Origin of the sequence: Streptomyces sp. NPDC086080 (genome assembly GCF_044540255.1) — a bacterium.
Taxonomy (GTDB): domain Bacteria; phylum Actinomycetota; class Actinomycetes; order Streptomycetales; family Streptomycetaceae; genus Streptomyces.
Genome location: NZ_JBITRU010000023.1, coordinates 57,672 through 115,342 on the forward strand (window position 1 = coordinate 57,672; position 57,671 = coordinate 115,342).

General features: G+C 68.7%; 47 protein-coding genes (2 of these 47 cut by a window edge). 22 read left to right on the plus strand and 25 right to left on the minus strand.

Annotation, left to right across the window (positions count from 1 at the left end; all coding sequences use genetic code 11):
- From ACIF9R_RS24995 to ACIF9R_RS25085, 19 genes are all read right to left on the minus strand, one after another.
- On the minus strand, positions 1 to 2,348 hold the 5' portion of the coding sequence (locus tag ACIF9R_RS24995; protein WP_399984116.1) for a type IV secretory system conjugative DNA transfer family protein. It extends 1,702 nt beyond the left edge of the window; the window shows 2,348 of its 4,050 coding nt (coding positions 1-2,348); the start codon lies at positions 2,346 to 2,348; its stop codon lies beyond the left edge, outside the window.
- A gap of 133 nt (positions 2,349 to 2,481) precedes the next feature.
- Positions 2,482 to 4,554 (minus strand): hypothetical protein, encoded by a 2,073-nt coding sequence (locus ACIF9R_RS25000; protein WP_399984119.1) that lies wholly within the window; start codon positions 4,552 to 4,554, stop codon positions 2,482 to 2,484.
- Positions 4,555 to 4,697: 143 nt separating this feature from the next.
- Positions 4,698 to 7,607, minus strand: coding sequence for an AAA family ATPase (locus ACIF9R_RS25005; protein WP_399984122.1), 2,910 nt, complete (start codon positions 7,605 to 7,607; stop codon positions 4,698 to 4,700).
- 152 nt (positions 7,608 to 7,759) lie between these two features.
- Positions 7,760 to 9,031, minus strand: coding sequence for an ATP-grasp domain-containing protein (locus ACIF9R_RS25010; protein WP_399984124.1), 1,272 nt, complete (start codon positions 9,029 to 9,031; stop codon positions 7,760 to 7,762).
- Positions 9,032 to 9,528: 497 nt separating this feature from the next.
- A complete protein-coding gene (locus ACIF9R_RS25015) occupies positions 9,529 to 10,593 on the minus strand; it encodes a hypothetical protein (protein WP_399984127.1) in 1,065 nt (354 codons plus the stop codon).
- Between the two features lie 121 nt (positions 10,594 to 10,714).
- Positions 10,715 to 11,941: an acetyl-CoA carboxylase biotin carboxylase subunit family protein gene (locus ACIF9R_RS25020; RefSeq protein WP_399984130.1), complete on the minus strand. Its 1,227-nt coding sequence runs from the start codon at positions 11,939 to 11,941 to the stop codon at positions 10,715 to 10,717.
- 51 nt (positions 11,942 to 11,992) lie between these two features.
- Positions 11,993 to 13,222 carry an MFS transporter gene (locus ACIF9R_RS25025; protein ID WP_399984133.1) on the minus strand — a complete coding sequence of 410 codons (1,230 nt, stop codon included), beginning with the start codon at positions 13,220 to 13,222 and terminating at the stop codon, positions 11,993 to 11,995.
- 14 nt (positions 13,223 to 13,236) lie between these two features.
- The gene (locus tag ACIF9R_RS25030; RefSeq protein WP_399984136.1) at positions 13,237 to 13,521 is read right to left on the minus strand and encodes a hypothetical protein; all 285 of its coding nucleotides are present in this window, start codon (positions 13,519 to 13,521) and stop codon (positions 13,237 to 13,239) included.
- A 441-nt stretch (positions 13,522 to 13,962) separates the two neighbouring features.
- Positions 13,963 to 14,511: a hypothetical protein gene (locus tag ACIF9R_RS25035; protein WP_399984139.1), complete on the minus strand. Its 549-nt coding sequence runs from the start codon at positions 14,509 to 14,511 to the stop codon at positions 13,963 to 13,965.
- A 138-nt stretch (positions 14,512 to 14,649) separates the two neighbouring features.
- Positions 14,650 to 16,938: a relaxase MobL gene (gene mobL / locus ACIF9R_RS25040; protein ID WP_399984142.1), complete on the minus strand. Its 2,289-nt coding sequence runs from the start codon at positions 16,936 to 16,938 to the stop codon at positions 14,650 to 14,652.
- A gap of 94 nt (positions 16,939 to 17,032) precedes the next feature.
- Positions 17,033 to 18,082: a hypothetical protein gene (locus ACIF9R_RS25045; protein WP_399984145.1), complete on the minus strand. Its 1,050-nt coding sequence runs from the start codon at positions 18,080 to 18,082 to the stop codon at positions 17,033 to 17,035.
- A complete protein-coding gene (locus ACIF9R_RS25050; protein ID WP_399984148.1) occupies positions 18,082 to 18,606 on the minus strand; it encodes a hypothetical protein in 525 nt (174 codons plus the stop codon). Before ACIF9R_RS25050 ends, ACIF9R_RS25045 begins: the two co-directional genes overlap by 1 nt.
- 63 nt (positions 18,607 to 18,669) lie before the next feature.
- Complete coding sequence (locus ACIF9R_RS25055) at positions 18,670 to 19,380, minus strand: hypothetical protein (protein ID WP_399984150.1); 711 nt, start codon at positions 19,378 to 19,380, stop codon at positions 18,670 to 18,672.
- Positions 19,377 to 20,126, minus strand: a complete 750-nt coding sequence (locus tag ACIF9R_RS25060) for a hypothetical protein (RefSeq protein WP_399984152.1) — start codon at positions 20,124 to 20,126, stop codon at positions 19,377 to 19,379. The genes ACIF9R_RS25055 and ACIF9R_RS25060 overlap by 4 nt, the downstream gene beginning before the upstream one ends.
- 113 nt (positions 20,127 to 20,239) lie before the next feature.
- The gene (locus ACIF9R_RS25065) at positions 20,240 to 20,941 is read right to left on the minus strand and encodes a hypothetical protein (RefSeq protein ID WP_399984154.1); all 702 of its coding nucleotides are present in this window, start codon (positions 20,939 to 20,941) and stop codon (positions 20,240 to 20,242) included.
- Entirely contained in the window at positions 20,938 to 21,921 is a 984-nt protein-coding gene (locus ACIF9R_RS25070; protein ID WP_399984156.1) for a hypothetical protein, read from the minus strand. The genes ACIF9R_RS25065 and ACIF9R_RS25070 overlap by 4 nt, the downstream gene beginning before the upstream one ends.
- Positions 21,922 to 22,118: 197 nt before the next feature.
- Complete coding sequence (locus ACIF9R_RS25075) at positions 22,119 to 24,080, minus strand: phage tail tip lysozyme (protein ID WP_399984158.1); 1,962 nt, start codon at positions 24,078 to 24,080, stop codon at positions 22,119 to 22,121.
- Between the two features lie 307 nt (positions 24,081 to 24,387).
- The gene (locus tag ACIF9R_RS25080; RefSeq protein WP_399984161.1) at positions 24,388 to 25,692 is read right to left on the minus strand and encodes a hypothetical protein; all 1,305 of its coding nucleotides are present in this window, start codon (positions 25,690 to 25,692) and stop codon (positions 24,388 to 24,390) included.
- A 138-nt stretch (positions 25,693 to 25,830) separates the two neighbouring features.
- The gene (locus tag ACIF9R_RS25085; RefSeq protein ID WP_399984163.1) at positions 25,831 to 26,223 is read right to left on the minus strand and encodes a hypothetical protein; all 393 of its coding nucleotides are present in this window, start codon (positions 26,221 to 26,223) and stop codon (positions 25,831 to 25,833) included.
- A 425-nt stretch (positions 26,224 to 26,648) separates the two neighbouring features.
- Here ACIF9R_RS25085 and ACIF9R_RS25090 point away from each other — a divergent pair, with 425 nt between their 5' ends.
- The 5 genes from ACIF9R_RS25090 to ACIF9R_RS25110 all read left to right on the plus strand — a co-directional run bounded on the left by ACIF9R_RS25090 (position 26,649) and on the right by ACIF9R_RS25110 (position 30,694).
- Positions 26,649 to 27,158, plus strand: coding sequence for a helix-turn-helix domain-containing protein (locus tag ACIF9R_RS25090; protein ID WP_399984165.1), 510 nt, complete (start codon positions 26,649 to 26,651; stop codon positions 27,156 to 27,158).
- Positions 27,159 to 27,831: 673 nt separating this feature from the next.
- Complete coding sequence (locus tag ACIF9R_RS25095) at positions 27,832 to 27,984, plus strand: hypothetical protein (protein WP_399984168.1); 153 nt, start codon at positions 27,832 to 27,834, stop codon at positions 27,982 to 27,984.
- A gap of 10 nt (positions 27,985 to 27,994) precedes the next feature.
- A complete protein-coding gene (locus ACIF9R_RS25100; protein WP_393807611.1) occupies positions 27,995 to 28,135 on the plus strand; it encodes a hypothetical protein in 141 nt (46 codons plus the stop codon).
- A gap of 508 nt (positions 28,136 to 28,643) precedes the next feature.
- On the plus strand, positions 28,644 to 29,090 hold the full coding sequence (locus ACIF9R_RS25105) for an ImmA/IrrE family metallo-endopeptidase (protein ID WP_399984171.1): 447 nt from the start codon (positions 28,644 to 28,646) through the stop codon (positions 29,088 to 29,090).
- Positions 29,054 to 30,694 (plus strand): tyrosine-type recombinase/integrase, encoded by a 1,641-nt coding sequence (locus tag ACIF9R_RS25110; protein WP_399984173.1) that lies wholly within the window; start codon positions 29,054 to 29,056, stop codon positions 30,692 to 30,694. The genes ACIF9R_RS25105 and ACIF9R_RS25110 overlap by 37 nt, the downstream gene beginning before the upstream one ends.
- A gap of 163 nt (positions 30,695 to 30,857) precedes the next feature.
- Here ACIF9R_RS25110 and ACIF9R_RS25115 read toward each other — a convergent pair whose 3' ends face one another.
- On the minus strand, positions 30,858 to 32,303 hold the full coding sequence (locus ACIF9R_RS25115; protein WP_399984176.1) for a glyceraldehyde-3-phosphate dehydrogenase: 1,446 nt from the start codon (positions 32,301 to 32,303) through the stop codon (positions 30,858 to 30,860).
- A 199-nt stretch (positions 32,304 to 32,502) separates the two neighbouring features.
- Here ACIF9R_RS25115 and ACIF9R_RS25120 point away from each other — a divergent pair, with 199 nt between their 5' ends.
- Positions 32,503 to 32,907: an SseB family protein gene (locus tag ACIF9R_RS25120; protein WP_399984178.1), complete on the plus strand. Its 405-nt coding sequence runs from the start codon at positions 32,503 to 32,505 to the stop codon at positions 32,905 to 32,907.
- A 446-nt stretch (positions 32,908 to 33,353) separates the two neighbouring features.
- Here ACIF9R_RS25120 and ACIF9R_RS25125 read toward each other — a convergent pair whose 3' ends face one another.
- From ACIF9R_RS25125 to ACIF9R_RS25140, 4 genes are read right to left on the minus strand one after another with little or no spacing between them, the layout of a single operon-like run.
- A complete protein-coding gene (locus ACIF9R_RS25125; RefSeq protein ID WP_399984180.1) occupies positions 33,354 to 34,385 on the minus strand; it encodes a LacI family DNA-binding transcriptional regulator in 1,032 nt (343 codons plus the stop codon).
- Complete coding sequence (locus ACIF9R_RS25130; protein WP_399984182.1) at positions 34,382 to 35,290, minus strand: carbohydrate ABC transporter permease; 909 nt, start codon at positions 35,288 to 35,290, stop codon at positions 34,382 to 34,384. Before ACIF9R_RS25130 ends, ACIF9R_RS25125 begins: the two co-directional genes overlap by 4 nt.
- Complete coding sequence (locus ACIF9R_RS25135) at positions 35,287 to 36,225, minus strand: carbohydrate ABC transporter permease (protein WP_399984184.1); 939 nt, start codon at positions 36,223 to 36,225, stop codon at positions 35,287 to 35,289. Before ACIF9R_RS25135 ends, ACIF9R_RS25130 begins: the two co-directional genes overlap by 4 nt.
- A complete protein-coding gene (locus tag ACIF9R_RS25140; protein WP_399984187.1) occupies positions 36,222 to 37,544 on the minus strand; it encodes an ABC transporter substrate-binding protein in 1,323 nt (440 codons plus the stop codon). Before ACIF9R_RS25140 ends, ACIF9R_RS25135 begins: the two co-directional genes overlap by 4 nt.
- Before the next feature lie 185 nt (positions 37,545 to 37,729).
- On the opposite strand from ACIF9R_RS25140, the gene ACIF9R_RS25145 reads away from it, so the two are divergent.
- From ACIF9R_RS25145 to ACIF9R_RS25190, 10 genes are all read left to right on the plus strand, one after another.
- On the plus strand, positions 37,730 to 39,751 hold the full coding sequence (locus ACIF9R_RS25145; protein WP_399984190.1) for a beta-galactosidase: 2,022 nt from the start codon (positions 37,730 to 37,732) through the stop codon (positions 39,749 to 39,751).
- Positions 39,752 to 39,862: 111 nt separating this feature from the next.
- Positions 39,863 to 41,422, plus strand: coding sequence for an arabinogalactan endo-beta-1,4-galactanase (locus ACIF9R_RS25150; protein WP_399984193.1), 1,560 nt, complete (start codon positions 39,863 to 39,865; stop codon positions 41,420 to 41,422).
- 396 nt (positions 41,423 to 41,818) lie between these two features.
- On the plus strand, positions 41,819 to 42,070 hold the full coding sequence (locus tag ACIF9R_RS25155) for a helix-turn-helix domain-containing protein (protein WP_399984196.1): 252 nt from the start codon (positions 41,819 to 41,821) through the stop codon (positions 42,068 to 42,070).
- A gap of 74 nt (positions 42,071 to 42,144) precedes the next feature.
- Positions 42,145 to 42,588 (plus strand): CrcB family protein, encoded by a 444-nt coding sequence (locus ACIF9R_RS25160; protein WP_399984199.1) that lies wholly within the window; start codon positions 42,145 to 42,147, stop codon positions 42,586 to 42,588.
- Positions 42,585 to 42,932, plus strand: coding sequence for a DUF190 domain-containing protein (locus ACIF9R_RS25165; protein ID WP_399984202.1), 348 nt, complete (start codon positions 42,585 to 42,587; stop codon positions 42,930 to 42,932). Before ACIF9R_RS25160 ends, ACIF9R_RS25165 begins: the two co-directional genes overlap by 4 nt.
- Positions 42,929 to 43,315 (plus strand): fluoride efflux transporter CrcB, encoded by a 387-nt coding sequence (gene crcB, locus ACIF9R_RS25170; RefSeq protein ID WP_399984205.1) that lies wholly within the window; start codon positions 42,929 to 42,931, stop codon positions 43,313 to 43,315. Before ACIF9R_RS25165 ends, crcB begins: the two co-directional genes overlap by 4 nt.
- 290 nt (positions 43,316 to 43,605) lie before the next feature.
- A complete protein-coding gene (locus ACIF9R_RS25175; protein WP_399984208.1) occupies positions 43,606 to 44,406 on the plus strand; it encodes a BTAD domain-containing putative transcriptional regulator in 801 nt (266 codons plus the stop codon).
- A gap of 111 nt (positions 44,407 to 44,517) precedes the next feature.
- Positions 44,518 to 45,291 carry a thioesterase II family protein gene (locus tag ACIF9R_RS25180; protein ID WP_399984210.1) on the plus strand — a complete coding sequence of 258 codons (774 nt, stop codon included), beginning with the start codon at positions 44,518 to 44,520 and terminating at the stop codon, positions 45,289 to 45,291.
- Positions 45,292 to 45,443: 152 nt separating this feature from the next.
- Entirely contained in the window at positions 45,444 to 45,857 is a 414-nt protein-coding gene (locus tag ACIF9R_RS25185; RefSeq protein WP_399984213.1) for a DUF4260 family protein, read from the plus strand.
- Between the two features lie 200 nt (positions 45,858 to 46,057).
- Positions 46,058 to 47,311, plus strand: a complete 1,254-nt coding sequence (locus ACIF9R_RS25190) for a cytochrome P450 (RefSeq protein WP_399984216.1) — start codon at positions 46,058 to 46,060, stop codon at positions 47,309 to 47,311.
- A gap of 209 nt (positions 47,312 to 47,520) precedes the next feature.
- On the opposite strand, the gene ACIF9R_RS25195 is transcribed toward ACIF9R_RS25190, so the two are convergent.
- On the minus strand, positions 47,521 to 48,804 hold the full coding sequence (locus tag ACIF9R_RS25195) for an FAD-dependent oxidoreductase (protein ID WP_399984218.1): 1,284 nt from the start codon (positions 48,802 to 48,804) through the stop codon (positions 47,521 to 47,523).
- Positions 48,805 to 48,980: 176 nt separating this feature from the next.
- Between ACIF9R_RS25195 and ACIF9R_RS25200 the strand changes: the two genes are divergently transcribed.
- The 6 genes from ACIF9R_RS25200 to ACIF9R_RS25225 all read left to right on the plus strand — a co-directional run.
- Positions 48,981 to 50,915 (plus strand): HAD-IIIC family phosphatase, encoded by a 1,935-nt coding sequence (locus tag ACIF9R_RS25200; protein ID WP_399984221.1) that lies wholly within the window; start codon positions 48,981 to 48,983, stop codon positions 50,913 to 50,915.
- Between the two features lie 244 nt (positions 50,916 to 51,159).
- The gene (locus ACIF9R_RS25205) at positions 51,160 to 52,968 is read left to right on the plus strand and encodes a fatty acyl-AMP ligase (protein ID WP_399984224.1); all 1,809 of its coding nucleotides are present in this window, start codon (positions 51,160 to 51,162) and stop codon (positions 52,966 to 52,968) included.
- Position 52,969: 1 nt separating this feature from the next.
- A complete protein-coding gene (locus tag ACIF9R_RS25210; protein ID WP_399984227.1) occupies positions 52,970 to 54,769 on the plus strand; it encodes an acyl-CoA dehydrogenase family protein in 1,800 nt (599 codons plus the stop codon).
- Positions 54,766 to 56,553, plus strand: coding sequence for an acyl-CoA dehydrogenase (locus ACIF9R_RS25215; RefSeq protein ID WP_399984230.1), 1,788 nt, complete (start codon positions 54,766 to 54,768; stop codon positions 56,551 to 56,553). Before ACIF9R_RS25210 ends, ACIF9R_RS25215 begins: the two co-directional genes overlap by 4 nt.
- A 100-nt stretch (positions 56,554 to 56,653) precedes the next feature.
- A complete protein-coding gene (locus tag ACIF9R_RS25220; protein ID WP_399984232.1) occupies positions 56,654 to 56,953 on the plus strand; it encodes an acyl carrier protein in 300 nt (99 codons plus the stop codon).
- On the plus strand, positions 56,953 to 57,671 hold the 5' portion of the coding sequence (locus tag ACIF9R_RS25225; RefSeq protein WP_399984234.1) for a type I polyketide synthase. The gene runs 2,353 nt beyond the window's last position; 719 of the gene's 3,072 nt are visible here — the first part of the coding sequence; its start codon is at positions 56,953 to 56,955; the stop codon falls past the right edge of the window. The genes ACIF9R_RS25220 and ACIF9R_RS25225 overlap by 1 nt, the downstream gene beginning before the upstream one ends.

Here is a 57,671-nt window from a genome sequence, read left to right on the forward strand (position 1 = left end):
CCGTTGAGCGAGACCTGGTAGTTCTTCGTGAAGCTGAAGTAGAAGGTCCGCACCAGCATCTTCGTCTGGGGGTTGACCAGCTCCAGCTTGAGCCAGGCTTCGTCGCCAGGGAACTTGCCCTTGAAGTTGTACCGGGCCCAGCCCTCGCGGCCGACGATCTCCTCGTGCTCGAAGTCCTCACCGAGGTTCTCGGTGAACATCGGGTCCGCGTAGGCCGACCACACGGCCTGCTGTCCGACGAGGTGGTCGCGCTTGACGTAGTTCGGCGCGAAGCGCACGCCGAGGCGACGCGGGAAGCTCAGGCCGGCCAGGTCGGTGTTCTGCGAGGGCTTGCCCGAGGTCAGCGTCGAGATCGTGGGGTCGGTGAAGAACGACATGGCGGTGATCGCGATGCCGTACACCGAGGCCAGCATTTTCTCCGCCCCGGCCATCGAGCGCAGCGCGTTGTGGGCGTTGCCCACCAGCGTGCGCATGTTGTTCCGGGGCAGCTCCTCGCTCGCGTTGAAGTACAGGCTGAGCATGTCCTGATCGGCCTTGCCCTCCCACATGAAGGCCTGGGCCGCCGCCTTCTCCTGCTCCTCGGCCAGGGCGTCCTCGTTGTTCTCGAACTCGCCGGCCTTGACCCGCTTCTCCAGCTTGGCCTCAGGGTTCTTGATCTTCTTCGAGCTCATCTGCACGAAGAGCTGGTAGCAGTTGTAGAGCGTGACCTTGCCCCAGAGGTCATCGAGCTTCTGCTCCAGCAGCGCCGGGTCCATATTCAGCACGGCTGCGGCGCTGCGCAGTTCCCGCTCCTCCTCCAGGTAGAAGTCGATGAGTCCGTAGGCCGCGCGCTTGAAGGCGTTGTTGGCGGCATTGGGCCAGACCGGGTCCTCGCCGCCGTCGAGCGGAAAGAAGATCCCGGCGATGTTCTCCACGTACAGCGCGCACTTGGTGAAGTTGCCCTCACGCGCCGCGTCGGCCGCCAGCCCCAGGGGGTTGTAGATGTCGGTCTTCATGGAGTTGATCAGATTGAACTGCACCGGCTCGAACCCGCGTGTGACCAGGGGCACGTAGTTCTTCACCAGCAACTCGCCCTTGGGGTCGTTGATGACCATGTTTGAGGGCTTCTTCTCCCGCGACCACATGTCGATGACCGGCTCGATGTACGTCTGGCCCTTACCAGCTCGGGTGATGGCCAGCACCATGGTGTTCACCGGCGCGGTATCGACCACGTACGCCCCGGCCGGGCGCTGGACCTCGTATGCCGGGAACGTCCAGTCCTCCTTGATCAGGTCAGCGACGGTCTTGTACGTGTCCGACCCGAAGCCGAGCTTGTCCCGGTTCTTGCCGTCAGGGTTGTAGGGGATCCGCGTCGTGTCGTACTTCTGACGCAGGGTCTTGTCATCGGGGAGCCCGGATGCCTCGAACAGCTCGTCACCGAAGTCTTCGTCGATGATCGGCAGGGTCTGCGTCAGCGGATTGCCCTCGTCGTCGTCGATGACCTCGCCGGCGTAGTAGACGAGGTTCCCCTCCTCGTCGATGACGTCCTTCTTGGCGCGCTGGGCGACCTCGACGGTGCCCAGGCCCTTCTTCTTGAGCATCATGTGGCTGAGCATCGAGCTGACCTGCACGCTCGAGTGAGCACCGGCGTCGGGGAACCAGTCGTAGTTCTGCTGGATCTCTTCCGGCAGGGCGATGTGCTGGTCGTTCTGGTACTGGTTGATGTCGCTCGTGGTGTTCATCAGGTTCGCCGCGGCGACCTTCCGCGAGAACCACGTGCCGATGATGAGGGCGACCATCAGACCCGAGCCGAGCGTGATGAAGAGCTTGAATCCCGAGGCGTCGGCCAGCTGCTCGCCGACCGTCGTCGCGCTCTTCTCGGGCTCAGCCGGCTTCTCGGCGCTGGGCTTGCCGTCCTTCGCCGCGGTGTACCAGCTGGGGACCGGAACAGCCTCAGCGCTGGGGTAACACTTTGCCTTCACGTCCGGGTTGCCGTCCTTGGTCAGGGGCCGGTAACACTTCACGACCGAGCCGCCCGCACCCGTCGTGGTGTCCTGGACGTAGTACGCGCTCGGCTTGCCGGTGCTGCTGCCGGGCACGCCCGAACCCACGGACGCGCCCGCCGAGAGCACCGCCGCGGCGATGAGCGAGTAGAAGACCCAGGCGACGATCGTCACCAGCGCGCCGGTCATCACCGCGACGACGATGCCCGGTCTGGTCGACCTCAGGGTCAGGAACGTGCTGCGGTCCAGCTGCTGGTTGTCGTAGACGTCTCGGTTCGTCAGCGTCTCGCCGGGCGTCCGTGCCGAGATCTTGTCCCAGCTGCTCGCCTTCGGCCGTGCCGCCTTCCGCCTGTTCGTGGCCATCATGATCCCTTACTCCCGGGCCTCGCTCGTTCTGCTGTCCTGCTGTCCAGTGCGCCTGCCTGCGCAGACGACGAAGGCGCATGGGGAACGCGCCCCATGCGCCGTCAGATCACCCCGTCGGCCATGACTGGATCGCTCAACGGGTCAAGACCACCCCGACGATGAAGCCGGCCGCGCCCATCAGGAGCGAGAGCGTGATGATCATGACGACGAGGATCTTGTTCGAGCGGCTCTGCATCTCGGAGGCCCGCGCCAGCTCGTTGGCGTAGGACTCCTTGTCGGTCTGCATCTCCGCCAGGCGCGCCTCGTACCGCTTGGCCACTGAATCCTCGACCGTCGACAGCTGCTGGAGCAGGTCGGTGACCCGCGCCACCTGGGAGTTGGTCTTCTCCTTCTCCAGGTCGAGGTTGTGCTGCCACTCGGCGTCCCGAGCCGTCATCTGCGTGATGGCGTCCTTGCGGTTGCGTTCGAGCTCGTCCTGCATCCGGCGGATCCGGTCGGCGTGCTCAGAGCGCACCGACTCCAGGAGGTCCTGCTGCTCCCGGCGCAGGACGCCGATCTCGTCCGTGGTCCGCAGGTGCTCGGCCAGCGCCTCGGACTGGGCGATGTCGGCCTTGCGGTTGTCGTCGACGATCCGCTGGATCTCGGACTTCCACTGGTTCAGGCGCTCTTCCTCTGCCGCCAGGTACTCCGACTGCCGCTCGGCCAGCACCTCGAAGATCCGCGTCTGCCCGGTCTGCATCTTCAGCGTCGCGTCCGAACGCCGGACCCGCAGGATCTCCTGCTGGTTGTGCGCGTGGGTGTCCTCGATGTCCCGCTCGATCTCGGCGACGGAGTCGATCTGCTCGCGCTCCATCTTCGAGCGGTTGCGCTCCTTGTACTGCAGTTCCGCCGAGAGCGCCGCCTGCTGGGCCACCTTGGAGGCCTGCGACTCGTAGTCCTTGGCGATCTCCGCCCGGCGGGCCCGGATCTTCTCATCCTTCTCCGTCTGCCGCTGCTGGTGCTCGGCCTCGGCGGCGTCCTTCAGCAGCTTGTACCGGGAGCCCGCACGGTCGGTGGCCACATCGCGGATGACCTGCTCGGTGTGCGCCGACATGAGGTTGACGTAGAGCGCACGCAGCTCATCCTCGTGCGCCGAACGGAGCTGCATCAGGTCTGCGTTGGCCTGCCGGTTGAGCTGGGCGACCTGGTCCCCGAGCCACTCCGTCGAGCCCTCGGGCACAGCGATCTGCACGACCGGCGCGCCGATGGCGAAGGTCGCGTTGAACTCATCGAGCCGGACGTCCAGGTCCAGCTCCTCGGAGAGGAACCGGCGGGCGATGACATCGCGCACCTGGGCCTGATCGGTCAGCAGCACAGTGTCGCCGGCCTCCTGGTAGTCACCCTCGACGCCGTAGCCGGCGTCGGTCTCGTCGAAGCCCTCGTAGCCGGCCACCTCGGCGCCGTCGTAGTACGGCTCCGACTCGACCGGGACGGTGCCCGCGTCGTCGATACCTGCGGCGTCCTCGTCGAACATGGGTGCGTCCGCCCTTTCATCCTCGTCGACGACGTCGCTGAAGAGCGGCTCGTCGTCCAGGCCCTCGTCAGCCCCCTCGACACCGGGGATCTCGTCGAAGATCGCATCCCCCTCGTCCTCCCCGAGGACGGCGGGGACGGGGCCAGTGACTCCAGCCTCGGCGACCAGGCCGCTGTGCTCTTCCCACGCCTTCTTGCCCACGGCTTCTTCGAGGCTCGTGGTACCTGCAGCGACAAAGCGCGCCTGAGCGAAGGTCGCATCGTTCACCAGATCGACGAGCAGATCGCCGCTGGGCTTCTGCCACACGACGGCCCAGGCGTAGGTGGCACCGGTGAGCAGGGAGTACTCCTCCATGCGCGCGAGAGTCTCGTCGGTGGGGATGATGCCGAAGACCTCCTCTTCGAGCATCTCCGCCGTGGCCACCGTGCGGATCTGGTCGGAGCTGATGAGCTCGATGATCGAACCCTTCGCCTCGTCCCGGCCGTGCCGCTTGCTCAAGCCGCCGATCGAGTCGGCTGCAAGCACGAGCATCACCCAGGCCGTACCGCTGGGAAAGACGAACTGCGTGTTCGACCGCAGCAGCTCGACCGCCGCCGGGATCGCCGTCTCTCTCACAACGGAGGCCAGAAGCTCGTCGGGCTTCTTCTTCCGCTCCTTCCGGTGGCTTCCCGTTGCCGTACCCAGAATGCCCATTGATGCGCGATCCCTCCGCTAATAAAACACAGTTCACCTGGTTTATGAGTATCCTATCGCCCTCCTATCTAGATGGGCAATCATGGGACATGAATGGGATATCAACTCATGAGTCGACTGGTTCCCGCTGTCCTCGGACCGGTTCATCGCACCGCGCTGACCTCGACGTAGGCGTCGGAACTCAGCAGGTTCTTGTCGTCGCTGACCAGGTCACCGACGACGTCGATGCGGATCCGTCGTTCCGAGGGGTGCTCGTTGAGGAAGGTCGCCACCGCGGTGGTGACCTCGTCGGTCAGCTTCGCCACAGCCGCACGCGCACCGCCGGCATCGGAGTCGGTGTCGCCCTTGTCCTCGATGAGGTACTGCAGGACCCTCGCGTCGACGTCGATGCGCACGTTGTGCTTGACGAACACCTCCTGCACCATCTGGCGCAGCTTCGTCCGCACGATCTTTTGCTGCGTCGGCAGCGACAGCGGCTGGAATGGCACGATCGCGTCGATACGGCCCAGCAGCTCGGGCGGAAACCGGTTGTCGCCCGTCGTCGAGGAGATCGAGCGGCGGATGAGCTTCTCGTACTCCATCAGATGCTTGCCCGACCCGGTGTCGTCGGCGGCGTACTGCGAGATGTCCTTGTAGATCTCCGAGCCGGCGTTCGTCGTCAGCACGATGTAGGTGTTGAGGAAGCTCACCACGCGGTTGTTGTCGTCGTTGAGCCGGCCGTCGTCGAGCACCTGCAGCAGCACGCGTGTCACCATCGCCGAGGCCTTCTCGACCTCGTCGAAAAGCAGCACCGCGTGGGAGAGGTCCCACACGCGCTTGGTGAGCTCAGAACGGAACGCCGCGAACGACGAGTCCTCGGCGTACTCCGTCATGTCGAACCGGATGAGGTGCCGCTGGTCATCGCCGAACAGCAGTCGCGCCAGCTGCTTCGTCAACTCGGTGTTGTGCGTGACCACGAAGTCGCCGGCCTGGTAGAGATGCTCGTCATCGTTGACGTAGATGCACGACGAGCTCTGCTGCTCCGGCAGCTTCTCGATCGATGCGATGCCGACCATGTCGAACTTCTTCACGCGCTGACGACCCGAGGTCTCGATGACCGCCCGCCGTGCGATCTCGTGCTTGCGGGGGAGGGAGAAGAACCGGGCCTTATCCTCGTTGCCGACCTTCACGTGCACGCCGTGCTCGGCCAGTTCGCGCCCGTCCTTCTTCGTGCGTGTCGACGATTTGATCGTGTTCGAGACGCCGAGCGAGAACAGCACCTCCCTGAGGTCCTCCGCGAGCCCTTTGGAGAACGTCGAGTACGAGACGTTGAAGCGGTCGTTCGAGCCGCCGATTGATCCGTCGGTGTCGAAGAGGCCCTGCACCAGCGCCCACCGCTGCTGTACCGATCCGTGTTTGTACCTCTCCGGGATACGGCGCTCCGCCGAGCGCGCACCGATCAGATCGGGAACCGAGGCAAGAACGTCCTTCGTCTGGTACAGCGAATCGCGGCGGTCCTCCACCGGGCCAACGCCGACAGGGAAGACCCAGCTGTAGCTGTGCCCGTACGACTTCGGTGCCGATCCCAGCCATTCGCCCACCATCCACACGGTGTGGTCGGCGTCGTCCCCGTCAGACGAGAGCGTCAGCTGCGTCTCAGTGAGGCACCCGTTGCCGATGAGGACGCCCAAGACGTACGGGTCGACGTCGAAGTCCTGCTCCGGCCAGTGCACCGGTCCGTTCGCCGGGATGAAGAACTTCAGATGCTCCCGAGAGTCGCCGGGGTAGGTCCGCACGACGCCACGCTCGACCATTTCCTGCGTGCTCGTAACCATCGGCGCGACGTCCTTGCCCGCATGCTTCTTCGACCGCTGCTTGGCTGTGTAGACCGTCCACAAGTGCGGTCCTCCGACGTCGAGAGTCCGGCCGTCCCAGAGCGTGACCCGGTAGACGTCCTGCATGCCCTGCGGGAAGTGTCCGAGCACCTCGACCGGGCGACCTTGACGACCGAACACTCTGTCGCCCGGGACCAGGTCGCCGTGCAGCTTCCAGGTGGTCTCGCCGTCGCTCGAGTAGACAGGAACCTGCGTCGAGTCGGTGCAGAATTTCCCCACACCAGTGGAGCCCGTGAACAGCAGGCTCGCCATCGGCTTTCCCTTGTCGTTGAGGTCCGCCACCGACAGCTGCAGACGACGCGCCACCGCGCCGGTCGCCCAGTCCTGGCTGAACACCTTGGCGTCCAGCTGCTTCTTGATCTTCGCGCCGTCGACCCGGAATGCGACGTTCACGTTCAGGGACTCCATGAGCACGTCCGAGAGCAGGTCCCGGTCCATCGGCCGGTGCGTCAGGCGATGCCAGCCGACCATGGAGTCGAGCACGAGGATCGACTTGCGCGGCTGGGCGCTGGCGGGCATGTAGCGCTGGGTGTACTCGTAGATCTGCCGGAAGATGTGGTCGTCGTAGAACTCGTCGGCCACCCCGTACCGTTCGGCCATGCCCTGCAGGATCTTGATGGTCGTCGCCTGGTCCGGCGGGTTGAGGTTGATGCGCTGCAGGCGCTCGACGAGCGGCTGGTTCGGCGCGATGTGCTTGTGGAACTCCTCGTAGGTCGTCGCCGCGATGATCCTGATGCCTCGGGTTCCCGAAGCCGCGAGGACGGGCTTGATCGCCTCGACAGCGGCGTTGGAGAGCTGGGTGATCTGGTGGAACTCGTCGATGAAGAGCACCAGTTCGTGCTTCTCGTCCTTGACGAAGTCCTCGGCCTCGTCGAAGAAGTTTTTGAGCTTCGCGGCCATGTTCTCGGCGTTGCCCGCCTCGGAGATCATGCGCGCCGGGTCCACCTCCAGGTAGAGGCGATCCGGATCTACGAGCATCGTGGCCTGGACCAATGCGGTCTTTCCCGTTCCGGCCTCGGCCAGTAGAAGCGCATTGCACAGCTCAGGGCGGCTCATCGAGGCCAGCAGCTGCATCGTCTCGTGCTCACGGCCGACGATGTCGCGCTCGGCCTTCTTCAGTGGCTCCGAGAGCTTGGACAGGAGTGGGTAGCGCCCGTTGAGCTGTGCCTCATGGAACATGCCGCGCAAGGCCTCTCGACTGGACTGATGATTCAACTGGGAAATCAATAGGAATCTTATCATGAGTCACATTCAATAGGGTATTGAATGGATAATGCGAAAGGCCTCGGAGTGGACTCCGAGGCCTTTCGTTCCGTGTGCTGGTGCGGTTTCTATCGGCTGCAGGCGGTCGTGCGGGCCTGTGGGGCGATGAGCAGTTCTAGTGCGTCTTCGATCTGGCTCAGGCGTGCCGCGCATTGCGCGGGATCGGCGCCGCGAACGATCCAGTGCGCGAGGCGGTCGTCGTAGGTGGCTGCCGGTGGCGCAGCGACATGGGCTCCCGGCTCTGTGGTAATCACCAGTCGCTCCAGCCAGTCGTGATCGGTCAGTTGGCCCGGGGCTGCCAGGTGTTGTATGGCGCCGGTGAGGTCCGGGTAGAGAAACTGGATGGCTGCGCTGCGTGCACGACTGGGCTGCAGTCGTGGGCGGGTACCGGTGGCGATGTCCGCCGCGATCTGGGCCAGGTTCAGGCCCAGTGCCTCATCGATCAGGACGTGGAGCAGGTCGCCTCCCGGACGGCCGTTGATCTCGACGATGCGCGGACCGCGAGCGGTGAGCATGACCTCGATGCACAGGGCTCCGCAGGTCACGCCGACGGCGTCGACGGCGGCAGTGATCAGGCGGGCGAGCTCGGGGTCGGCCAGCAGAGGGTCGTGGGCGTCTACGCAGTGCCCGTATTCCTGGGCGGTGGGCGGCGGCCCGACCCGCTTGCGGGTGACGGCGATGATGCGGCTGTTGCTCGGGCCGAGGACCGCCGTCTCCACACTGATTTCCGGGCCGTCCAGGAACTCCTCGACCAGGACTCCCTGGGGGCCGTAGGCGTCGAGGCCGAGAACGGTCTCCCGGCCGGCCCGGTCGAAGGCGGCCCGTACTTCGGAGGGGGTGTCGGCCCGCATCACGCCGGCGCTGCCCGCCTGGGCGCGAGGTTTGACCATGACGGGGAAGCCGTTATCCGCGGCCCATGCGACGGCAGTGTCCGCGTCGTCGGCCAGCACCGAGCGGGCGGAGGGCACACCGTGCACGTCCAGGAGGCGGCGGGTGGCCGCCTTGTCCCGGCAGGCCTCCATGGACTGAGGGCTGGCGCCAGGTAGCCCGAGCTGCTGTGCGAGGAAGGCCGTGGTGACGACGTGGTGCTCCATGTAGGTCATCACGCCGCTCAAATCGTGGTGTGCGGCGTACGTCTTGACCTGGGCTGCGGTGGCTTCGGTGTCGGTAAGGTCGACAGGGATGTGGTCGATCAGGTAGGGGCGGGCCCAGTCGGGGGCGTCCGCGTCCGCGAGGACGACGGGGTAGGCGGCGGCAATGCTCGCCAGGAAGGCGCGGCGATAGGCGGGGGAGGTTCCGCCGGCTCCGAGGAGCAGCAGGGGCTTGGGCGTGGTTGCCATGGGAGAGCTCCAGGAAAGTCAGGAGGTTGGGGGAGGGCAGGGTGGTTTTGGTCAGGGCCTTCAGCGGGGGGGGCAGACAGCGGCTGCGGCCAGGTACCATCCCGCGAGCAAGAAGGCGAGCAGTACGGCGGTGGCCAGGGTGGTCCCCAGATTTCGGCGTAAAGACCGCGGGCGTGGGAGGGCGAGATCCGGTTGAGGATGTCGGCCGCGGCGACGAAGCGCAGTGGCGCCTCGTGCCGGGCGGTCCCGAACGTCTCGTGGCCGGTCACTTGGAATCCACCAGACCCTCTTCGGCGCCGAGGTACATGTCGTCGACGACAGGCCGCCCGATCGGATCGCAGACCGTCTCCTGCTTGCCCGGAACGATCGTCCCGCCGCTCATGTACCGGACGGCCGCGGGTGCAGTGCGATCTTGTGGTGCAGCAAAACAGCTCATGTGTGTAGTGAGCCAAGTGGCCCGGGACGGAACAGAGGAGGGCGGCATATCCGCCGCGTCGCTACCGCTGAGTGCTCGCGGAGCCCACTTGCCCCCACTCGCTGTCGATCACCTGCGCGCTCTGCGGGGTGAGTGCGGCCAGGAGCTGCCCCTGGTACGTGTCGTTGATCGAGGAGATCTCGCCGCTTTCGCTGGCGCCGAGGGCGATCTGGGCCTCGCCCGCATGGAGGTAGCCGTTGGGGTACTGGGGCTTGACCACCGTCTTCTGGGTGTGCGCGGTCCCGGCGATAGCAAGGACTCCACCGTTGGCCAGCCGCAGTGCGTACACCGTGCTGGAGGCCGGCTCCGCGGTGACGAACCAGCTGTCTGCGATGTTCTTTCCGGTCTGGTCGTCCTTGCCGGTGCCGTGTGCCTTGTAGCGCCGGTAGCTGCTGATGGCTTCCTCGGTCTCCGCGGTGGAGGCCAACTTCTTGCCCTCCTGCGCCCCTCCGGTTTCCCACAGGTCCTCGTACGCGGTGCGGAGCTGGCTCGGAGCCAGCGCACCGACCTGCTGTGCGGGGTCGACACTCTCGGCCAGCCCGTGCCGGTCGACGGCGATCTTGGGCAGTGTGGTCTTCTTGCCCAGCCAGATCGCCCCGGACATCTTGTACGGACCACCGTCCGCCTTGTCGAAGACGAACATGCCGCGGGACTTGTCACCGTCGGAGGAGGTGGCCGTTACGGCGAACCACGTGGCAGGGGCGGCCGGGATGATGTACTGACGGTTCTCGTACGCGAACGGGCTGGAGTAGGTCTTCTGCTTCTTCGCCGTCCACGTCTTCCACTGCTTGTAAGCGCCCTGGTCCTGGGCGTAGGGAACCCCTGCTTCTACGGTGCCCAGCAGCTTGGCGTCCCGTGCGGCATTCGCGGCGTTGTTCACTGCCTGGAAGTGGTCGACCACCTGCTGGGCGGCCACCTTGCTGATCGCTCCCTTGGGTACGGGGGTGCGGCTCGTGCTCGGAGTCGGGCTGCCAGCGCTGTCGGGGTCCGAGCCTACGTCGCACGCGCCGAGGGCGAGCGCCACGACGATGCTCAGGGCCGTGAGCGCCAGCGGACGCAGGTGGGCAAGGCGCGTGGATGGAGACATGCTGAGGTTCCTTCCGGGAACGGCGACGGTGGAAGTGTTCTGTGCGGTGTGTTGCGTGCGGTGGACGTGGTTGAGGTTCAGGCCGGTGGCCTGCGAAGGCACGTGCGGCGGCCAGAGTTGCTCACGCGGCGCGGGGGACGACGGAGGTGACCTTCACGTCGGCGCGGGCGAGGACATCGGCGAGGTGCTGCTGGGCGTCGTGCGCGCTGTCGCCGCTGACGACCGCGTACCCGGCGCGGATGTTGTTCGGCGTAGTGCTGGAGGGGGTGAGAGTGACGGTGTCACCGACGTCGCACAGCCACTGGAAGTGCTCCAGGTGCTGGTCGCTGCCGGATCGCAGGTCGCGGTGGGTGACGATGCCCTCGGCGGGTGGATAAAACATGCCGATGGCGGCGCTGCGCTGCCGGGTGGGGCGCAGGTTGGGGATTTCGCCGCAGGCGAGGGCGGCGGCGGCAAGGGGCAGGGAGATCCCGGTCGCCAGGCGTACGAGTTCACCGATGAGGTCGCTGCCGGGGAGGGCGTTGACCTCGATGACTTTCGGCCCTTCTGGGGTGAGGCGGAGTTCGGTGTGGCTGACGCCGTGGGTGACGCCGAGTGCCTCCAGGGCGGCCGAGGCGATGGGGGCGACCTCGTACAGGAGCGGGTCGTTGGCGCTGACGCTGTTCCTGGTCGCCAGGAAGTAGGGGGCGAAACCGACCGCTTTGCGGGTGACGGCCACGGCGCTGGTGACGCCGCGGTGGGTGACGGTCTCCACGGAGATCTCGTCTCCGTGGAGGTACTCCTCCACGAGGACGCCGTCTCCTTCCGGGCCCTGGTGGGCGGCGCCAGCGGAGGCGATGGCCCAGGCTGCGGGCAGATCGGTGATGGTGTCCACGCGGATGACGCCGATGCTGCCGGCGTAGGCGGCGGGCTTGAGGACGACCGGGTAGTGGACGCGTTCTGCCGCCGAGGCCGCGGCGTCCAGGGAGTGCACCCAGGTGGAGGCGGCGGAGGGGACTCCGGTGGCGGCGAAGCGCTGGCGGGAGGTGGCCTTGTCCCGGGCGGCGGCGACGGCCGCAAGGGTGTTGCCGGGCCGTCCGCCGAGGCTGTGTGCGAGCCGGGCGGCGGCCATCAGATGGAACTCGTCCCAGGTCAGTACCCCGGCGATGGGCCATCGCACGGCGAGGGAGGCGGCGGCGTTGTTCACCGCGATCGGATCGCTGAGATCAGCGACTTCGTGGTCGATGACGTAGGGCTTCTGCCAGGTCAGGGGCGCGTCGTTGATCAGCAGCAGCGGGTAGTGGGCGGCGGTCTGTTCCAGCAAGTAGCCGCGCAGGGGGCGTGGGCCGGAGCCGATAACGAGAAGCATGGGGTGGGACACGGTGAACTCCCCGGAGAGACGGACGGGTTGGAGGTGGGATTAGGCCGTGCGCAGTGCGTCGGTCTGGGCAGCAGCCGTGGGATCTGCGGCTGTTCGACTCGGTGCGTAGGAGGCGCGGTGGTGCCACAGGCCGCGGAAGGCGAGGGCCATGGCCGCACCCTGCAGGACGGCGCAGGCCAGGAGCAGGCCGGGCAGGGTGCTGGCGGGCAGGACGGCCACCAGAGCGCCGGCCACGGGCATCGGCAATACGACGAGCACGATGGTCACGCTGAGCGTGCTGCCGAAGACGGCCGCGGGGATGAGGCGGGCGCGCAGGGTGCGCAGCACGACGGTCAGCGCGCCCTCACCGGCCATCAGGATGCCGATGGTCACCGCGTACACGGCGAGGTTGGGGGCCAGTGCGGTGGCCAGGCAGGCGGCGCAGGCGGTGGCAGCGCCGACGGCGCCGACCGGCCACAGTCCGAAGCGGTCGATGGCGCGGCGGCAGGCGGCGACGGCGGCGAGGGAGACCAGGCCTGCCGCGCTCCAGACCGCGCCGACCGCAATGGAGGACTGCCCGTAGCCGGTCATGACGGTGATCGGGGCGCTGGCTTGGGTAACGGCGAGGGCCAGGTTGCTGGCCACGAGGCCGGTGACGAGCCAGACCAGGGCGGGGATGGACCGTACGGTGCGCCATCCGGTGCGCAGGCTGGCCGTCACGGCGCGCACCCCGGTACCGGGGCCAGCCGCAGTGGTGGGAGCGGGGATCGTGCTGGCGGCGGCGATGGCCGACAGGGCGGCTACGGCGGTGAGCATCAGCGTGGGGTCGACGGCCAGCAGCAGGCCGCCGAGGAGCGGGCCGGCCAGCAGGGCGCTCTGGTCGATGCCGATCTGTACAGACTGCACGCGGTGGGCATCCGCCCCGGCAGCGCGGCTGGCGTGCGCGCCGAGGGTCTCGACGGCGACGAAACAGGCCTGGGAAAGCAGTCCGCTAGCCGCGCCGACGGTCATGACGACGGCGGTCGCCGCGATGCTGGCGGCGGGCAGGACGACCAGGGCGCCGGCCGCGGCCGCGCACAGCAGGGTGCGGGCGAGGGCGGCGGCGCGGAAGACGCGGTCGGCGCGGAAGCGGTCGACCAGGGGCCCGCCGATGGTAAAGGCGGCCAGCCGCGGCAGCCATTCCAGCAGGAAGGCGGCGCCGGTCAGGGCGGTGGAGCCGGTCGTCACCAGGATGAGCAGGGGGATGGCGTAGGTGGCGGTCTGGGTGGCCAGGGCGTCGCTGGCGCGCATTAACGAGCTGCGCGTCATCGGCACAGGAACGGCGAAGGGGAGCATGACGGTACCTGCGCGGAAGAGAAGAAGGAGCAGAGGGGTGGGGGTGACTTGTAAAGGACTCCGACGGCTGTCGACTTGGTGGTGGCCTTCGAGGGAATGGTCACCGCGCTGGCGTGGAGCGTGTACGGCAGCGGCGGGTTGTCCGGGCAGGACCACCCCGTCTTCGGCGCGGCGGTGGCCGCCGGGGCGGACAGCAGCGGCAGGGCGACGACGGCCGCGGGGGTGGCGAGCACGGCTGCGCGACGTGCAGACATGTATAAACCTTCCCAAAAGGGGTGCAGTTGGGTGGGGGTGTGCCTCGGCGGGAGGTCGGTGGTCAGGCAATGAGCGCGATGTCGGGCGCCGGCATCGCCGAGGCCTGGACGGTGGGGCCTGGACGGCGGGGCCTGGCACGTGGTCAGGTCGCGGTGCATCGGCCCCATCGCTCCACGAGGGAGCGTTCTGGGTGGTCCTTCTTCTTGTAGGCCATGCTGGGGCCGATCGCGGAGTGACTCTTGTCATTTCGAGTGCACGCGCTGAGGATCTGTGGATCAGCCGTGCGAAGCCAGCTCATCGCCCTGACGGGAGCGGCGCCGCGAGTACGTCGAGGCACCCATGGCAGCGAGGCCGTCAGCGAGCATTTCGCTTGCGACGACGGCGAGTTCGCCAAGTGACATCCAGGGGTCTTTCGAATAAGGCTTGACTCGACCGCGGTCTCAGCCGACCGCCGGCTCGTTGGACTCGACCTCGGCTGCCTGCTCCTGCTTGGCCTCAGGGGTCGGGGCCTGAGCCAGCGACTCCTTGGCCGCCGCCCGTGCCTCGCGGGCGGCGCGCATGGATGCGAACTGGTTGTCCAGCGTCTTGTCGTCGACCTTGAACTCGGAGGCCTCGACGGACTTGGTGTTGACCACCAGGCCAGTGCCGCGCGTCGCGGGCATTACGTTGCCCTTGAAGCCGTAGACGGTGCCGACCTCGTTGCCGTCCTTGTTCAGGATCGGCTCGGTGTTCGGACCCGCGGCTTTGATGATCTCCTCCATCTGACCGGTGGAGTACGGAGCGCCGTTGTTGTAGCGGACCTTGCCGTCCTCGCCCTGAACCCGATCGGACTTCAGGTGCAGGTTCGTCTGCTCCGGACCGCGCGGATCTCGAGCGTCAAGCTGGACGTCGGCGTACTGGGACTTGCCGTCTTTGGTGACGCCGTTCTTGTAGACCTTCGCGATGAGGTTGACTCCGGTCATCGCGCCCTTGCCCTTGAGAACTGCCATGATCTCTTCCCTCCGTTCGTTCCGACTGCCCTCTGACAAGTCGGCCACGATCAGTCACATCGTCCGGACAAGACATTGAGTCCCTGTCGAACGCTCCTCACACTAATACTCTCATAGAGTATTCGATAAGACTGACGACTAGTTTTTCTGGTCGCGTTCCAAGTCGGTCGGGATGGGGAGCGACTGCGAGTCGAATGCCGTCCTGGCATCCGCTGTGGTCACAGCCTGATCGACTTGGGCCTGGACTCGCACGACGAGGCCGGCGTCCAGCGACGAAGCCTTGGACCGTCGAATCCGCTCGGCCTGCTCGCGCTCGGCGCGCAGCTCTGCGATCCGGGAACGCAACACGAGCGCGCCGGATCCCTCGTCCGTCTGCTGAAGCGTCAGCTCCCGGAAGACCCGTGTCATCGCTGCGACATCGTCCACCGGTAGATCGGCAATTGCCTCGGCCTGGCCGGACTGGTTCAGGTAGTCCATTGCCGCCAGCAGCAGCCGTCGGCGGTCACTGGTTGTCTCGAAGAAGGTCTGGCGTGCATGCGGCCCGATCTCGACGTCGGTGACGAAGTCGTAGCCCAGGTGGTGCAGATCCAGGGCCTTGACCTCGTCGAAGTCATACGCGGCACCGGCGACGATCTCAAAGTCCGTACTGACCGCGTCGGTCTCCGTACTCGCCTGATCCTCGGCGCTCGACGCCACGCGCAGCACCAGGCCGGAGGAAGCGAGATCAGCCCGGAGGCTGTCCAGCTTCTGGTCGTAGGACTGCTTCATCGTCCGGATGCGCGCGTCCAGCACCGCCCGGCCGCGCTTGCCCTCGGTCAGAAGTCTGCCGCCGGGCTGATCGTAGATTGTCCGGCCCAGGTTCTCGGCTTCCTCGGGGTCGTTCATCCGCTGCAGGGAGGCGTCCGCGCGCAGCGCCATGAGCGAGAGCAGCCGCTGGCCGTAGGTCGCCACGTCCTGCTGCTGCTCGTACCACTGACCGGCGTCCCCGAGGGAGGGCAGGAAGTGCCGGTACTTGCTCATCAGCTGCCGGTGGTAGTTCTCCTCGAAGCGGTAGAAGTCGTAGAGCGGGCGCGAGTCCTCGGCGGCGACGTCGGCCTTCTCGGCCTGTTCCCACTGGTGCGCGAGGTCGCGGTAGACCCCGGCCTTCTCCCGGTGATGCTGCAGGCGTGAGGCGTAGCTGCGCAGTCGGAAGCCGAAGGAGACCAAGTCGGCCTCAGTATTCTCGTCTTCGCCTTGCCGGTCCGAGGCGAGCACCGCCATCTGCTGGTAGTCCATCCCCATGACTTCGAGCATCGGCGTGCGCACCCGCAGCTCCGACTCCGGCATGGCCCGCAGCATCTGGTAGATGCCGTTGACGGCTCGCTCCATGATCTGCGTACGTCCCTGCTCGACCAGCTTCTGCCATTCCTCCGCATTCAGAGACTCCTTCGCGCGGCGCTCGTTGGCGTAGTCGACGACGCGTTCCATGGCCTCCGGCATCGGGGATCCGGCACGGTCGAGTTGCTCCTTCACGAGCTCGGTCACCAGTTGGTTCGCCTTGCGCATGCGGGCGTCGTTCGAGCTGGCGCGCCACAACGTTCGGTCTGCCGGCAGGCAGGCGAGCAGGAACTGCGGCAGGGACTCGGCGCGGATCCGCTCGTGCGCCCACCGCTTGATGAAGGTGGTGACGTTGCGCCGCTCGTAGCCGACGGCGCTGGAGAGATGAGCCACCGCCTGCTTCTCATCGAGCCAGGCGTCAACACCGCGGCGAAGCCTGGACTTGTGCCGGTCCAGGAGCTTGCCGCGCTGCGTACCGTTCTTCGCCACCTGGCCCCGGCCGCCGTCGACCATGGCCAGGTGGCAGTGCACGTGCTCGGTGTCGACCTGGATGACCCCGACGTAGCGCAGGTCGTCGAAGCCGCTGGTGCCCGAGCTCATCCGCTCCAGACCGTGCATGATCGCCATGCGCAGCTTCATCTGGTCGATGTGGCCGCGGTAGTCGCCGCGTGCCTCGCAGTGGAAGTCCTCGTCGACGATCTTGCGCTTCCGCAGGTACTCCTCGTCGAAGGACAGCACCGTCTTGAGCACGGTCTTGCCGTTCTCGAAGTGCTGCTGGATGTCGTGGCCGGCCGCGCGCAGTTGCTCGTCGGAGAGTGAGACCGAGCCGTAGCCGAAGGCCACGCCGCCGTCACCCTGGGCCTGGCGCATCTCATGCTTCGCCGCGCCCCGCGAGATACCGGCGCGCTCGACGGCAGACTCCCGCGCCAAGTAGCGCATGATGAAGTCGTCGGTGCGCAGGCGCTGGATCGGAGCCAGCGACTCCGTCGCCTGCTCGCGGGCCATGTACCGGGTGACGTAGTCGCCCGGCGTCGCACCGCGCGATCCCCTGCCGCCGGGCAGCGGCACGCTGAATTCGTTGACCACGATGATGTCCTGCTTCAAGCCCATCGCCGCTCTCCTTCCTGTCTCGGTACCGATGCACTACGGCCCCGGCTGCTGTCCGCCAGCAACCGGGGCCGCGCTCGTCATGCCTGATCCGTCCTCAGGACCCCAGGCTCTGCTCGCCGTCCTCGCCGAAGTCCAGATCGGCCGCACGCTGGGCTACCTGGCGCTTGAGCTCGTCCAGACTCGGAGCGGGCTTGACCTCACGTCGTCGGGACTCCTGTTCCTGCTCCTCCAGCCCCAGGTCGAGATCCAGGTTCAGGTCGCGCTGCGCCTCACGGGCCGGGACCGGGGGAACGAGCGGCTCCTCCTGCTCCTTGGCCGTCTGCAACGCTGCCGCCACGCGCTCCCGGTAGAGGTTCTCCGTGGTGTCCTCGGTGCTCGCGCGCTCGGTCTGGTACTGCTCCCGTTCGGCGGCGATCTCCGCCTCGATCTGCTGCAGACGCGCGCTCATACCGTCAGCGGCCGGCGCTGCCTCAGGCACGGGCGCTCCGACGACCTCCTTGACCTCGGTGTCCAGGCCCAGCTCGTCCTCGGTGAACAACGAGTTGATCGCGTCCGAACGTGCCTTCAGCCCGCGCGCATCGACCACGGCCTCAGCCCGCGGGACGCCGTCCTTGGAGTGGTCGGCGAAGTAACCGGCCAGGTCGTAGCCGCTGGACTCGAGATCGATCCCCAGGCCCCCGATGTCGTGGATCTGAGTGAAGACCACGGGCGCATCGCCTTCGGCCTGCGCCCCCGACGGAGCGAGCACGAGCATGTCCGCCGTGGCCGGCAGCTCCCACTCAATTCCGGTGACCTGCTCGGGCACGGCGAAGCCGCTCGTGAAGTAGCCCTTGCCGGCGAGCACGACCAACTGCTGGTCGTCGAACTCATAGAAGGCGTCTACCTTCTCGCCCTGGCCGGGGGAGTAGGTCACCTGGGAGATGCCGAACGGCAGGGCCTTGGCCGGTGTGACCGAGCGCAGCTCGCCCGTCATGTGCAGATACGGACGGTAGTTCTCCTCCTTGCCCCGGTGCTTGAGGTCGAGCGATTCGACCATGACGCCGAGCTCGGCGGTCACCCCCTCCAGCCGGTACGTTTCCACTCCTCGTTCACGCAGGACACGGTGGGCCCATACGTCGTTCATCGCCAGTCCTGCGGTACGCATCACTTGCTCCTCTTGCCCTTGGTCTTGTTCTGGTTGGTGGTCCTGGTCGTGGACTTCGGTGTGACGTCGGCCCCGGCCGCCTCGCCCCGGGCGTCCCGGATCTTCGCGATCATCCGCGTTGCCCAGCGCCACATGCCGCGCATCACGACGATCTCGCCCGCGGCGAGCAGTGCGACCAGAAAGAGGAGCGGCATCAGCCACATGGCGATGGTTGCGTCCGCACTGAGCGCACCCCGGGATGCGCCCGACTGCTGGTGCAGCCATGCGCCCAGCAGCGGGATGATGACCATGGCCGTGATGAACGCCAGCAGGCAGTCGGCGAGAAGGACAACGGCCCGGAAGAACCCCGCCCACACCACGACGGAGAACCTGCCGGTCTCCTTCCTCGGGGCCAGACGCCGCCATCCGGTGCGCAGCTTCGATTCCTTCTGTTCCTTCACGGGCTTCGCTGTGGTCTTCTTCGCCGTCGCGGCCGTGCTCGTCGGGGCGGTTGGCTCGGTCTTCTCCAGGGTCTGGGGCGACATGTTCGTGTCCTTACGTCTCGTCGGGGTCTTCTGGGGTGCGTGCTGAAGCGGTGGGCGCTTCGCTCACCCGGTCGGCTTGGGGGAGGGCTGTTCCCCGCTGGCGGCAGCGAGGGCGTCGCGGGTCTTGCCGGAGGCTCGATAGGCGTCCAGCGACGTCACCGTGCCGACCTGAGAGGTGGCGTAGGTGAAGACCACGAACTCGCTCTTGGCAGCGCTGTTCTGATCCGGTCCGACGCGGACCGGATCGAGCCGGGCCACCCCCGTGTAGGAGTAGTTCAGGCCCTGCACCCGGCTCACATCGATGTCCAGATCAGCGAGCGTGTACGTCGTCCCAGCGCCCTTCGTGGCTCCGGTCGCTGTCATCCACTCCGGCACGAACTCGGTGAGCACCCGGGACTTGTGGTCGAGGAAGCCGTAGCGCGCGTCGAGCAGTACCTGCTGCTCCTTGACGGTCCGGGTCGACGCCGAGCTGTCGGTGAGGCTGAGCAGGAGGGACCTGCCCGTCGCCCTGTCACGGTTCACCCGCTCGATGTCCATGCCCGGCAGCTGAGCCAGCAGCGCCGTGTGCTGTGTTGCGAGTTTGGCCTGGGCGTTGCCGAGGTTGCTTTCGAGCTTGTGAACAACTGCATCGGCCTGGGTGTCCGACGCGGCCGGGCCGTCGCTGAGCAGGCTGGCTCCGAGCGTGACCACCGAGAGCGCGAGCAGCGCCCCGGTGCCGCCGAGCAGGATCTTCCCGGCGTGCTGGCGCAGCTTGTCTTTGATCTCCTCCTTCATGGTGCCTTCACCTCCTGCTTCAGGGCCTCGCCGGTGGCCGTCGTGCCGGTCTGGATGTTCACGAACGCCTTGCGGACCAGGTCGTAGTCGGCGCGGGCCCAGGCCAGCACCGCCGGCTTCTCGCCCGCACCGGTCCTGGTCTCCATTGCCAGCCAGGTCACCGTGATGGTGCTGTCGTCGTTGACCAGGTAGGGCACCTGGGCGACCCACTCAAAGCCGGAGTTGAAGCTCATCGGGATCCCGACGCCGGACGCCACGTCCTTGTCGCTGGAGAGCAGGTACCACGGTCCCAGGTCCGCCTGGTGCACCGAGGGGGCGAAGTAGGGGATGAGGTTGCGCAGCGTCGGCTGAGACGTCGCCGTGTCGAGCGTGCCGCCGTCTGCCGCCACGCTGGGCGTCAGGTAGCGGTAGTCGTTCTGCAGCTTCGCGACCTGACCAGCCGCCGTCAGGGCTGCGTTCAGACCACGCTCGGCGTCGTCGGCCTTCGGCAGCGCCGCCGTCTTCGCCTCGGTGATCCTGATCTGCTCCTGCAGAGAGGAGATCTCCGGCGCAGCTGTATCGCTCACCGCGTTCTGACCGCCGGAGAACCCCGCGGAGAGTACGAAGCACAGCAGTGCGCCCACACCCATGCTCACGCCGGCCACGAGGGTGCGCTTGCGCAGGCCGCCCACGGGCTCCGTCTGCTCAGGAGAGTTTTCGCCCTCCTGCGAGGACGCGGACGTCGCGACGAAGCGCGTCTTGCGCACTGCGCCCCCACCCGACTCATCGGTCTGTGTCGATGCCATTAGTCCTCAACTAGCCGTTCCACTCGAATGTCAGTACAACCCTATCAATGAGGGGAGTCGAAAGGGAGTCTGGATTATCTGGAATGGCGAGTCTCGCCACTTGCCGGGATGCCGGAGAGATTCGAGACCTTGCCCTGGGCGTCGACCGTGACGAAGAGCAGTGCGCGCCGGTGCGCCGTGACACTGGCTTTGCTCGCCTTGTTCTGGGACACCGCGTCGGAGGTGACCTCGACGTCGGCCAGGACGGAGTAGGTGTAGACGCCCGCCTTGACATCGACGACCTCGATGCCCGGATCCTCGCCCAGAGCCGAGTTCAGGCCGACCGTGTCGATGTAGTAGTAACGCCGCCCCTGGGAGTCCTCGTTGAACCTCGACGGAGGCATGAACGACTTCAGGAACGTCTCGTTCTCGGTGAGACCGAACCGGCTCTTCAGGCTCTCGCGCGCCGCCTCGTAGCTCTGTCCCGAGTCCCATGTGAAGGCCATCGAGAGCAGCGACGTGATGCGCTCGCCGTCGGTGCTCAGCCGGTTCTGGCTGACACCCAGGGCCGCCATAACGTCCGCGTTCACCTGCTCGGCGTTCTTCTTCCGGATGCCTGCCAGATGTTCCTCGACGTCGTTGATCTGGGTTTCCTGCTCCGCCAGGGCCGCGTGCTGGCTGCTCCAGGTCGCACCGGCAACTGTCGCGACGACCGCGAGGACCGCTGCCGTCACCAGGACCGAGAGGTTGTGCCGGAAGAATCCCCGCCGGGTGGGCGTTGCCGTCTGCTCCGTCACCGCTTCCCGTCCTTCTTCTGTGCGCCTGTGCCGCTGAGTTCGGGGACTCCGGGCCCGGACGGCATCTTGATCGCGGGGTTCTCGTACTGGACCCCAGCGGCGGTCACCACGAGCGCCAAGTGGTCGAAGGCCCCCGTCGTGCCGTTGCGCACGTAGCGCGCGCTCGCCCAGGCGAGCACCTCGCTGCTTTTGGTGTCCCGGCACAGCCAGACGACCTTTGCCTGGTTCGTTGCGCCCGAGTCGTCCTTCACGCTCAGATCGGGCATCACCGTCTCGACCGTCCATGCGTACGTGCTCGGGGCAGCTGCGTTCTGGCCGTCGTAGCGGATGTACCAGGCGTGGCGCGGATCGATCTCGGTGGTCGCGTCGAACGGCGTCAGCGACGAGGTGCTGTACGCCTCCTTGTCACTGACCAGGAAGGAGTCCTTGCTGAACAGCGGTGCCATGTCCCGGCGGTGCTTGATGATCTCCAGCGTGGCCTGGTTCGGAGCCCCGTTGTTCGGGCTGGGCTGGACGCCGGCCTGGTGGTACAACGCGGCGAAGGTCTGCTCCCCGGACGCGACCTTCTTCGCGGCGGCGGCTGCCGCCTCGGTGAGCCTGGACAACTGCGCGTCGGCGTCCGCCTTCACCGGCGTGGACTGGGCATTATCCAGCTGCCCCTTGAGCTGGATGATCTGGGCCTCGTTGTCCGCTGTGCTTGCCTTGAAGCTCTCGCCGGCCACGCCCGTGGCGACGACCAGGGCGAGGATCCCGACCCCCATTACCGCGGTCACGCTGCGTCGGATCAGGCGCGAGTTGGCCTCCGGGCTGCGTGCCTGGACCCGTTCGCGCTGGCGCATTGACCAGCCCGCGAAGCGCTCTTCGAGCTCAGCTCCGGTGACCTTCTTGCGCGTCTTCGGTGCCGCGGGCTTCTCCTCGGGCATCGCCCCGGTCTCCCGCTCGGGGCCCGTGCTCTCGGACTCGTCATGGACTGTCGTCACGGAACACACTCCTCACTCCACGTTGCTCTCATAAACGACTCAAGCCTATCTCGAAAGACATTCATGACCGACTCTGAATAAATTCGATAAGGGATCCGAAAAGCGCAGCCGGCACGCAGGGCCTGCACCGGACATGAAGGAGCCGGTGCCCGGATCGCCCGGCACCGGCTTCTCACTCCCAGATCAGATGCAGTGCATCAGACCGTCTTGATCTTGCCGGAGGGGAGCATCGAATCCGACATGTCCACGAACTTCCAGTCCTCGGCCGCCATCCGTGCCGCGCTGTCGACACGGACCCGGCCCATGAAAGCGCAGTAGCCGGCCTCGCCGAGGATGACCTTGTCGCCCTGGACGCCGAGCACCACGAGGGTGTGGCCGGCGGGACCGGAGCCCGGGCCGGAACCCACCGAATACGCCGTCGGAGTCGAGGACAACTGCTTGCCGGTCTCCCTCGCGATCGTGTACGCGGTCTCCTTGCCGTCACCGGCCGGGTAGGTCTGGAACGTCGTGTACTTGTTCACGAAGTAGGTCGAGAACGACACGCAGTTCTCAGCATGGTTGCTCCCGCACGAGCCAGGACCACCCTGGTCGCCGTAGCGATCGTCGAGGAACTTGTCACCCTCCTTGTTGAAGAGGTCGACCAGGGCCTGGGCCTCCTCCTGCGTCATCCCGCCGTCCTTCAGCGAGACGGAACTGCCGCCCTTGGAGGTGCAGTTGCCCAGGATCGTGTTGATGCCGTTGGCGATGTTCTCGATGATCCCGCCGACGATGTTCTTGACGCCGTCCACGATCGAGTTGTCGACCGACCAGCCGCTCATCTTGCCGAACCACATCTCGGCGTTGTCGCCTCGTGCGGTGAGCCCGGCCGCGTCATCAGCGGAGCGCTCCCAGTTCTCGTGGAAGTGCAGCGCCGCTGCACGCGGGGAGCCCTGCGACGTCTTGAGTATGTCCTTGAAGACCGTGACATCGCCCGGGTTGTCACCATCGACCATGAAGGCCAGCTGGGCCTTGATGGTGTACCAGGCGATGCCCTTGCTCTTCGCGTACTGGCGCAGCAACGTGTTGCGGCCGAACGTCCACTGCCCGAGACCGATGCCGTTGTCCGTGTTCTGTGCGGCGCTGGCCTTCTCGGCGGTCATGGCATACGTCCCCGTGGGGAAGTTCTGCACGCTCGTCGGGTCGATCCCGGACTCCTGCGACCAGTTGCCGAGGATGCCCGCGATGTTCTCCTTCGGCATCCCCCAGCTGCTGAGCACTGAGTAGATCTCCTTGGCGTTCTTCTCCACGTCCGCCGGGACGGTGGCTCCGGAACCGTTGCCGACGCTACCCGCGTTGACGATGCACGCCGTCCCGTTCGCGTTGATGCTGCCCTCGGTCAGCGCCGTCGAGTTGAGGACGCCGGTGAGGACCGTGCCCAGCAGGGCCACGGTGGCGGTCACCGCGACCGCACCCGACATCGCTGTGGCAACCGGGGCCATCGTCGCCGTGACAGTGACGCCCAGGACCGCGCCGGCCCCCTTGGCTATAAAGCTGCCGATCGCCATGAACGGCGCAGCGATCGCATGACCAACCGCCTTGGCGATGTTGACGATCAGCGTCCACAGCAGCTTCCCGGCGTTGACGGCCATCGCCATGGCCGCAAAGAACATGAACTTCAGCCAGTTCAGAAAGGCCATGGCCATGGCCACGCCCATGGCCGGCGGAGCAGCAGCCACGCCACCGCCGACGGCGACGCCCTTGGCCGCCTTCGAGCCCAGGCCCTCGTCGTCCTTCGACGCACCACGCTCGTAGCCCGTGCCGCCGGCACCCAGCTCGCGCTGGTCGGCCGGCTTGGCGTCCGGGCTGCCGCCGGTGACCTTGGACACGCCCTTGACCGCGTCCTGGGCTCCCTCGACGCCGACGTTCGTCGCTGCGCCAACGGCGGCTCCCGGAAGCCCGCCAGCCTGTGCACCGGCCACGGCACCGGAGACGGCAGCTCCTGCGTAACGCCCGGCGTTACGGCGGGTCGCGCTGCTGCCGTCTCCCTCGATCGCCTTCTGGGCCGCGCCTCCGGCCATGTTCCCGGCGACGCCGTTCATACCCTGCTTGATCTTCGACCCGGCACTCGCGGCATCGGCCGCCTTGCCCGCGGTCTCCGCGGTGTCTGCAGCGTCCGGCATCTTCGACGCGGTCTCCGGCATCTTCGGCGCAGTGTTCGCCGCGCCAGAAGGACCAGAAGAAGCAGCTCCCGGCCCTGGGAGCTGCTTGGGCACGCGGGCCTTGCCCTCGGGAGGCCTCTCGATGCCCTCCTCAGCGCCGAGTCTCTTGGTCCCGCGACCCTGCCGGGGCGTCCCCTGACTCACCGACGTGCTCGGCCGGTCCTTCGGTGTCCCCTTCCTGGGACTCCGATTCGGCTTGTCGGTGGTCATGTCGTTTTCCTTTCCGGCTCAATGCCAGGTAGCGGGATGCGTCACTTCATCGCCGCACTCAATGGAGCGTGGTGAGGAAGTCCCTGTCGTCGCGAATGGTGCTGTTGGACTGCACGTCCCGCAGGCTCACGTCCAGTCGGAGCAAGTTGAGTGACAGGTCGGACTCGTACTGAGACTTGTTCTGAGAGTAATTCTGATATGCCTGTGAAAGGTTGTTCATGATGTTCATGAGAGGGCGCATCGTCACGTCAGAGGACTGGTAGTCCCTGGTGAGGCTGGTGCCGTCCGAGAGGATCCACTGCATGTTCGAGATGTGCTGGCTCGTCGGATCCGAGCCCTCGTTGCGCTTCTTGGTGAAGAACTGGGCGTAGCTCTGACCGGCCGGCACCAGGGCGTCGAGGTAGCCGTCGTAGACGTTGCCTGCACGCCAGTTGAGGTCGAAGCCGCCCGGGACGACGTGCTTGGTCTGCAGCGCCAGCGTCGAGACGCCGTCCTTGGCCTCGGCCGCGGAGACACCCGTGATCTTGTCAGTGGCGATCGAGACCGGAACGGTCGGCGGACGCAGGAACAGGCCGTCGATCTTCGTCGTCTGCAGGTCGGACGTGTACGACTGAATCTGTGTCAGATTCGTGCGCATCTCGACGAGCTTCTGGTCCAGGGCGTCCCTGGCCTCGGCCTCCATCTCCTTGAGCGCGACCTCGTAGTAGGCCTGCGCCGGGTCGAAGGTCAGGGCGTCGAGCGCCGCGATCTTCTGGACCCCGGATGCGCCGGGGTTGAAGAAGACCCGCCACTGGTCGTACTTGGAGAAGGTCTCGTCGCCGGCCAGCTTGCCGCTGCTCTGCGCCTGCTCGGCTCCGGGCGTGGTGAGTTCGGCGTTCGCACGGACCGTCAGGTTCAACACCTGGCGGTCGAAGGGCCGGTCGGCGTTCAGGAGGACCCCGACGTAGCCGGTCGAGCCGAAGGCGTAGAAGGAGCCCTTGATCCCGCTGGTGCTGACCGGCTCGCTGTTCAGCGAGGTGTCCGACCCGAGCAGGAACGCCCTGTAGTCCGCGGCGCTGTACGAGATCTGAGCGGTCGGACTGAAGTGCATCATCACGAGCGCCTTGTTGCCGCTCTTGTTGGTGTAGATCCCGTCGACGGTGCCGTCGAGATTCGTCTTCGACGTCTTGAAGTCGCTGGTGTACAGCGCCGTCTGCGACAGCGAGTCACGCTCCGCCTGGTACGCCGAGGCCCCCGATACGCTGATCACGATCGCGCCCGTGACCGCGAAGATGCCGAAGAACACCCCAAAACGCTCGATCGCGTGGTGCGAGTCGAGCTTGAACTTCCTGCTGAAGGCCAGCGCCTTGTCCTTGATCCCCATGTTCTGCTCTCTTTCGTGCCTGCACCGTGCTGCGGGCCCGGATATGGCGAACTGGGCCGGAGGAGGCCTTGCACCTCAACCGACCCGGTTCGCTCGACGCCTCTGTCCCCGGTCGTGTGCACGGTCTGTGACGGCCTCTTACTTGGAAGGGCCGCTCAGGAACCCGCTGAACTGATCGATGGTCTGGACGATCACCGTGCCGCCGCCGAGGTCCGTGATGGTCTGCTGGCCGCCGGAGCCGACCGTCGAGATCAGCGACCACCCGCCAGTGCCCAGGGCTCCGCCGACGAGAATGAGGAGCGCGATCGTGCCCCAGCCCTGCTGCTGACCCGCGGACTGCGGGTTGGCCATCAGCTTCTTGATCAGGAGCACGCCGCCCCAGACCAGGCCGGCAACACCGAGCAGCATGAGCAGAAGACCGCCCCAGAGCTGGATCTGGGACTTGGCGTTCTGCAGGAAGCTGGTCAGGTCCCAGGCTGCACTCGGCAGGGAGGTCTGTGTGAGGACGGCTGCCTCGTAGATCTTCGTCACGGTTCTTTCCTCTCGCCTTTCGAATCATTCGGTGGCATGACGGTAAGTCGCAAGGCAACAAGCACAGCTCGTCCACCCGGATGAGCAGCGATAGGAGCCGGAGTGATCGGTGGCATGCTGTTTACTCCCCCGGCTGGCTCGTATACGTGCGCATCTGCAGTGACTAATCTACCTCATTCGAATGACGGACCGTAGAGGCACGTGAAAGGTATATTAATAAGGAGTCTAAAGGGACTCGGAAACGAGGCGAATCGGCGTCGCGGCGGGCGACCGCAGGGCCGTGGCGGACGCCTGTGGAATCCGCAGTGCGAGATGTGTAATGTGCCGCTCCAGCACTGCTGCGGCGCCGGCCTGCTCGATTTCGAGGCGGGCCACCCTCGCGCACCCCGTCGATCACGATCTTGACCAGGAAGTGCCAAACCGCCATGAACCCACTGCCCGGGGACCTTTTCGCCCGCCGACTTCGTCAAGAACGCGAACGCCTCGGCATCAGCCAGGCAGAGCTAGCACGCCGTATGGCCGCACTGCTCGGCACGAACGTCGACTCCACCGCCATCACACGCATCGAGCAGCAGACCCGCGCGGTCAGGCTCGACGAGGCGGTCACCGCTGCCGAGGCTCTCGGGGTCCCTCTGATCACACTGGTCAGCAACAACTACGCCCGCGAGAACGAGGCTGAGATCCAGAAGCAGCTCGCCGAGCTCGCCCTCGCCGAGCGGGAATGGGAGAGGCTGCGCCAGAAGATCCACCGGATCACCCAGACCATCCAGCAGCTCTCCGCCGAGCGGGAGGCCTTCCGCTCTCACGCGCTGGACGTCAACCCTGAAACCGTCGGCGACTACGAGCTCGATCCTGAGACGCAGGCCGCTCTCGACGCCCGGATGTGTGATGTCCGCAACAAGCCCGCCGGAGAGGTCACGGACCCAGGCGCATGACGCTGTTACGGGTGGCCGGGTTGAACTCCCGGTCGTAGGAGTTCACCGTCTCGGCCTTCCGTCACCGGCCGGCCCGCCTGATCCCGTCGGTGCTCCCTGGTGCCCAGAGTCCAGCGGCCGTTCATTCCGATATGCCGTGGGCGATGCCCGCCAAGGCCCGGGCCGGCGTGCTGACGATGCCGTCCAGCTACCGGTCCGTGCCGACGATGCGGTCGATGTCCAGCCAGACTTTGCCGCCGTGGGTTTCCGTGGCACGGTCATCTCACAGAAGCGGGTGCCCGTACAGGCCTTCGGCGGGCGCAGGCACGCGGTGATGATTCTCGGACTGAGCCTTACCCGGAATCAGACGCTCAGCCTCACGCCAGATGCGCACCAGCGGCCGCGTCCGCGGACTCCGCCGCACCGACCATGAAGACGCGTGCCCCGCGTGCGCCATGTGGTCGTGGCTCCACGTGCTGGGGCACGAACGGCGGCTGGTCGCGTAGTTCCATCCGGGCGCTGGGCTGTCAACGTGAAGACCAGTCAGACCCACCGGCAGGAAGCCGCTGACCTTAGCTCGGACTGGCGCGCCCCCAAGGCCTGTTACCGGCCATCGATCAGTGGGGCTACATCGACCAGTACATCTCGATGTCTGCCTCATCTCTGTCGGTCCCCATCCAGACGTTGAGTCGCCATGTCCGAGAGCGCGTTCGTCGCGGTGCCTGTGGAAGAGATCGTGCCGAGGCTGGCGGCACGGCGCATCACTCCGGAAGCGGAAGCCGCGATCTCCGCCCGGGTCGACGAACTCAACGCCGACATCGTCAAGCTCCTCCATGGGTGCGAATAGAGTCGCACCCATGGGAACAGACTGGGAGAGCATCCTCGGGGCAAGTGGCGCAGACCTCGCTGATGCATATGACAATGTCGCTTCCAAAGCCGTCTACGACGGCAGGGACCTCGGGGACGACGAGCCGGCGCTACCCTTCGATGAGGACTGACTCGGCGTCTCTTGCGCGACCAACCCTATCCATGCTCGCCCGGCCTCCCGGCTGTGCACCAAGGCCGCCTGCGCAGGCACCACGAGGTCGCCAGAGCTGTGACGTTCGCCAGGCTCTGCCTCGAGACGATGGGCGAGGCAGAGCGACCTGGATCACGCCACAGGCATGATGTCCACCACGGCTTGCCGATATGGAGGCTGGGTGGAGATCCGCCCAGCCTCCGGTGAGCCTACGGGCCAAGCACCCGCCCGGCTGGAGCTCTGTGTAGGGCTGGTTGGGGCGGGATGTTCGTCCGTGCCGGAGATCTGCCACGGTTCGGTTGCGACCAGGCAGCTCTTCGTCCCACGCATCTCTCACAAACGAGAGCGGCTGGCGATGCTGTCCGAGGTGAGGCGATCATGAAGGTAGTTGAAAGACTTACGCAGGTGTCCTTCACTCCCATGCCGCTACTGTTGCGGACGTGGGATCCGGCGCGCTTCCCACCGTCCGAATGACCCTGAGGGGGGGCATGTCCACAACTCCTAACCTCGCTGTACCAGCCGGTCTCCACTACGCGCCCAAGGGCATCCTCGACCAACACGGCCTCCGCATCATCCACACCTGGCTCCGCGATACCTGGTCCCGCGACGATCACAGCATCGCCATCCCGTCCGGGCTCAGCGCCGTACAGGAAGGATGCGTCCTAGCGCATGAGTTGGAGCACGTCTGGGCCGGAGACATCAATTGCCGCAATCAAATTCGGTCAACCCGCCAAGAACGAAGAGCGGACCTCGCTGCAGCCCGCAAGCTGATAGCCATCTCGGGCCTCGTCGAAGTCGCCCAGTGGGCCAGCGACATCTGCACCGCCGCGAGCGAGCTGATGGTGACGGAACGGCTGTTGGAGGTCCGCCTTAACGACCTCAGGGGGGAGGACTGGCTGTGGCGACGTCCGGGTGGATCGAGGATCGCTGGCTGAAAAAGCGGCCGAACCCGAGGACCGGCAAGCGGGAACGGACCAAGCTTTGGGGAAAGTGCAAGCGCTACCGAGTAGCCGGCATCCCCGGCGTCCGCAAGCGGTCCTTCGACACAGCGGACGAGGCCAAGGTTTGGCTGTCGGACACGCTGGCGGCCATCAAGAAGGGCGACTTCTTCGACGAGCGTGCGGGGGAGATCCTGCTCGGCGACTACATCACCGACGTGTGGTGGCCGAACTGCGACTATGACCAGTCCACGGCCGAGTCGATGGAAGGGAAGATCCGTAATAACATCGTGCACACCTCGCTGGGCCGCACTCCCATGAACGTGGTCGGCGACGACCACCTCATCGCATGGAAGAAGGAACTGAAGGCCCGGCGCTTGGCCGACACCACGATGGAAGTGCTGTGGACGCACCTCTCCACGATTTTCAAGAGCGCAGAGGGCAAACGCATCAAGCAGAACCCCTGCCGCGCTGCCGCCACCGGCGTCCGGCCGCAGGCATCGGGGGAAACGAAAGCACGCGCCTGGACCAGTCGCGAGGCCCACGCCATCCGGGAGGCGATGCCTCGCCGCTACCAGATGGTTGCCGACTTGGGCATGCATGCAGGGCTGCGGCAGGGAGAGACGTTCGCCTTCAGCCTTGACGACATTGACGAAAGCCTGATGGTCATGCGCATCCGTCGTCAGTTGCAGTGGAGCAAGGACGGCAAGACCGCGTACTTCAAGCTGCCGAAGAACCGGAAGGAGCGTCAGGTCCCGCTGTCACCAGGTCTCCTCAAACGCATCAACGAGTACGCGGACGAGTTCCCCTCCGTCACGGTGACGCTGCCGTGGCAGGGGTCGGGAAACTCCGGGCGGGCGACGGCCACCGTCAACCTGCTTGTCACAACGCAGTGGCGGAACCGGGTCCGTCCCGGCACGTTCAATGAGAAGACGATGAAACCTGCCCTCGCGGCAGCCGGCCTCATCAAGCCGCGGCGAGAAGAAGAGGCCTGGGGCTGGGAGCCCAGCCGGGAGATGATGCACCACCGGTGGCGACACACCTACGCCAGCGTGCAGCTCGGTGCCGGGGAGGATCCGGTGTCAGTGTCGCACTGGATGGGGCACGCCTCGGTGACCATCACGCTGGAGACGTACGCCCACTTCCTGCCAGACAACGGGATGCGGGGCCGGACCGCCATGGACGCGTGGCTGGACAACGGCGCGCCCAAACTCCCGGCAGTCGTGGACCTACGTACGTCGGTGCCCCTCGGCTACACCGAGACCAGCACTCTGTCGCTGCCGACCGACGGTGTAGGGGAGCCGTCCGAGTTCCTCTTGGCGGGGGCTCGTTACGGCGGGGCCTGGGCCGTGGGCGTACAGGCATCCGCCGATGCCCCTCTGTGTGGGGAGATCCGGACGGACCCCGGTGACGGAGACGCTGCGCTGGCGGCGGGCCTCGCGTGGGTGGAAGAGTATTGTCAACGAGAAGGGCTCGCCGTGGCCCAGGCACTGAACCTGAACGGTGAGTTCCCGGAGACGGTCAGGCCGTATCAGACGCTCGGACGGCTTCGGATCGAGCCTCGCGTGGAGGGCGCGCGCACTCCCGCGGAAACCCCCTGAGAACCCCCAGGCCTGTAGACGATCACTGAGGGCCGCCGCCTGACTTGCGGGTGGCGGCCCTCGCTGTGTATGTCGATGATGCCTATCAGTACAGGTCAGGAGCCATCCTCAGGAGCCCTGAGGTAGCTCCGGCTACAACCTGCGCAGCCGAGGTGCGCCCGGGTCAGGCCTCCGGCGCCGGGTACGTCGGGTACTCCACGCCCGAGACGTACTGGACGACCCTGACGACCTGGCAGGAGTAGCCGAACTCGTTGTCGTACCAGAGGTACAGGATCGCGTTGTCGCCTTCCACCTTCAGTGCTCCGGCGTCCACGATCGAGGCGTGCCGCGAGCCGACGAAGTCGCTGGAGACCGCGTCGGGGGCGCTGACGAAGTCGATCTGTCGCTTCAGCGGCGAGGTCAGCGACACACCGCGCAGGTGGTCGAGGACCTCCTGGCGGTTGGTCGCGCGGGCCAGCTGGAGGTTGAGGATCGCGATCGAGACGTTCGGCACGGGCACCCGGATCGAGCTGCCCGTGATGGTCGCGTCCAGGTCGGGCAGCGCCTTGGCGACGGCCGAGGCGGCACCCGTCTCGGTGATCACCATGTTCAGCGGCGCCGAACGCCCGCGGCGCTCCGACTTGTGGTAGTTGTCCAGCAGGTTCTGGTCGTTGGTGAACGAGTGAACCGTCTCCACGTGCCCGCGCAGTACGCCGTACTCGTCCGCCATCGCCTTCAGCGGCGGCACGATCGCTTTGGTGGTGCAGGACGCGCAGGACAGGATCTGCTCGTCCGGCTTGAGGGTGTCGTGGTTGACGCCGTGCACGATGTTGGGCACGTCGCCCTTGCCGGGTGCGGTGAGCACCACCTTGTCGACGCCGGGACGCAGGTGCTTCGACAGCCCCTCGCGGTCGCGCCAGATACCGGTGTTGTCGATGAGGATGGCGTTCTTGATGCCGTACGCCGTGTAGTCGATCTCCGCCGGGTCGTTCGCGTAGATCACCTTGATGGAATTGCCGTTGGCGACGATGGTGTCGTTCGCCTCGTCGACGGTGATCGTGCCCTGGAACTGGCCGTGCACGGAATCCCGGCGCAGCAGCGAGGCCCGCTTGACGATGTCCTGCTCGCCGCCACGGCGGACCACGATCGCGCGCAGCCGCAGACCGTTGCCGGAACCGGACTTCTCGATGAGCAGCCGGGCCAGCAGCCGGCCGATGCGACCGAAGCCGTAGAGGACGACGTCGCGCGGCTCGCGGCGGTCGATCTTGTTGGCGCCGGTCGCGCCGGCGACGGCCTCCGCGGTGAACTCGGCCACCGACTGCCCCCGGTCGTCGGCCCGGTAGGCCTCGGCGAGCAGACCGATGTCGATCTGGGACGGGCCGAGGTCGAGTGTCGTGAGTGCCTGCAGGAAGGGCAGCGTCTCGGTGACGGACAACTCCTCACCGGCGATCTGCCGGGCGAAGCGGTGGGTCTTGAGGATGCTGACCACCGACTTGTTCACCAAGGAGCGGCTGTGCAGCAGGACGGTCACATCCCGCTCGCGGTGCAGCTTCCCGATGATCGGGATCATCGACTCCGCGATCTCCTCGCGGTGCTTCCAACGGGTGAACGAGTCTTCGTTGACAGTCACAGGATCGTCTTTCGAGCTAGAGGGTGCTCATATGATAGCCATGCTGGCCTGGTGGTCCGGAGGGGGTGTCCGCAGGCGGGGGACCGCTCGTGATGCGCAGGGTTGCGCGATATGCGACCGGGTACGCGTGCAGCACTGTGCCCGGGGCGAATCCTGGTCCCGGGTGGGCCGTACGACCGCCGCTACCAGGGAATCTGCCATGGAAACTCCTGCGCACGAGAACAACGCCCCCACGCCCGCCCAGCGGGCCCTGGACACCCTGTCCGACAACACCGAGGACACGGCGGCGCTGGACGCTCTCGCCAACAGCGACGTACTGATCCCGGTTCCCGACGACGCGGGTGACGAGGAGGCCGCCGACCCGGGCGCCGTGGCACTGCCGGTGCTGGAGCAGCCGGGCGGCGACCAGGTGGTGCCCGTGTTCACGTCCGAGCTGGAGATGGCCGGGCTGCTGCCCTTCGTCTCCCGCTACCGCCTGGTCCCGCTCGGCGCGCTCGCCGCCCAGTGGCCGGCCGACGACCTGTCGCTGACCATCGACGGCAGCTCCGAGCACCGCCTCACGCTCACCTCGGAGGGGGTGCGCACCCTGCTCGCCCGCCCGTGATCCGTCCCGGGCGGCGCCGGGCCGCCGGCGCGCGGGGGCCGGCGTGGCACGCCGCGCCGCCACCGGGCGGCCGGCGGCCCGAGCCCGGTCCTCGGGCGTGCGTGCCCGAGGACCGGGCGCCGGCCCTCCCAGCGGAGCCACGCCCGGCCGCCGGGTCCTTCTGGGCCGCTCAACCCGTCACGCACGGCACCGGACCGCGCGCCGACGGCCCCCGTTGGTGGCTGCTGCTCGTCCCGTCCGGCGGGCACATGGGGCCCGACGTCGCCGGCCGGGCGCTCGCGTCGCCCGGGGCCGATGTGCGGGTGGCGGACGCCGACGCACCCGACCGCGCCGAACCCGCCGCGCGGCTGCGTGCGGCGGAGCCGACGGTACCGGGACGCACCGGTGCGCCGCGGACCGGACCGGCGGGCGCGCCTGTCACCACCGGGCCGGGACCGCCGACGGCGTCATGTCGAGTCGCGCTTCACCAGCTCCGTCGGCAGGATCACCGCCGCCGGGTCCTCGCCGCCGATCTGCGCCAGCAGCACCCGCACCATCTCCGTGCTGATGCGGTCCCACGGCTGGCGGATCGTGGTGAGCTCGGGACTCGCGGCGACCGCGGCGGGGGAGTCGTCGAACCCGCCGACCGCGACGTCCTCCGGCACCCGGCGCCCCGCCCGCTGCAGCGCGGTGAGCACCCCCTGGGCCATCAGGTCCGACGCGACGAACACGGCGTCCACGTCCGGGGCCCGCGCCAGCAGCCGCTCGGCACCCGCCTCACCGCTGGCCCTGCTGTAGTCCCCGGAGACGACGAGCCGCTCGTCGGCCTCCACCCCCGCCTCCGCCAGCATCTCCCGGTACCCGGCGAGGCGCTCCACACCACCCGGGGTGTCGAGCGGACCGGTCACCACGCCGATCCTGCGCCGCCCGAGTGCCAGCAGATGCCGCACCATGTCACGCGCGCCGTCCCGGTCGTCGGCGGCCACATAGCTCACCTTCGAGCCCAGTCCGATCGGCTTCCCGCACGCGACCAGCGGCACACCGGCCGCGCGGAGCTCCTCCGCCACCGGGTCCCCGGAGTGGCTGGACACCAGCAGCACCCCGTCCACGTGCCCGGCGGTGATGTACCGCGTGATGCGCCGCCGTTCGTCGTCCGTACCGGCCAGCATCAACAGCAGCGGAACGTCGTGCGCGGCCAGCGCCTGGGTGCAACCGCGCAGCAGGACGTTGAAGTTGGGATCCTCGAAGAATCTCTCCTGGGGCTCGGTGAGCAGAAAGCCCACCGAGTCCGACCGGCCGGTGATCAACGACCGGGCGTGCCGGTTGACGACGTAGCCCGTCCTGCGTATCGCGGCGTTGACCGCCTCGGCCGCGGTGGGGCTGACGTAGTGGCCGCCGTTCAGCACCCGCGAGACGGTGCCGCGCGAGACACCGGCCTCGCGCGCCACGTCGTGGATCGTCGGCGGCTTGCGCCTGCCCCCCGTGTTGCCCATGGTCATGACTTTACGGCCCCGGACAGCAGATCCAGACTCCAGAACCGCTGGATCACCAGGAAGAGCGCGACCAGGGGGAAGACCGCCAGGAACGCACCCGTGATCACCAGGGTGTACAACGCGGGAGTGCTGGCGCCCTGTTCGAGCAGCGTGTACAGGCCGAGCGTGATCGGGAACTTCTCGTCGTCGCTGAGCATGATGAACGGCAGCAGGAAGTTGTTCCAGATCGCCACGAACTGGAACAGGAACACCGTCACCAGACCGGGCACCATCATCGGCAGCGCCACTCTTGTGAAGATGCGCCACTCGCCCGCGCCGTCCATCCGCCCCGCCTCCACCACGTCCGCCGGCACCGCGGCCGCGGCGTAGATCCGCGCGAGGTAGACGCCGTACGGGGAGAGGATCTGGGGGAGCAACACGGACAGGTAGGAGTCCGTGAGATCCGCCTGTGCCAGCAGCAGGTACTGCGGGACGGCGAGGATCACCGGCGGCATCAGCACACCCGCGAGCAGGATGTTGAACAGCGTCTCGCGGCCGCGGAAGCGGTAGGTCGCCAGCGCGTAGCCGCTGAACGCCGACACACAGGTCGACAGCAGCGCGCCCAGACCGGCGTACAGGGCGGAGTTGCCCATCCACCGCCAGTAGACGCCGTCGCGGTAGGCGCCGAGGTCGGAGACGTTCCCGGCGAAGCCGGTGCCCGGCCAGAAGGTGAAGGTCGAGAACAGTTCCGCGCCGGACTTGGTGGACGCGATGACCACCCAGGCGACCGGCAGCAGACAGTACAGCGCACCGAGCAGCAGTGTCACCGTAGGGATCAGCGCGGTCCGGCGGCGGCGGCGCGCCGTGCCCGGAGGCGTGCTGGGAGGGCCGCCGGCCGCGGACTCGGTCCGGGGGAGGGCGAGGGAGCTCATCGGACTGCTCCTTGACTGTCGTCCTGCTTGTTCCGTCGGTTCGCCGCCCGCAGGAAACCGAAGGACAGCACCAGGGTGGCCAGCGCGATCACGGTCGCCTGCGCGGCGGCCGCGTGGATGTCGCCCTTCACGAAAGCGTCCTGGTACACCTTCATCAGCGGACTCCACGTGGAGGCGACGGAGTTGGTGAGCGGTTTGAGGGTGGTTGGTTCGTTGAACACCTGGAGCGTCGCGATGATCGAGAAGAAGAAGGTCAGCACCAGGGAGGGTGCCACCATCGGTATCTTGATCCGCAGCGCGATCTGCAGCGGTGTGGCACCGTCCAGCCTGGCCGCCTCGTACACCTCGGCGGGGATGGCCCGCAGCGCGGTGTAGATGACGATCATGTTGAAACCGGTGCCGCCCCAGACCGCGATGTTCGACAGCGCCAGATACAGCGGCCCGCCGTCCAGCAGATCCGGCTGCGGCAGACCCAGCTTGTCGAGCACGAAGTAGAAGGGGCTCACGTCCGGCAGGTAGAGGAAGCCCCACAGCAGGGCCGCGATCACGCCCGGCACGGCGTACGGCAGGAAGATCGCGAGCCGGGTGAAGGGGGTGAGCCGGACCCGCTCGGAGTCCAGCATCAGCGCGAACATCAGGGCCAGGCCCAGCATCACCGGCACCACGATGGAGCCGTAACCGAGCACGCGCAGCGCGCCGTTCAGCAGCTCGCTGTCGGACAGGGCGCCGGTGTAGTTCTCCACGCCGGCCCAGACCTCCGCACGGGCGCCGGCCCCCAGCCCGAGGCCGGACACCTCCACCTTTCGGAAACTCAGCCAGACGGCATAACCGATGGGCAGCGCGAAGAACAGCAGGAACAGGACGATCGCGGGGACGAGGAACGCGTACGGGGCCCTGTCGACCCCGTACGCTCTCCCGCGGGCAGGGGACTTCACTCCGCGACTCCGAAGCCCTGCTTCTTCAGGTCGGCGACCGTGTCCGCCTGCATCGTGTCCAGGGCGGCGGTGAAGTCCGACCGGTTCTTCGCGGCGGCACCGAAGGCGTCCCTGAACGTCGTGTACGCGACGTTGACGTTCGGCCCCCAGGCGGACGGCGCGGTGGTCTCCGCGATCTCGGCGGCCTTCTCGTAGAAGTCGGGCTGGTTGGAGAAGAACTCCGGCGGGCTGGTGAAGGCGCCGCTGGTCTGCGCCGCGGTGGAGGCCGGGTAGATGCCGCTCTCCTTCGCCAGCGCGTTGAGCGCCTCGCCGTCGGTGTTCAGCCAGGCGGCGAACTTCGCGGCGGCGTCCTTGTTCCTGGAGTCCGTGGTCACGGCGGTGGAGGAGCCGCCCCAGCTGCCGGTGCTGTTCTCACCCGCGTTCCACTGGGGAAGCGGGGCCATCGCCCACTTGCCCTTGGTGTCCGGCGCGGCCGTGGTCATCGTGCCCGGCGCCCACACGGCGCTCACCCACGCGATCTGCTTGCCGGTGTTGAGCGCCTTGTTCCAGGCCGGGGTGTACATCGGCTGGTTGTCGATGGCGCCCTCCTTCACCAGGCCGCCCCAGAACTCGGCGACCTTCTTCGTCGCCGCGTCGTTGATGCCGACCTTCCACTGGTCGCCGGAGGTGGTCCACCACCGGGCGCCGGCCTGCTGGGCGAGGCCCGCGAACAGTCCGGAGTCGTTGGCGGAGAAGGTGGTCAGGTCCTTGTCGGGGGCCGCCTTCTTCAGCTTGCGCGCGGTCTCGGCGAACTCGTCCCAGGTGGCCGGGACGCTGAGGCCGTACTTCTTGAACAGATCCTCGCGGTAGTAGAACATCATCGGCCCGATGTCCTGCGGGACGGCGTAGACGGCGTCCGTGCCGAGCGTGGTCTGCTGCCAGACGCCCTCGGCGAACTTGCTCTTCGCATCGCCCACCGCGTCACCGATGTCGGCGAGCGCGTCATTGCTGACCAGCGTGGGCAGCGCCTGGTACTCGGCCTGCACCAGGTCGGGCGCCTTGCCGGCCTTGTGCGCGGTGAGGATCTTGGTGACCAGGGTGTCGCCGGACGCCTGCTTCTTCACCGTGACGGTGATCTGCTCCTTCTTGCCCGGCCCCTTGTTCCACAGGTCCACGACCTTGTCCATGCCCGGGGCCCAGGTCCAGTAGGTCAGTGAGACCGGGCCCGACCGGGCCGCGCCGTCGTCGTCGGACGACGAGCCGCAGGCGGTGAGCGCGGTGGCGCCGAGCGCGACGGCGACGGCGGAACTCACGAGGCGACGGTGCTTCGTGTACGGCATGGAACTCTCCCCTGACCCGGGGCCTGCGCCCGATGCGCAGGCCGTCGTGCTTCTGTGAGCGTTCACAGTAGAGAAACACTTCGGACACTTGTCAATGGTTGTAACTGTGCGGTTATGTTGGCTTCAGAGCGCCGAGAACGTATGTGCACGTTCTCAGAGACACCCAACACATCGGGAGAGAATCCATGCCGGAGACCACCCCCAGGGGCCTCACCGGGCTTGCCTTCGGTGGGGACTACAACCCCGAGCAGTGGCCGGAGCACGTCTGGGACGAGGATGTGCGGCTGATGCGGGAGACCGGTGTCACCATGGTGAGCGTCGGGATCTTCTCCTGGGCCCTGCTGGAGCCCTCGCCCGGCGTGTACGACTTCGGCTGGCTCGACCGCAACCTGGATCTGTTGCACGAGGGCGGCATCCGCGTCGACCTCGGCACGCCCACCGTGGTGCCGCCCGCCTGGTTCTACCGGGCCCACCCCGACGCGCTGCCCGTCACCGCGGACGGCGTGCGCCTGGCGTTCGGCTCCCGCGGCGCCATCTGCCACAGCAACGCCGGCTACCGTGCCGCCGCCGCGAACATCACCACGAGGCTCGCCGAACGCTACGCGGACCACCCCGCGCTCGCGATGTGGCACGTCCACAACGAGTACGGCGTCCCCGTCTCCGCCTGCTACTGCGACTCCTGCGCCGACCGCTTCCGCCACTGGCTGGCGACGGTGTACGGCACCGTCGAGGCCGTCAACGAGGCCTGGGGCACCGCCTTCTGGGGCCAGCGCTACGCCTCGTTCGAGGAGATCGACCCGCCCCGCGCGACCCCCACCGTCGGCAACCCCGCCCAGGCGCTGGACTACCGGCGGTTCGCCGACGCCACCATGCGCGAGAACTTCACCGCCGAACGGGACATCCTGCACCGTCTCGCACCGGGCGTCCCGGTGACCACCAACTTCATGACCGCCCTCAGCCAGTGCGACTCCGTCGACTACTGGGCCTGGGGCCGTGCGGTGGACCTCGTCACCAACGACCACTATCTGATCACCGACGGCCGCCGCACCCACGTCAACCTCGCCATGGCCGCCGACCTCACCCGGTCCGTCGGCGGCGGCGCCCCCTGGCTGCTGCTGGAACACTCCACCTCGGGTGTCAACTGGCAGCCCCGCAACCCCGCGAAGGCACCCGGCCAGATGGCCCGCAACTCCCTCGCCCACATGGCCCGCGGCTCCGACGGCGCCATGTTCTTCCAGTGGCGCCAGTCCCGGCGCGGCGCCGAGAAGTTCCACTCCGCGATGCTGCCGCACGGCGGCACCGAAACCCGCGTCTTCCGCGAGGTGACCGAACTCGGCGCGGCCGTCGACTCGTTGGCGCCGATTCGCGGCACCCGCACCGAGGCCGACGTCGCCGTGCTGTGGGACTGGCAGTCCTGGTGGGCGCAGAACCTCGACTGGCGCCCCAGCGAGGACCACGACGCCCGCGAACGCGCCGACGCCTACTACGAGGCCCTCTACGACCACCACCTCACCGTCGACTTCGCCCACCCCGAAGCCGAGCTGTCGGGATATCCCCTGGTCGTCGTCCCGGCTCTCTACCTGATGACGAAGGCGGCGGGGAACAACCTCAGGGACTACGTCGAAGGCGGCGGCACCCTCGTCGTGTCGTACTTCTCCGGCATCGTCGACGAGCACGACGCCGTGCACGAAGGCCCCTACCCGGGTGCCCTGCGCGACGTCCTCGGCCTGACCGTCGAGGAGTTCTCCCCCCTGCTGCGGGGCGACCGGGTCCGTCTGACCGGCCCCGGCGGCGCGGAACTCGACGCCGACGTCTGGACGGAGTTCGTGGTGCCGCGCGGCGCCGAGACCGTGTGGATGTACGCCGACGGTCTCACCGCCGGCCTGCCCGCCGTCACCCGGCACCGCCTCGGCGAGGGCACCGCCTGGTACGTCTCCACCCGGCTGGGCGCCGAGGGCCTCGCCGCGCTGCTCGGCCGGGCCGCAGGGGACGCCGGGATCGAGCCGCGCGCCGATCTGCCCCGCGATGTCGAAGTGGTGCGCCGTGCGGGCGAGTCGGGCACCTTCCTCTTCGCGATCAACCACACCGCCGCCGACGCCAAGGTGCCGCTGGACGCGCCCGGCACCGAGCTGCTGACCGGTGAACGCGCCGCGGGCCGTCTCCCGGTCCCGGCCGGAGCCGTCCGGGTCGTACGACTCGACGGCTGAGCCGCGACTCCCCTCCGTCCGCGTGAGCACACCGGCCGCAGGCGGAGGGGGCCCTCACCCTCCCGGGTGCGGGGCACCCCTTTTCCCCCGTCGAAGGGACGACGAACACCCATGTTCCATCCCAGACGCACACTGCGCGCCCTGCTGCCGCCGCTCGTGGCCGGGCTCGCCCTCACGACCCTGCCCGCCCCGACCGCGACGGCCGCCGCCGCCCTCACCAACGGCGGCTTCGAGAGCGACGGTTCCGGTACCGCCACCCCGACCGGCTGGTCCGAGTACGGCGACACGGCCGCCTCGTACACCGAGTCCGGCGGTCGCAGCGGCAGCCTCCGCCTCTCCCACTGGTCCTCCTCCGCCTACCGGGTGGAGACGTACCAGTACCTGTCGGGCCTGGCCAACGGCGACTACAAACTCACCGCCTGGGTCCGCTCGGGCGGCGGCCAGAACGCGGCGTACATCGCGTTGAAGAACTGCGGGGGCGCCGAACAGCGCACCGATCTGCCGGTGTCCGCCTCGGGCTGGATACGGATCGTCGTGCCGGTCCGGGTGACGGCCAGCCAGTGCACGATCAGCGTCCACAGCGACGCCCGCGCCGGCAACTGGATCAACGTCGACGACCTCACCTTCGCCCCGGGCACGTCGGGCCTGTCCGTCAAGGGCGCCGACATCTCCTCCCTGCCCAAGAGCGAGGCCAGGGGCGGCGTCTACCGGACCGCGTCCGGATCGGCCGGCGACCCGGTCGCGATCCTGAGGTCCGCCGGCATGGACTACGCCCGCCTCAAAGTCTGGGTGAACCCGGCCGACGGCTACAACAACAAGCCCCGTGTCCTGGCCATGGCCAAGCGGATCAAGGCACAGGGCATGAAGCTGCTGGTCGACTTCCACTACTCCGACACGTGGGCCGACCCGGGCAAGCAGTACAAGCCCGCCGCCTGGGCAGGACACGGCTACGGGCAGCTGAAGAAGGACGTCTACGACCACACGTACGACGTGCTCAGCGCCCTCAGGGCCCAGGGCACGACGGCCGACATGGTGCAGGTGGGCAACGAGATCAACGGCGGGATGCTGTGGAACGAGGGCTCCACGGCCAACTGGGCGCAGCTCGCCGGACTGCTCAACTCCGGCTACGACGCGGTCAAGGCGGTCAGCCCGTCCACGGTCGCCGCCCTGCACCTCGCCGAGGGCGGCGACCTCGACGGCACCCGCTGGTGGTTCGACAACGCGGTCTCCCACGGCGTGAAGTTCGACGCCATCGGGCTGTCGTACTACGGCTACTGGCACGGCACGCTGCACGACTTCCAGACGACCCTGGACGACGCGGCCACCCGCTACAAGAAGCCCGTCTTCCTCGCCGAGACGGCCTACCCGTTCCGCCTCGACAGCGACGACGGCCTCGAGAACATCATCGACCTCGACGGTGAACTCGTCCCCGGCTACCCGGCGTCCACCACCGGCCAGACCCGCTGGATGAACGACGTGGCGAGCATCGTGGAGGCCGTCCCGAACGGACGCGGCCTCGGTGTCTTCTACTGGGAGGCCACCTGGACCGCCCGTGACGGCAACGGCTGGGACCCGGCCGACCCGTCCTCCGGCAACGGCTGGGAGAACCAGGCCCTGTTCGGCTACGACGATCGCGCACTGCCCGGGACGGCCTGGTTCCGCCACAGGTGACGTCCCCGTCGCCGGCCCCGCCCCGTGGCGGGGCCGGCGCGGTGCGGTCGCGTCCCGCGAGGTGGTGTAGGCGATCACGCGCTTCGCCCTCCGGTACCCGGCTCGCGGTGATCTCCACGTCGGCGCGGCGCGCGAAGCGGCCCGGTCAGGCGCCGGGAGTGCCCCAGCCGGTCGACGTACCCGGCGTGACCTGCGAGTCCGGTCCGTTGATCGGCTACACCACCCGGCGGGACGCCATCCGCGGTGCCGGGTCCCGGCCGGCCCCCGTGCCGAACGGCCCTGCCCGTGAGGGACGTCGGGTCCCGGACAAGGTACCGGCAGTCCGGGACAGGAGGGCCCCGGTCACGCGAAGGTGGTAGGGCGCCGGAGGGGAAGCCCGGCGCGGAGGTGTACGAGATGCTGAGGAATCCCGTCGACGGGACACGGCTGCGCATCCTGACGTGGCTGAGCGAACCCGCCGTGGCGGAGCGCGGTCTCACCGCGGACGACGTCGCCACGCAGCTCGGCGTGCCCCGCCCGGTCGCCCTGACCCACCTCCGGCTGCTCACGGCGCTGGGTCTGCTGCGCACCTGTGCCGACCGCCGGTACGTGCGGCGCGACGAGGTGCGGATCGCCGAGGTGGCACACCTGTTCGAGAAGGGTTGGTAGCGCCCGGTTCCGGAGTGCCCCGTCGCGCACCCGGCCGCTACGCTGTTTCCCGAGCGAGTGGGAGACGTACGACGGTGACAGCCCCGGAAACCGAAGGCATGCGGGCCCGCCCGGCCTTCCGCGTCCAGGTCCCCGTCGTCGCCGTGGTCGCGCTCGGTGGGGGAGTGGGGGCGGCGGCCCGGTACGCGGCCTCCCTGTGGTGGCCGACCCCGGCGCACGGCCTTCCCTGGACGATCCTCGGGGTCAATGTCGCCGGCTGCGCCGTCATCGGCGTGTTCATGGTGATCATCACCGAGGTCCGCACCGCCCACCCCCTCGCCCGTCCGTTCTTCGGCACCGGTGTCCTCGGAGGTTTCACCACCTTCTCGACGTACGCCGACGGCGTCCGCGACCTGTTCGACGGAGGCGGGACGGGTACCGGTCTCGTGTATCTCGCGGTGACCCCGCTCGCGGCGCTCGCCGCCGTGTGGACGGCCGCCTCGGCGACCCGCCGCGTTCTGATGAGGAGGCAGCCATGACACGGCTGACCGGAACCGTCCTTCGCCTGACCGTGTACGTCGGCGAGAACGACACCTGGCACCACCGGCCCCTCTCCTCGGAGATCGTCCACCGGGCCCACGCGGCCGGACTCGCGGGCGCGAGTGTCTTCCGCGGTGTCGAGGGCTTCGGCACATCCTCCGTCGTCCACACCTCCCGGCTGCTGTCCCTGAGCGAGGACCTCCCGGTGGCGGTCGTCGTGGTCGACAACGAGGAACGCGTACGGGCCTTCCTGCCGGAACTCGACGGGCTGGTCGGCGAGGGTCTGGTACTCCTCGACCGCTGCGAGGTCCACCGCCCCGTGCGCCGCGAGGAGCCGCGGTGAACTGGCTGTACGTGGTGCTGGGCGCCATGATCGGTGCCCCCCTGCGTTATCTCACCGACCGCGCGGTGCAGTCCCGGCACGACTCGGTGTTCCCCTGGGGGACCTTCACGGTCAACGTCACCGGCAGTCTGGTGCTCGGCCTGCTCACCGGCGCCGCGGCAGCCGGCGCGGCCGACTCCCGCCTCCAGCTCCTCCTCGGCACCGGCCTGTGCGGAGCCCTGACCACCTACTCCACCTTCTCCTACGAGACCCTCCGGCTGGCCGAGACCGGTGCCCGTGGCTACGCCGCCGTGAACGTGGTGGCGAGCGTGACGGCCGGCCTGGGCGCGGCCTTCGCGGGCGCGGCCCTGGCCGAAGCGGTCTGGGGCCACCCCGCGCCCTGACGGCCACACCGGCCACACCGGCCACACCGCCACCACCCCGTCCCCGAACGAAAGACGCCTCGGACAAGCCGCGCCCCGCGCGGTGCCTCGGCGAGAGATTGGACTCGCGAGAAATCAGCCGGTGGTCGGGCTGAAGCGCGGCTAAAGGGCGGGTTGTGGCCCGGCCCAACGGCACGGCGTGAAAATTTCATATCCCGGGGCAGCGAATTTCCCGGCCGAAATCATGATCGCCTAAGTGTCGTCGCGGGCGGCAACGTGCCAGTGTTCCGGCAGGCGGAAGGAGCAGTGGCATGGAGATCGGCGTTCTCGGGCCGCTCGTGGTACGCATCGACGGCACCTCCGTGGTGCCGAGCGCGGCCAAGCCGCGTCAGATGCTTGCGCTGTTGGCGGTCAATGCGGGCTGGGACGTGAATGTGACGACCCTGACCGAGGAGCTGTGGGACGCGAGCCCTCCCACCGGGCCCGCGGGCGTGGTGCAGACCTATGTCAAGCAGCTCCGCCGGGCCATCGCCCTCGCCCTGGGACCGGAGCGCGAGTGCACCGCGAAAGAGGTGCTGAGCCGCGGCTACACCGGGTACGCGCTGAATCTGCCCGCGCCCGTCATGGAGGCCGACGTCTTCCAGCAGCTGACCGGCCGGGGGTTGCGCGCTCTGGCGGGCGGTGACGACGAGACCGCTTCGAAGCTGCTGGGGCAGGCGCTCGCCATGTGGCGCGGGCCGGTGCTCGCCGACGTACGCATCGGACCCGCGCTGCGCATGGAGGCCCTGCGGCTGGAGGAGACACGGCGCTCCGCACTGGAGGGGCGGATCACCGCAGACCTGCGGCTCGGCAGGCATGCCGAGGTGATCGGCGAACTCCTCGCGCTCACTGAGCAGTTCCCGTTGCAGGAGAGCCTGCACGCCCTGCTGATGCTGGCGCTCTACCGGTGTGGACGCTCGTGGCAGGCGCTCGAAATTTTTCGTAAACTACGCGCGTCGACTGTCGAAGAGCTGGGAATAGAGCCCTCCTTGCGCGTCCAGCAGCTGCACCGGGCGATCCTGGCAGCCGATCCCCAACTGGACGTCACCGTACCGAGTTTGGCGGCTTTTTAGCGGTCCCGCGCACTGTGGGGGCCGCGCCGGTCGGCCGACGCCCGGGTACACCGACGTACCACGGAGCCGGCCGGACCGCTCATCCCCTGGACAGAACCGAGACGGAGCACCATGACGCGATACCTGTCCTGGAAGCGCCCGGACCACGAACCGGGCCACGCGACACGGCTGTTCTGCTTTCCGTACGCGGGGGGCGGAGCCTCGGCGTACCGGCGGTGGCAGCGCGGCCTCGACGCCCTTGACGCCGGAGTACGGGTGATGCCCGTACAACTGCCCGGCCGCGAGGGGCGGATCAACGAACCCAGGTTCACCGATCTGGACGCACTCATCGACGACCTGGACGCCCAGCTCGACGACGAGCTGGGCGAGCCCCACATCCTCTACGGGCACAGCATGGGGGCGCTCATCGCGTACTCGCTCGCCCGGCGGCGGCAGCAGCGCGGCGCGGCCCTGCCCCGGGCGCTCGTGCTGAGCGCCTACCGCGCCCCGCACCTGCCGGCCCCGCCGATCGCCGACCCGGACGCCGCGGACGAGGAACTCGTCGCCGCCCTGGTGGAACTCGGCGGCATCCCGCAGGCGCTGCTCGACCACCCGGAGTTCCTCTCCGTGCTGCTTCCGGTGGCCCGCGACGACCTCCGGCTGTGCATCGGCAGCGTCGCCGCGCACACCGAGCCGCTGCAGGTACCGCTGCACGTGTTCGCGGGACGCGGGGACCGGCTGGTCACCGTGCCCGAGATGCTCTCCTGGCGGCGGCACGCGGGGCGCGGATGCGAAGTGCGCACGATGTCCGGCGGGCACTTCTTCGTCAAGTCGGACGAGGACACCTTCCTGCGTGAACTGGCCTCCCTGACACGCCGGTATGCCACCGAGCGGGTCGCCGTCTGAGGACCGGCGCCGGGGCCGGGCGTGACAATCTCATGTTTCGGCTCTTCCCGGGTCATGCCGGGCCCTGCCGGCATCCCCGCAGCGGCGTCGGCCGCTCCCGGCGGGTGCCGCCCCGAACTGTGCGCGGATCCAGCGCGAGAGGAGCACGTCCCGTGACACACGACGCCGCGGAGGGCGCCGTCCGGAGCTCGGCCTCACGGCCGGCCCGGGTCGCCTGGGGGCTGCTGTCCGCCCTCCTGCTGATCTGGGTCGTGTTCGAGGCGGTGAAGTACGGCGGATGGACGATCGCCGCGGCGGCCGCCGGTGTCGTCGCACCCGACCTGTCGTTCCTCGTCGGCGCCTCCGGCCTGCACGGGCACGGCCAACTGCCCCGGAAGACCGTTCCGGTCTACAACCTCGTACACCGGCCCGCCGTGGCCCTCGCCGTCATGCTCACCTGCCTGGTGCCCCACTCCCGGGAGGTCGCCGTCCCCCTGTTCACCTTCGGCCTGGCCTGGATGCTGCACATCGCCTCCGACCGGGCCCTCGGGTTCGGCCTGCGCACCGCTGACGGCTGGCAGCGCTGACCCACGGCGACGACGCACGACGGCGGCCCACCGTCCCCCGGAGGGGACGTGGGCCGTTCCGCGTCCGCGGCGCTTTGGCCCCGCGCAAGCCCTTGCTGCGAGGCTCGTCCGGGTCCCCCGACAGCGCCTCTCGCCGCGCGTCGGACACCCGGACCGCCGCCTACAAGTACCCGCTGAGCACCGGTTGCCGGAGGAAACGCATGGAAACGACGGACACAACGGATACGACGGAGACGACGCACGACGGGCCGGAGGCCGGCCGACCCATACTGGACTACCCGTTCCACCGCCCTTCCGCCGTCGAAGTGCCCCCCGTCTACGAAGAGTTGAGGGCCAAGTGCCCCGTCGCCCACGTTCGGCTGCCCAGCGGCGACGAGGGCTACGTGGTGACCCGCTACGACGACGTGCGCACCGTTCTCGCGGACGCCAGGTTCAGCCGGGCCGCCACCATCGCCCCCGGCGCGCCGCAGCTCACCGCCACACCCCCCGTTCCGGGCAGCCTGTTCACCACGGACGCGCCCGAGCACACCCGGCTGCGCAGGCTCGTCTCCCGCGTGTTCACCGCCCGCCGCGTGCAGAACATGCGTCCCCGGATCCAGGAGTTGACCGACGGTCTGCTGGACGCCATGGAGCAGTCCGACGGGCCGGTCGACCTCAACACGGCCCTTGCCTTCCCCCTGCCGGTGATGGTGATCTGCGAGCTGCTCGGTGTGCCCTTCGAGGACCGCGACCGGTTCCGCGAGTGGTCGGACGCCTTCGTCTCGCTGACCGCGCACACCCCGGAGGAGACCGCCGCCCAGCGCCAGCAGATGATCGAGTACCTGGCGGCACTGGTCAAGCGCAAGCGGGAGGAGCCGACGGACGACCTGATGGGGGCGCTCGTCGCCGCCCACGACGAGGAGGGCAGCCTCAACGAGTACGAGCTGATCGTCATGGCGGCGACCATCCTCGTCGCCGGCCACGAGACCACCGTCAGCATGATCGGCAAGATGGTCCTGACCCTGCTGCGCCATCCGGAGCACATGGCCACGCTGCGCGAGCACCCCGAGATGATCGACCACGCCATCGAGGAACTGCTGCGCGTCAACCCGATCGGCGACGGAGGCCCGCTGCGGATCACCCTGGAGGACGTCGAGGTCGGCGGCACCGTCATCCCTGAGGGCAGCGCCGTCCTGGCCGCGGTCTGCTCCGCCAATCAGGACCCCGCGCGCTTCGCCGGTGCGTCGGCGGACGAGTTCGATCCCACCCGGCCCGACGCCGTCAACCACCTCGCGTTCGGCCACGGCCCGCACTTCTGCCTGGGCGCCGCGCTGGCCAGGGCGGAGCTGCAGATCGTCATCTCCTCGCTGCTCGACCGCTTCCCGGGCCTGCGGCTCGCGGAGGAGGTCGGCGCCCTGGAACTGACGACCGGGATGATGGTGCACGGCCTGACCCGGCTGCCCGTCACCTGGTGACGGACCCCGCAGAGCGCCGCCCGGCCGTCCTTAGGTGACGGCCGGGCGGCGGCACGACGGGCCCGTCCGGGACGGCCCCGCCCCGGCCCGGCCGGCGGCCGGAAAGGGCCCCACCCCGGCGGGGCGGCCGGCCCCCGGGGGCGGGCACGAAGAAGACCACGGCCCGTACGCTTCGTGCGGGCCGTGGCCGTGCGCGGTGCGCCCGGCCCTCAGCGGTCTCCGGGCAGACCGGTCACACCCCGTGTGGCGGACGACTGCGCCTCCACGGCGTGCGGCCCGGGCTTCTGCAACTGGAAGTACGCGCCTCCCAGCACTTTCTCCTTCAGCTTCTGGCTCTGATCGACCACCCGGTACAGCGAGCGGCGGAAGACACCGCCCGCGCCGTGCAGGGCGAACAGCCGCTCCTGCCGCAGCTGCAGACCGCGCGACTTGTCGACGGACGCCTCCCGCGACCGCTGGAACGCCTGGCTCGCCCGCAGCAGCGCGGCCTCGCTCCCGCCCTGGTCGAACGCGTCACGAACCAGCGGGGCCAGCGTCACCGCGTCGATGATCGCGTGATTGACGCCCTGTCCGAGGATCGGAGTCAGCGTGTGCGCGGCGTCGCCGATCAGGACCAGGCCCGGCATGGACCAGCGGGGCACCAGTGCGGTGAAGATGTCCAGCAGTGTGGTGTCGGACCAGGAGCGGATCTCGCTGCGCACCGACCCGGACAGCTCGGGAGCGAGCCGGTCCAGCCGCTCGTACAGCGCGGGCAGGCCCTGGGCGCGCAGTTCCTTCAGTCCGCCCTTGGGGATGTTGAAACCGACGCGCACACTGTCCGGGCGTGTCGGGATGAACAGCCCGTGCTGATCGCCGTTGATCCGGATGCGATACGTACGGTCGTCCCACTCGGGCGGGAACGGCAGCTTCAGCCACACCACGTCACGGTCCAGCGGCAGCTTCGTGTAGGACAGGCCCGACATCTCGCGGACCTTGCTGAACCGGCTGTCCGCACCCACCGTGAGGGCCGCCCGCACCGTGATCTCGCCCTCCGGGGTGCGCGCCGTCACCCCCTTGACCGGACCGCTGTCACCCCCGGCACGCACCAGGCGGTTCACCGTCGCCCGGCGCACCAGGGTGAAGTGGTCCGAGTACTTCTCCTGACCGAGCGAGGCCAGGGCCGACAGCAGAGCGGGCTGGGGCATCTCCACTGGATACGGGTGAGGGTACGGGAAGCGCCGGAAGTCGGCGCGCAGCACCGTGCGGCCGGAGTCGACGATCTCCATGCGGTGCATCTGCTGGTAGGCGCCCTCGAGCCGGTCGAGCACGCCCAGCCGGTCGAGCAGCCACACCGAGTCCGGGGAGACGGACTCGCCCCGGAACGACCGGTCGAAGTGGCCGCTCTGCTCCAGGACCACGACGGACACCGAACGCTTCGCGAGTTCCACGGCCAGCGTGAGCCCCGCCGGGCCTCCCCCGACCACGCATACCTCTGCGGTCAGCTCAGTTGTCATCGTCACTGCTGCCTTTCGGACGAGGTCATGGTCCGCCGATGGTCCGCACCTTGCCTAAAGCACCTCTTGCGGGGCACCGCGTGCCACCGGGGACGGGCCGGGCGCAAGCCCGTCTTTAGGGCCGGGGCCGAAGCTCCGGACAGCCCGCCCGCTCCGGCAGAGAGGCGAACAGAACCGTGAGCACAGCAGTGAAGACGTCCGGCCCGGGGCACACGGCGCCCGCCGGCCCCCTGGACCGGCTGCGCGCCCTGCACGGCGAGAAGAGGCTCGCCGACGAGTACCCGTCGGTGTCCGGACTCCTCGCTGAACTCGCCCAGTCCGACGATGCGTTCAGCCTGCTCGCGCGCGCGGGCCGACTGCTCGCCAAGGTCGCCCCCGAGGACGTCGTACAGCGGCATCCCACCGTGGTGCCCGCCACCGTCGCCGTCACCGGACACGGCACACTCGACGGGCTGACGGCACCGCTCACCGCCGAACTGGCCCGCCACGGCATCCCGTCGCGGGTCAGGACCGGCGACCACGACTCCTGGCAGCGCGATCTGCGGGACACCGGCAGCGACGTCTACGCACCCGGCACCGAACTCGCTCTGTGCCTCCTCGACGCCCAGATCGTCTTCGACGAACTGCCCCTGCCCTGGGGCGCGGAGGACGTCGGCAAGGCCGCCGCCGCCAAACTCGGGCTCCTCGACCGGCTGGCCGCCCACTACGACGAGCACGGCACCGGCACCCTGGTGTTCAACACCCTGCCGCTGCTGCGTACCCACACCCATCAACTGGTCGACCATCGCTCCCGAACCGAACTGTCGGCTCTCTGGCGAGAGTTCAACGCCGGGCTGCTGCGGCTCGCCGCCGCGCACCCGCGGCTGCACATCGTCGACCTGGAGCCGCTGGTCGCCGAGGGCGGACCGGTCCGCGACCCCCGGCTCGCCGCCTACGCCAAGGCGCACCTCGGCGAGGAGGTACTCGCCCGGTACGCGCGCGAGGCCGCCCACCTGCTGCGGACGCTGCGCGGCAGGGCCAGGAAGCTGCTCGTCCTGGACCTCGACAACACCCTCTGGGACGGCATCCTCGGCGACGACGGACCCGACGGCATCGCCGCCGCCACCACCTACCGCGGTGAGGCCTTCGGCCGGTTCCAGCGGGTGGTCAAGCAGATCGGCGGCCAGGGCGTGCTGCTCGCGGTGTGCAGCAAGAACGACCGCGAGCCGGTGCTGGACGTGCTCCGCGACCACCCGGACATGACCCTGCGCGAGGCCGACTTCGTCCGGGTCAGCGCCGACTGGGAACCCAAGGACGGCAACATCCGCGACATCGCCGCCCGGCTCAACCTCGGTACCGACAGCTTCGTCTTCGCCGACGACTCGCCCTTCGAACGCGGCCTGGTCGCCTCCTCGCTCCCCGAGATCGCCGTGATCGGGCTCGACGAGGAACCTGCGCTGCACATCGACCGGCTGCTCGCCGACGGCTGGTTCGACGTACGGGAACTGACGACCGAGGACCGGGGCCGCGCCGTGCAGTACCGCCAGGAGGCGGAGCGGCAGGACCTCCAGGAGACCACCGGCTCGATGGAGGAGTACCTGCGCGCCCTCGGCGTGAAGGTCGAGATCGCCCCGGTACGCGACCACGAAGTGGCCCGGGTCGCCCAGATCACCCTGCGCACCAACCAGTTCAACCTCACCACCCGCCGGCTCCAGCCGTCCGACGTCCGTGAGCGACTCGACTCGCCGGGCCACCTGGTGCTGGCCGTGCGCTCCCGCGACCGCTTCGGCGACAACGGGGTCGTCGGCGCCCTCTTCGCACACCGGCAGGACGAGGCCCTGCGCATCGACAACATGCTGCTCAGCTGCCGGGTCTTCGCCCGCGGCATCGAGCAGGCCACGATGGCCGCGCTGCTGGAGCACGCCGTGGACTCGGGTGCGGCCGAGGTACGCGCGAGCTACCGGCCCACCGCCAAGAACCACAAGGTGCGCGACTTCTATCCGTCGCTCGGCTTCGAGCGGGTCGCCGAATCGGCGGACGGCACGGTCGAGTTCCGGCACGCGCTCACCCGGCTGCCCGACGTGCCCGGGCACGTGGCCCTCGACGCGGGCTTCGGGAACGCCTCGAGATGACCGCGGCAGCCCTGGCAGCCCCGGCCCGCACCGGGCAGCCCCGTGCCGACCGCCCGCCGGTCACCGGGACGCCGTCCGCCGCGCGCCCGACCGGCCCCACGCCCGGCCGCGCGGGCCCCGTACCACCCCACCGTGTACCGGGAACGCACAAGCGTCTCCTTAGTGCCCCGGACGACGATCGTGATGTCAGAGCAACCCGTGCCGGCGCCACGCCAGCGGATCTCGGAGAGGTCAGGGAAAGACGTTGACGAACTTCCGAACCTTCACAGAACTGGTTCTGGAGCGCACCGAAGCCCGCAGCGCCGCGGATGCCTTCATCTTCCTGCCGGACGACGCCCAGGGCTCGGTGCCGCAGCACCTCACGTCCGCAGGGCTCCACCAGGAGGCGCGCCGGATCGCGTCCTGGCTCCAGGAACGCGGAGCCACGAACCGCCAGGTCCTCCTGCTGTACCCGTCGGGCCTGGACTTCATCAAGGCGTTCACCGCCTGCCTGTACGCCGGTGCCGTGGCCGTGCCCGGACCGCTGCCCGCCGAGCAGGGCCAGCACTTCGCCCGGGTCTCCGGCATCCTGCGCGACGCCGAGGCGTGCGCCGTGCTCACCGATTCGGCCAACGCCCCCCAGATCTCCGCCTGGCTGGCCGAGGCGGGCTTCACCGACGTGCCGTGCCTGGCCACGGACGATCCGGCGCAGGGTGACGCGGATGCCTGGCACGCGCCCTCCCTCACTCCGGACAGCCTGGCCTTTCTGCAGTACACCTCCGGCTCGACCAGCGAACCCAAGGGGGTCGCGGTCTCGCAGCGCAACCTGCTCGCCAACCAGGCGGCGATCCAGCGGTCGATGGGCACCGGCCCGGAGACCGTGTGCGGCGGCTGGCTGCCCTTCTACCACGACATGGGCCTGATCGGTCACATCCTCCACCCGCTCTACCTGGGCACCCCCGGCATCCTGATGGCCCCCTTCACCTTCCTCAAGCGCCCCTACAGCTGGCTGAAGATGATCGGCGACTACGGAATCACCAGCGGCGGCGGCCCCAACTTCGCGTACGACCTGTGCGTGCGCAGGGTCACCGACGCACAGCTGGAGACACTCGACCTGTCCACCTGGACAGGCGCCAACAACGGCGCCGAACCGGTCAGGGCCGAGACGATCCGTGCCTTCACCGAGCGCTTCGCACCGGCGGGATTCCGCCCCGAGACCATGTTCCCCTGCTACGGCATGGCCGAGACGACCCTGCTGGTCTCCGGCACCCCGCGCAACGCCGCCCCGCGCGTTCTCGACGTCGACGCCGAGGCCCTGGAGCGCGGCGAACTGGCCGATCCGGGCGAGGACGGCTCCACCCGCTCCCTCGTCAGCAGCGGGATCACGCGGGACTTCGACATCAGCATCGTCGACCCGGAGACCCACGTCGAGAAGTCCCAGGGGCACGTCGGCGAGATCTGGCTCAAGGGCGACAGCGTCGCCTCCGGCTACTGGAAGCGGCCGCAGACCAACAAGGAGATCTTCGACGCGGCGATCTCCGACGGCATGGGCGGCCACGACGGCGGCGGCTGGCTGCGCACCGGTGACATGGGTGTCCTGAAGGACGGCGAGCTCTACGTCACCGGCCGGCTCAAGGAGATGGTCATCCTGGCGGGCCGCAACCTCTATCCGCAGGACGTCGAACGCGCCGTCCAGCTGACGGACAAGGTGTTCCGCATCGGCGGGGGCGCCGTCTTCGCCGTCGACACCGACCGTGAACACCTGGTGGTCGTCCAGGAGATCCGGCCCGCCGAACTCTCCACCGACCTGCACACCCTCGCCTCCGGCCTCCAGAGGTTCATCAGCAAGGAGTTCAGCGTTCCGGCCGGCAACGTCCTGCTGGTCCGCCCCGGAACGATCTGCAAGACCACCAGCGGCAAGATCCAGCGGACCCTGATGCGCAAGCTGTTCCTCGAGGGCGGGATCGCCGCGCTGCACGAGGTCCTGGAGCCGGCCGTCCGCGAACTGATCGCATCCGCCGAGGCAGGCGACCCCGCCGACGCCGGCGCCCGGTCCCTGGAATCGGTGGTCTGACATGGAACACCCGCCCTACCGACTCGCAGAGGAACTCGACCGCTTCCTCGGAGACCCCGACGATCCCGGGGAGCTCTTCACCTACGCGCGCTGCATGGAACTCGACGACAACGAGGAGTTCCCCGCCGACATCGTCCGCCGCTTCCAGGAGTGGGGTCTGCCCGACCACTACGTACCGGTCGAGCACGGCGGCAGGCTGCGCGACTACGAGCAGGTGCTCCAGCTCGTCCGCACCGTCGCCCGCCGCGACATGACCTGCGCCATCGGCCACGCCAAGACCTACCTCGGCGGGGTGTGCGTATGGGTGGCGGGCTCCGCGGAGCAGGGGGCCGCGCTCGGCGCCGACATCATGGCCGGGGTCCCGGTCTCCCTCGGCCTCACCGAACGCGAGCACGGCAGCGACCTGCTGGCCACTGAGGTGCGCACCGACGAGAAGGCGCCCGACACCGCGGACCACTGGCTGGTCAGCGGCGAGAAGTGGCTGATCAACAACGCCACCCGGGGGTCGGTGCTGTCGCTGCTGACCCGCACGCATCCGGACGGGGGGCCGCGCGGCCTCAGCGTCCTCCTCGTGGACAAGCGCGAACTCGACGAGGGCACCTTCCGCCACCTCCCGAAGATCCGCACCCACGGCATCCGCGGCGCCGACATCTCCGGCATCGTCCTCGACGGCGCCCGGGTGCCGCGCAGCGCCCTCGTCGGTGCCGAGGGCGCCGGCCTGGAGATCGTGCTGAAGGCGCTCCAGATCACCCGCGCCATGATCGCGGCGCTGTCGCTCGGCGCCGGTGACCACGGGCTGCGGCTCGCGCTGGACTTCGCCGAGGAGCGCGAGCTGTACGGCCGACGGCTGATCGATCTTCCGCAGGCCCGGAAGGTGCTGGCCGGCGCCGCCGCCGACGTACTGATGCACGAGGCGGTCAGCCTGGTCGCCGCCCGCGCCGTACAGGCCCAGACGGCGGAACTCAGCGTCACCTCGGCCGTCACCAAGTACCTGCTGCCCACCTCCACCGACCAGGTCCTCGACGATCTGAAGGGGCTGCTCGGCGCCCGCGCCTTCCTCAAGGGCGTCTACGCCGACGGCCGGTTCCAGAAGCTCGAGCGCGACCACCGCCTCGTCGGGCTCTTCGACGGCAACACCCTGGTCAACCTCAACTCCCTGGTCAACCAGTTCCGTTCACTGGTCCGCGGCTTCGGGCGGGGCACCGGCGACACGGCGGGCAGCGACATCGCCTGCGACCTCGGCGCACCGCTGCCGCCTCTGGACCCCTCGAAGCTGTCGCTGGTCGCCCGGCAGGGCAGCGGAGTCATGGCGGGGCTCGCCGCCTCCGTCGACGAGATCGACAGGCGCGCGGCACTGAATCCCGCACTCGCCCCGGTGGCCGAGGCCGCGCAGCGGCTGCTCGCCGTCACCACCGCGGTGCACGCCGAGATGGAGGAGTACAGGAGCGTCCTCACCGAGGTCCCGCCCGCCGCCTTCGAGGTCGCGTGCCGCTACGCCCTGTGCTGGGCGGGGGCGGCCTGCCTGGGCCTGTGGGCGCACAGCAGCGACCACGTCCGCGACGACCCCGGCACCGGGGCGCTGTGGCGCGACGCCCTGTGGCTGCACACGGCTCTCGACCGGCTGCTGGTCCGCCTCGGCGAACCGGCGGCGGCCGGACAGGAGACGTACGAAGAACTGCTCGGCGCCCTGCGGGCGGCCCGCTCCTCGGGCCGGCTGTTCTCGCTGCTGCCGCAGCGGGGCCCGGAGCGGCAGCCCGCGACGCCCGAGGCGGCCGCCAAAGAGACGGAGAGGACGTCATGATCGGCACAGAGCCCCAGGGCGCGCACCCGGCGACCGCCGCCCTACGGGACGGCCAGGGGACGGCCGGCCAGGAGGCGCGGGCCGCGGCGCGCGTGGCCGAACTGGACCGACTGCTGGGCGACCCCACCGACGAGAGCAACGAACTGTCCTACACCCGGCTGCTCGAGGCGGACGAGGCCGGTGTGCTCTCCGAGGCCGGCGAGCACGCCCTCGACGAGTTCGGGCTCGGCGCCGAGTTCGTGCCGCCCGCCGAGGGCGGCCGCCTGGAGCGGCTCGACACCCTGATCCGCGTCATGCGGCAGGTGTTCCGCCGCGACGTCGCCCTCGGCCTCGGCTACGGCATGACCTCCTTCATGGCCGCCGTGAACGTCTGGGCCGCCGGGGACGCCGCGCAGCGTGAACGCGTCGCGCGGATCCTCACCCGCGGCGGCAGGATCTCGGTCGCCTACCACGAACTCGCGCACGGCAACGACTTCGTGCGCAACGAGTTCGAGGCCCGCCCCGCGCAGGGAGGCGGATATCTGCTGAACGGCTCCAAGCAGGTCATCAACAACGTCCACCGCGCGGACGCCTGGGTCCTGTTCAGCCGCACCGACCCCGCACCGGGCAGCCGCAGCCACTCCGTGCTCCTCGTCGAGCCCGAAGGGCTCGACACGGACACCTGGCGGGTACTGCCCCGTTACGACACCGTCGGCGTGCGAGGCTGCCGCCTGGCCGGACTCCGGTTCGACGACACACCCGTGCCCGCCTCGGCCCTCGTCGGCGAGAGAGGCAAGGGAGTCGAAACCGCGCTGCGCGCCTTCCAGGTCACCAGGGCCGCGCTGCCCGGCATGGCGGTCGGCACCACCGACACGGCCCTGCGGACCGTCGTGCGCTTCGCACTCGGCCGACGCCTCTACCGCAAGACCGTCATGGAGATCCCGCACGCCAGGGCCACCCTGTCCGGGGCCTTCACCGACCTGCTGACCTGCGACGCACTCTCCCTGGCCGCGACCCGGGCGGTGCACCTGCTCCCCGAGCAGACCAGCGTCTTCGCCGCCGCCACCAAGTACCTCGTCCCGCGGCTGCTCACCGACACCATGCACGAACTCTCCATCGTGCTCGGGGCCCGCTTCTACATCCGCGACGGCGAGCACGGCATCTTCCAGAAGCACCTCCGCGACCTGCCGGTGCTCAGCCTCGGCCACGCCGGCTCCGCGGCCTGCCAGGCCACGATCATCCCCCAGCTGTCCCGGCTCGCCCGGCGCTCCTGGTTCACCGACGAACCGGCACCCGGGGAACTCTTCCGGCCGCTCGGGGAGCTCCCGGACATCCCCTTCGACCGGCTCGGCCTGGCGAGCGGACGGGACGGGCTCAGCGCCACACTCGTCGCCGCCGTGGACCAACTGCCCGGCGCGGCACCCGAGGAGCGGGCCGTGCAGGGGCTCGCGCTGACGCTGGTGGACGAGCTGCGGCAGGTCCAGGAGGCGAGCCGCGCGCTCGCACCCCAGGACCGCACGGCGCTCGCCGGCCCCGCCGCCTTCGCCCTTGCCGACCGCTACGCCCACCTGCTCGCCGCCGCGTCGGCGATCGGTGTTTGGCAGCAGGCGGCCCGCGACGGAGGCGACACGTTCCTCGCCGACCCCGCCTGGCTCGCCGCCGCACTGCACCGGCTCGCCCGACGGCTCGGCCGCCGGCCCGCCGCGCTCCCCGCGTCCGTCGAAGCCCGGATGCACGAGGAGGTGCTGCGCAGGTTCCATGCGCGCAGCAGCTACGACCTGTACGACACCCCGCTCACCGGCTGACCGACACCAGCCGGTACCCGAGGACCCCGGCCCGGCCCACCACGGCCGGCGCGGCCCTCGCACAGCAAGCGAATCCGCTCACCCCGCCGAGGAGTGCACCATGCCCGTTCCGACCACCGGACACACCACCGGACACACCACCGAGTCTCTGACCATGTGGTTGGCCGAGCGCATCGCCCTCTACCTCAAGCGGCAGCCCGCCGAGATCGACCCGGACGTCCCCCTCGCGGAGTACGGCCTCGACTCCGTCGCCGCCCTCAGCCTGTGCGGAGACATCGAGGACGACTTCGACCTCGTGATGGAGCCCACGGCCGCCTGGGACTACCCGACCGTCCACGCGCTCGCCGGCCACCTCATGGAGGAGTTCGCCGCGGCCGCCCCGAAGGACGGCGGCGCTTGATGGAGCCCATAGCCATCGTCGGCATCGACTGCAGATTCCCGGGGGCGCCCGACACCGGCGCCTACTGGGACCTGATGATGCGCGGCGCGGACGGGGTGGGGGAGGTGCCCGGGCAGCGGTGGGACGCCAAGGAGTTCTACTCCCAGGCCGGGGAAGAAGGACACACCAACACCACCGAGGGCGGCTTCATCGCCGACCCGGACGCCTTCGACAACGAGTTCTTCACCATCTCGCCGCGCGAGGCGGCCGCCATGGACCCCCAGCAGCGGCTGCTGCTGCAGTCAGCGTGGCGGGCGGTCGAGGACGCCGGCATCCCGCCGCGCAGCCTGGCCGGCACCCCGACCGGGGTCTTCGTCGGCATCATGGGCAACGAGTGGGCGCAGCTGCACCTCACCGACTACGCCAACGTCACCGCCCAGGTCGGCTCCGGCAACGGCTACTGCATGACCGCCAACCGGATCTCGTACCACCTCGACCTGAAGGGTCCCAGTCTCGCCGTCGACACCGCCTGCTCCTCCTCGCTGGTCGCCGCGCACCTCGCGGTGAACGCCCTGCTGTCCGAGGAGTGCGACCACGCCCTCGTCGGCGGTGTCAACGTGGCCCTCACCCCGGCCCTGTCGATCTTCTACACCCAGGCCGGGCTCTCCGCCCCCGACGGGCGCTGCAAGCCCTTCAGCGCCGAGGCCGACGGCATCGGCCGCGGCGAGGGCGTCGGCGT

Excerpts from the sequence above, each read along its gene's own strand:
- ACIF9R_RS25000 (WP_399984119.1), bottom strand. The coding sequence starts at position 4,554 with ATGGGCATTCTGGGTACGGCAACGGGAAGCCACCGGAAGGAGCGGAAG.
- ACIF9R_RS25005 (WP_399984122.1), bottom strand. The coding sequence starts at position 7,607 with ATGTTCCATGAGGCACAGCTCAACGGGCGCTACCCACTCCTGTCCAAG.
- ACIF9R_RS25010 (WP_399984124.1), bottom strand. The coding sequence starts at position 9,031 with ATGGCAACCACGCCCAAGCCCCTGCTGCTCCTCGGAGCCGGCGGAACC.
- ACIF9R_RS25015 (WP_399984127.1), bottom strand. The coding sequence starts at position 10,593 with ATGTCTCCATCCACGCGCCTTGCCCACCTGCGTCCGCTGGCGCTCACG.
- ACIF9R_RS25020 (WP_399984130.1), bottom strand. The coding sequence starts at position 11,941 with ATGCTTCTCGTTATCGGCTCCGGCCCACGCCCCCTGCGCGGCTACTTG.
- ACIF9R_RS25025 (WP_399984133.1), bottom strand. The coding sequence starts at position 13,222 with ATGCGCGCCAGCGACGCCCTGGCCACCCAGACCGCCACCTACGCCATC.
- ACIF9R_RS25030 (WP_399984136.1), bottom strand. The coding sequence starts at position 13,521 with ATGTCTGCACGTCGCGCAGCCGTGCTCGCCACCCCCGCGGCCGTCGTC.
- ACIF9R_RS25035 (WP_399984139.1), bottom strand. The coding sequence starts at position 14,511 with ATGGCAGTTCTCAAGGGCAAGGGCGCGATGACCGGAGTCAACCTCATC.
- mobL (WP_399984142.1), bottom strand. The coding sequence starts at position 16,938 with ATGGGCTTGAAGCAGGACATCATCGTGGTCAACGAATTCAGCGTGCCG.
- ACIF9R_RS25045 (WP_399984145.1), bottom strand. The coding sequence starts at position 18,082 with ATGCGTACCGCAGGACTGGCGATGAACGACGTATGGGCCCACCGTGTC.
- ACIF9R_RS25050 (WP_399984148.1), bottom strand. The coding sequence starts at position 18,606 with ATGTCGCCCCAGACCCTGGAGAAGACCGAGCCAACCGCCCCGACGAGC.
- ACIF9R_RS25055 (WP_399984150.1), bottom strand. The coding sequence starts at position 19,380 with ATGAAGGAGGAGATCAAAGACAAGCTGCGCCAGCACGCCGGGAAGATC.
- ACIF9R_RS25075 (WP_399984158.1), bottom strand. The coding sequence starts at position 24,080 with ATGCCGGACGCTGCAGACACCGCGGAGACCGCGGGCAAGGCGGCCGAT.
- ACIF9R_RS25080 (WP_399984161.1), bottom strand. The coding sequence starts at position 25,692 with ATGGGGATCAAGGACAAGGCGCTGGCCTTCAGCAGGAAGTTCAAGCTC.
- ACIF9R_RS25090 (WP_399984165.1), top strand. The coding sequence starts at position 26,649 with ATGAACCCACTGCCCGGGGACCTTTTCGCCCGCCGACTTCGTCAAGAA.
- ACIF9R_RS25095 (WP_399984168.1), top strand. The coding sequence starts at position 27,832 with ATGTCCGAGAGCGCGTTCGTCGCGGTGCCTGTGGAAGAGATCGTGCCG.
- ACIF9R_RS25100 (WP_393807611.1), top strand. The coding sequence starts at position 27,995 with ATGGGAACAGACTGGGAGAGCATCCTCGGGGCAAGTGGCGCAGACCTC.
- ACIF9R_RS25105 (WP_399984171.1), top strand. The coding sequence starts at position 28,644 with ATGTCCACAACTCCTAACCTCGCTGTACCAGCCGGTCTCCACTACGCG.
- ACIF9R_RS25120 (WP_399984178.1), top strand. The coding sequence starts at position 32,503 with ATGGAAACTCCTGCGCACGAGAACAACGCCCCCACGCCCGCCCAGCGG.
- ACIF9R_RS25125 (WP_399984180.1), bottom strand. The coding sequence starts at position 34,385 with ATGACCATGGGCAACACGGGGGGCAGGCGCAAGCCGCCGACGATCCAC.
- ACIF9R_RS25130 (WP_399984182.1), bottom strand. The coding sequence starts at position 35,290 with ATGAGCTCCCTCGCCCTCCCCCGGACCGAGTCCGCGGCCGGCGGCCCT.
- ACIF9R_RS25140 (WP_399984187.1), bottom strand. The coding sequence starts at position 37,544 with ATGCCGTACACGAAGCACCGTCGCCTCGTGAGTTCCGCCGTCGCCGTC.
- ACIF9R_RS25145 (WP_399984190.1), top strand. The coding sequence starts at position 37,730 with ATGCCGGAGACCACCCCCAGGGGCCTCACCGGGCTTGCCTTCGGTGGG.
- ACIF9R_RS25150 (WP_399984193.1), top strand. The coding sequence starts at position 39,863 with ATGTTCCATCCCAGACGCACACTGCGCGCCCTGCTGCCGCCGCTCGTG.
- ACIF9R_RS25155 (WP_399984196.1), top strand. The coding sequence starts at position 41,819 with ATGCTGAGGAATCCCGTCGACGGGACACGGCTGCGCATCCTGACGTGG.
- ACIF9R_RS25165 (WP_399984202.1), top strand. The coding sequence starts at position 42,585 with ATGACACGGCTGACCGGAACCGTCCTTCGCCTGACCGTGTACGTCGGC.
- ACIF9R_RS25175 (WP_399984208.1), top strand. The coding sequence starts at position 43,606 with ATGGAGATCGGCGTTCTCGGGCCGCTCGTGGTACGCATCGACGGCACC.
- ACIF9R_RS25180 (WP_399984210.1), top strand. The coding sequence starts at position 44,518 with ATGACGCGATACCTGTCCTGGAAGCGCCCGGACCACGAACCGGGCCAC.
- ACIF9R_RS25190 (WP_399984216.1), top strand. The coding sequence starts at position 46,058 with ATGGAAACGACGGACACAACGGATACGACGGAGACGACGCACGACGGG.
- ACIF9R_RS25195 (WP_399984218.1), bottom strand. The coding sequence starts at position 48,804 with ATGACAACTGAGCTGACCGCAGAGGTATGCGTGGTCGGGGGAGGCCCG.
- ACIF9R_RS25210 (WP_399984227.1), top strand. The coding sequence starts at position 52,970 with ATGGAACACCCGCCCTACCGACTCGCAGAGGAACTCGACCGCTTCCTC.
- ACIF9R_RS25215 (WP_399984230.1), top strand. The coding sequence starts at position 54,766 with ATGATCGGCACAGAGCCCCAGGGCGCGCACCCGGCGACCGCCGCCCTA.
- ACIF9R_RS25220 (WP_399984232.1), top strand. The coding sequence starts at position 56,654 with ATGCCCGTTCCGACCACCGGACACACCACCGGACACACCACCGAGTCT.